Annotated in this window: 43 protein-coding genes and 1 pseudogene; 14 read left to right on the forward strand and 30 right to left on the reverse strand. The window is 71.3% G+C overall.

All coding sequences use genetic code 11. The features are described 5' to 3' along the window. Positions 1-97: 97 nt before the first annotated feature. The 7 genes from LXT12_RS19105 to LXT12_RS19135 all read left to right on the forward strand — a co-directional run bounded on the left by LXT12_RS19105 (position 98) and on the right by LXT12_RS19135 (position 7812). Complete coding sequence (locus tag LXT12_RS19105; protein ID WP_233393883.1) at positions 98-1228, forward strand: sensor histidine kinase; 1131 nt, start codon at positions 98-100, stop codon at positions 1226-1228. Then, positions 1225-1983, forward strand: a complete 759-nt coding sequence (locus LXT12_RS19110; protein ID WP_233393884.1) for a LytR/AlgR family response regulator transcription factor — start codon at positions 1225-1227, stop codon at positions 1981-1983. Before LXT12_RS19105 ends, LXT12_RS19110 begins: the two co-directional genes overlap by 4 nt. 98 nt (positions 1984-2081) lie before the next feature. After that, positions 2082-2789 (forward strand): substrate-binding periplasmic protein, encoded by a 708-nt coding sequence (locus LXT12_RS19115; RefSeq protein WP_233393885.1) that lies wholly within the window; start codon positions 2082-2084, stop codon positions 2787-2789. A gap of 64 nt (positions 2790-2853) precedes the next feature. Further along, positions 2854-4317, forward strand: coding sequence for an Ada metal-binding domain-containing protein (locus tag LXT12_RS19120; RefSeq protein WP_233393886.1), 1464 nt, complete (start codon positions 2854-2856; stop codon positions 4315-4317). After that, a complete protein-coding gene (locus LXT12_RS19125; protein WP_233393887.1) occupies positions 4314-4808 on the forward strand; it encodes a methylated-DNA--[protein]-cysteine S-methyltransferase in 495 nt (164 codons plus the stop codon). Before LXT12_RS19120 ends, LXT12_RS19125 begins: the two co-directional genes overlap by 4 nt. Next, on the forward strand, positions 4805-5686 hold the full coding sequence (locus LXT12_RS19130; RefSeq protein WP_233393888.1) for a DMT family transporter: 882 nt from the start codon (positions 4805-4807) through the stop codon (positions 5684-5686). Before LXT12_RS19125 ends, LXT12_RS19130 begins: the two co-directional genes overlap by 4 nt. A 248-nt stretch (positions 5687-5934) precedes the next feature. Beyond that, a complete protein-coding gene (locus LXT12_RS19135) occupies positions 5935-7812 on the forward strand; it encodes a right-handed parallel beta-helix repeat-containing protein (protein ID WP_233393889.1) in 1878 nt (625 codons plus the stop codon). Here the strand turns inward: LXT12_RS19135 and LXT12_RS19140 are convergent, their stop codons facing one another. The 5 genes from LXT12_RS19140 to senA form a co-directional block, all read right to left on the reverse strand. Next, a complete protein-coding gene (locus LXT12_RS19140; protein ID WP_233393890.1) occupies positions 7813-9411 on the reverse strand; it encodes a S53 family peptidase in 1599 nt (532 codons plus the stop codon). Between the two features lie 100 nt (positions 9412-9511). Further along, positions 9512-10312 carry a phosphonate ABC transporter, permease protein PhnE gene (phnE, locus tag LXT12_RS19145; RefSeq protein ID WP_233393891.1) on the reverse strand — a complete coding sequence of 267 codons (801 nt, stop codon included), beginning with the start codon at positions 10310-10312 and terminating at the stop codon, positions 9512-9514. A 2-nt stretch (positions 10313-10314) separates the two neighbouring features. Beyond that, positions 10315-11157, reverse strand: coding sequence for a PhnE/PtxC family ABC transporter permease (locus LXT12_RS19150; RefSeq protein WP_233393892.1), 843 nt, complete (start codon positions 11155-11157; stop codon positions 10315-10317). Beyond that, on the reverse strand, positions 11148-11978 hold the full coding sequence (locus tag LXT12_RS19155; protein ID WP_419964784.1) for a phosphonate ABC transporter ATP-binding protein: 831 nt from the start codon (positions 11976-11978) through the stop codon (positions 11148-11150). Before LXT12_RS19155 ends, LXT12_RS19150 begins: the two co-directional genes overlap by 10 nt. Positions 11979-11988: 10 nt before the next feature. Further along, positions 11989-13212, reverse strand: a complete 1224-nt coding sequence (senA, locus tag LXT12_RS19160; RefSeq protein WP_233393893.1) for a selenoneine synthase SenA — start codon at positions 13210-13212, stop codon at positions 11989-11991. Between senA and senB the strand changes: the two genes are divergently transcribed. Then, on the forward strand, positions 13207-14178 hold the full coding sequence (gene senB, locus LXT12_RS19165) for a selenoneine biosynthesis selenosugar synthase SenB (RefSeq protein WP_233393894.1): 972 nt from the start codon (positions 13207-13209) through the stop codon (positions 14176-14178). The genes senA and senB overlap by 6 nt on opposite strands. After that, positions 14175-15257 (forward strand): selenide, water dikinase SelD, encoded by a 1083-nt coding sequence (gene selD, locus LXT12_RS19170; protein WP_233393895.1) that lies wholly within the window; start codon positions 14175-14177, stop codon positions 15255-15257. The genes senB and selD overlap by 4 nt, the downstream gene beginning before the upstream one ends. Positions 15258-15945: 688 nt before the next feature. On the opposite strand, the gene LXT12_RS19175 is transcribed toward selD, so the two are convergent. The 14 genes from LXT12_RS19175 to LXT12_RS19240 all read right to left on the reverse strand — a co-directional run bounded on the left by LXT12_RS19175 (position 15946) and on the right by LXT12_RS19240 (position 33118). Beyond that, positions 15946-17748 (reverse strand): pilus (MSHA type) biogenesis protein MshL, encoded by a 1803-nt coding sequence (locus LXT12_RS19175; protein WP_233393896.1) that lies wholly within the window; start codon positions 17746-17748, stop codon positions 15946-15948. Next, positions 17745-18158 (reverse strand): hypothetical protein, encoded by a 414-nt coding sequence (locus LXT12_RS19180; protein WP_233393897.1) that lies wholly within the window; start codon positions 18156-18158, stop codon positions 17745-17747. The genes LXT12_RS19175 and LXT12_RS19180 overlap by 4 nt, the downstream gene beginning before the upstream one ends. Then, on the reverse strand, positions 18155-18871 hold the full coding sequence (locus LXT12_RS19185) for a hypothetical protein (protein WP_233393898.1): 717 nt from the start codon (positions 18869-18871) through the stop codon (positions 18155-18157). The genes LXT12_RS19180 and LXT12_RS19185 overlap by 4 nt, the downstream gene beginning before the upstream one ends. Beyond that, positions 18868-19554 (reverse strand): PilN domain-containing protein, encoded by a 687-nt coding sequence (locus LXT12_RS19190; RefSeq protein WP_233393899.1) that lies wholly within the window; start codon positions 19552-19554, stop codon positions 18868-18870. Before LXT12_RS19190 ends, LXT12_RS19185 begins: the two co-directional genes overlap by 4 nt. Before the next feature lie 58 nt (positions 19555-19612). Further along, positions 19613-20608: a type IV pilus biogenesis protein PilM gene (locus LXT12_RS19195; RefSeq protein WP_233393900.1), complete on the reverse strand. Its 996-nt coding sequence runs from the start codon at positions 20606-20608 to the stop codon at positions 19613-19615. Continuing rightward, complete coding sequence (locus tag LXT12_RS19200) at positions 20608-24222, reverse strand: DUF6701 domain-containing protein (protein WP_233393901.1); 3615 nt, start codon at positions 24220-24222, stop codon at positions 20608-20610. Before LXT12_RS19200 ends, LXT12_RS19195 begins: the two co-directional genes overlap by 1 nt. Next, positions 24219-24638 (reverse strand): agglutinin biogenesis protein MshP, encoded by a 420-nt coding sequence (locus LXT12_RS19205; protein WP_233393902.1) that lies wholly within the window; start codon positions 24636-24638, stop codon positions 24219-24221. Before LXT12_RS19205 ends, LXT12_RS19200 begins: the two co-directional genes overlap by 4 nt. Positions 24639-24748: 110 nt before the next feature. Beyond that, positions 24749-25543, reverse strand: a complete 795-nt coding sequence (locus tag LXT12_RS19210; protein ID WP_349255040.1) for a PulJ/GspJ family protein — start codon at positions 25541-25543, stop codon at positions 24749-24751. Positions 25544-25607: 64 nt separating this feature from the next. Further along, on the reverse strand, positions 25608-26165 hold the full coding sequence (locus tag LXT12_RS19215; RefSeq protein ID WP_233393904.1) for a type IV pilus modification PilV family protein: 558 nt from the start codon (positions 26163-26165) through the stop codon (positions 25608-25610). A 37-nt stretch (positions 26166-26202) separates the two neighbouring features. Continuing rightward, the gene (locus LXT12_RS19220) at positions 26203-26706 is read right to left on the reverse strand and encodes a prepilin-type N-terminal cleavage/methylation domain-containing protein (RefSeq protein WP_233393905.1); all 504 of its coding nucleotides are present in this window, start codon (positions 26704-26706) and stop codon (positions 26203-26205) included. Between the two features lie 3 nt (positions 26707-26709). After that, entirely contained in the window at positions 26710-27102 is a 393-nt protein-coding gene (locus LXT12_RS26945; RefSeq protein ID WP_304622774.1) for a type II secretion system protein, read from the reverse strand. A gap of 309 nt (positions 27103-27411) precedes the next feature. After that, positions 27412-28641: a type II secretion system F family protein gene (locus LXT12_RS19230; RefSeq protein ID WP_233393906.1), complete on the reverse strand. Its 1230-nt coding sequence runs from the start codon at positions 28639-28641 to the stop codon at positions 27412-27414. Between the two features lie 106 nt (positions 28642-28747). Continuing rightward, on the reverse strand, positions 28748-30478 hold the full coding sequence (locus LXT12_RS19235; protein WP_233393907.1) for a GspE/PulE family protein: 1731 nt from the start codon (positions 30476-30478) through the stop codon (positions 28748-28750). A 105-nt stretch (positions 30479-30583) separates the two neighbouring features. Next, complete coding sequence (locus LXT12_RS19240) at positions 30584-33118, reverse strand: GspE/PulE family protein (RefSeq protein ID WP_233393908.1); 2535 nt, start codon at positions 33116-33118, stop codon at positions 30584-30586. Between the two features lie 130 nt (positions 33119-33248). Here LXT12_RS19240 and pcp point away from each other — a divergent pair, with 130 nt between their 5' ends. After that, complete coding sequence (gene pcp / locus LXT12_RS19245) at positions 33249-33902, forward strand: pyroglutamyl-peptidase I (protein WP_233393909.1); 654 nt, start codon at positions 33249-33251, stop codon at positions 33900-33902. 1 nt (position 33903) lies between these two features. Here pcp and LXT12_RS19250 read toward each other — a convergent pair whose 3' ends face one another. Continuing rightward, complete coding sequence (locus LXT12_RS19250) at positions 33904-34101, reverse strand: anti-sigma factor family protein (RefSeq protein ID WP_233393910.1); 198 nt, start codon at positions 34099-34101, stop codon at positions 33904-33906. Further along, entirely contained in the window at positions 34098-34679 is a 582-nt protein-coding gene (locus LXT12_RS19255) for a sigma-70 family RNA polymerase sigma factor (protein ID WP_233393911.1), read from the reverse strand. Before LXT12_RS19255 ends, LXT12_RS19250 begins: the two co-directional genes overlap by 4 nt. Positions 34680-34778: 99 nt before the next feature. Between LXT12_RS19255 and LXT12_RS19260 the strand changes: the two genes are divergently transcribed. From LXT12_RS19260 to LXT12_RS19275, 4 genes are read left to right on the forward strand one after another with little or no spacing between them, the layout of a single operon-like run. Further along, on the forward strand, positions 34779-35054 hold the full coding sequence (locus tag LXT12_RS19260; protein ID WP_233393912.1) for a BufA1 family periplasmic bufferin-type metallophore: 276 nt from the start codon (positions 34779-34781) through the stop codon (positions 35052-35054). Between the two features lie 4 nt (positions 35055-35058). After that, complete coding sequence (bufB, locus tag LXT12_RS19265; protein ID WP_233393913.1) at positions 35059-35889, forward strand: MNIO family bufferin maturase; 831 nt, start codon at positions 35059-35061, stop codon at positions 35887-35889. Beyond that, complete coding sequence (locus LXT12_RS19270; RefSeq protein ID WP_233393914.1) at positions 35886-36575, forward strand: HvfC/BufC N-terminal domain-containing protein; 690 nt, start codon at positions 35886-35888, stop codon at positions 36573-36575. Before bufB ends, LXT12_RS19270 begins: the two co-directional genes overlap by 4 nt. Beyond that, entirely contained in the window at positions 36572-37072 is a 501-nt protein-coding gene (locus LXT12_RS19275) for a DoxX family protein (RefSeq protein ID WP_233393915.1), read from the forward strand. Before LXT12_RS19270 ends, LXT12_RS19275 begins: the two co-directional genes overlap by 4 nt. Here LXT12_RS19275 and tolA read toward each other — a convergent pair. The 9 genes and pseudogenes from tolA to LXT12_RS19320 form a co-directional block, all read right to left on the reverse strand. Further along, a complete protein-coding gene (tolA, locus tag LXT12_RS19280; RefSeq protein ID WP_233393916.1) occupies positions 37056-37916 on the reverse strand; it encodes a cell envelope integrity protein TolA in 861 nt (286 codons plus the stop codon). The two genes, LXT12_RS19275 and tolA, sit on opposite strands and share 17 nt — an antisense overlap. Then, on the reverse strand, positions 37916-38347 hold the full coding sequence (gene tolR / locus LXT12_RS19285) for a protein TolR (protein ID WP_233393917.1): 432 nt from the start codon (positions 38345-38347) through the stop codon (positions 37916-37918). The genes tolA and tolR overlap by 1 nt, the downstream gene beginning before the upstream one ends. A gap of 129 nt (positions 38348-38476) precedes the next feature. Then, complete coding sequence (tolQ, locus tag LXT12_RS19290) at positions 38477-39148, reverse strand: protein TolQ (RefSeq protein WP_233393918.1); 672 nt, start codon at positions 39146-39148, stop codon at positions 38477-38479. After that, positions 39145-39540, reverse strand: a complete 396-nt coding sequence (gene ybgC / locus LXT12_RS19295) for a tol-pal system-associated acyl-CoA thioesterase (RefSeq protein ID WP_233393919.1) — start codon at positions 39538-39540, stop codon at positions 39145-39147. Before ybgC ends, tolQ begins: the two co-directional genes overlap by 4 nt. After that, on the reverse strand, positions 39537-40727 hold the full coding sequence (locus LXT12_RS19300; RefSeq protein ID WP_233393920.1) for a pyridoxal phosphate-dependent aminotransferase: 1191 nt from the start codon (positions 40725-40727) through the stop codon (positions 39537-39539). Before LXT12_RS19300 ends, ybgC begins: the two co-directional genes overlap by 4 nt. Beyond that, a complete protein-coding gene (nusB, locus tag LXT12_RS19305) occupies positions 40727-41230 on the reverse strand; it encodes a transcription antitermination factor NusB (RefSeq protein ID WP_233393921.1) in 504 nt (167 codons plus the stop codon). Before nusB ends, LXT12_RS19300 begins: the two co-directional genes overlap by 1 nt. After that, on the reverse strand, positions 41227-41700 hold the full coding sequence (ribH, locus tag LXT12_RS19310) for a 6,7-dimethyl-8-ribityllumazine synthase (RefSeq protein ID WP_233393922.1): 474 nt from the start codon (positions 41698-41700) through the stop codon (positions 41227-41229). Before ribH ends, nusB begins: the two co-directional genes overlap by 4 nt. A 14-nt stretch (positions 41701-41714) precedes the next feature. Further along, positions 41715-42812, reverse strand: a complete 1098-nt coding sequence (ribBA, locus tag LXT12_RS19315) for a bifunctional 3,4-dihydroxy-2-butanone-4-phosphate synthase/GTP cyclohydrolase II (RefSeq protein WP_233393923.1) — start codon at positions 42810-42812, stop codon at positions 41715-41717. A 295-nt stretch (positions 42813-43107) separates the two neighbouring features. Next, a pseudogene (locus LXT12_RS19320) lies at positions 43108-43227 on the reverse strand (IS630 family transposase); the annotation flags it as partial.

Below are 43227 nucleotides of genomic sequence, written 5' to 3' on the forward strand. Positions count from 1 at the left end.
TGTAGGCACGCCCCATGGCCGGCCATCCGTCGGCCGCGCTGTCGATCCGTCGCCCATCCAGGGGATAGGCGGGGGCCGCTTCCTACACTCGCATCCCATGACCTTCACCGAAGAACTCGCCCAGGCCCTGCGTCACCAGCGCATGCTGATGAAGCACCGGCCGGACCGCTGGCAGCTCCGGCTGCTGGTCTACGTGATCTGGAGCGTGGGCTTCGGGGCCTTCTTCGCCGTCATGGCCGGCCTGCAGCGCGGCGACCTCGGTGCCCCCGCCTGGTGGCGGGAGCAGGTGCCGGGCAACCTGCTCGTCAGCAGTTGCGTGATGGTGAGCTTCTTCATCGGCTTTCGCAGCTTCGAGAAGCTCGCGCCCCAGCATTGGCTGGACACCATCATGGGCTGGCGCGACTGGCGCTCCGGCCTGTTCTTCACGGGCTCGTCCATCGTCTGCGCCCTGGCCGGCGTCATCCTCGGGCTGTGGGTCGTGGACTGGGTCTGGTCCGGCAAGAACCTGCAGCAGGTGCTGGCCAACGCGGGCTTCTGGCGGCAGTTCCTGCTCGTCTCGGCCGTGATCTCCGGTTTCCTCGGCTGGCGCTACCGTTCCCGCTGGAAGCAGGAAGCCCTGCAGGCCCGCGTCACCGAGGCCCAGCTCAAGCTGCTGCAGGGCCAGATCGAGCCGCATTTCCTCTTCAACACCCTGGCCAACGTGCAGAGCCTCATCGACTTCGACCCCGAGCGGGCCAAGCAGATGCTGGAGCGCTTCACCGACTACCTGCGCGCCAGCCTCGGCCAGCTGCGCGGCGACTCGACGACCCTGGCCCAGGAGTTCGCCATGCTGGAGGCCTACCTCGCCCTGATGCAGCTGCGCATGGGCGAGCGGCTGCGGGTGGCCCTGTCGCTGCCGGCCGAACTTGCCAGCGTGGCGCTGCCGCCGCTGCTGGCCCAGCCCCTGGTCGAGAACGCCATCCACCACGGTCTGGAGCCGCAGATCGCGGGCGGCACCGTCTCCGTCAGCGCGCGGCGTGTCGACGGCCGGCTGTGGATCGAGGTCACCGACGACGGCCAGGGCCTCGACGGCCCCAAGCGCCGGAGCGGCAACGGCGTGGCCCTCGACAACATCCGCGCCCGGCTGACCGCCCGCTTCGGCCCCGGCGCCTTGCTCGAACTGCTGCCGCGCGACGGCGGCGGCACCCTGGCCCGCATCCAGATTCCCCTGCCTGCCCAACTGCCATGACCACCGCCCTCATCGCCGACGACGAACCCCATCTCGCCCAGTACCTCAAGGCCCAGCTCGCCCAGGCCTGGCCCGACCTGCAGGTCGTCAAGGTGGCTGCCAACGGCGTCGAGGCGGCCCAGGCCATCGCCGAGCTGGAGCCCGACGTCGCCTTCCTCGACATCCAGATGCCCGGCCTCACGGGCCTCGAAGTGGCCCAGGGCATCGAGGGCGGCACGCGGGTCGTCTTCGTCACCGCCTACGACCAGTACGCCATCGAGGCCTTCGAGGCGCGGGCCGTCGACTACCTGCTCAAGCCGCTCAAGGCCGAGCGGCTGGCCAGTTGCGTCGCCCGGCTGCGCGCCGAGCCGGCCGCCGCGAGCGAAGGCGCCCTGGCGGAGACGCTCAAGCGCCTGCTGCCGCAGGGCGCGGCGCCGGCCCGGCTACGCTACATCCGCGCCGCCCAGGGCGAGCTGATGCACCAGATCCCCGTCGACGAGGTGCTCTTCTTCCATGCTGACGACAAATACACCGTCGTGCAGACGGCCACGGCCGAGCACCTGATCCGCACGCCCATCTTCGAGCTGGCCGGCCAGCTCGACCCCGAGCGCTTCTGGCAGGTGCACCGCTCCACCATCATCAACCTCGACCACCTCGCCGGCACGCGGCGCGACGAGCAGAGCCGCCTGTTCGTGCGCATCCGCGGCCCGCAGGGCGTGCTGTCGCGCGAACTGCCCGTCAGCCGGGCCTACGTGCACCTGTTCAAGGCGATGTGACGGCGGCCCCCGCGAGAGCCGAACCGGCCGTCGCAGTGGGTAGAGTCGAGGGTGGCTTCGAAGCCTTCACCATGCTGCCGCGCCGCTCCCTGCTCCTGATGCTCCCCGGATGCCTCGCCGGGCTGCCGGGCGCCGCCCGGGCCGGCACGCCGCTGTGGGTCAGCGGCGAGGTGCCGCCCTACCTGCAGCAAGGCGCCCACGGCCCCGAGGGCTATGCCTTCGAGCTCTTCCAGCGCGTCTTGCAACAGGCAGGGGAGGATGGGGAGCTGCGTTTCTTCCCGTGGGCGCGCGCCCTGCGGATGCTGGAAGCGGGCGAGGCCCAGGCCGCGCTCGTCATCACCCGCACGGCAGAGCGCGAGGCGCAGTTCCGCTGGCTGTTTCCGGTCGGGAATTTCCGCTTCGCCATCGTCACCCGCGCCGCGGACGGTGCGGCCTCGGGCGACATCGCCGCCCTGCGCACGCGCCGCGTCGGCTCCATGCGCGGCTCGGTCAGCCGCAGCATGCTGGCCGGTGCGGGAGTGCCGCACGTCGTCGAGGGCAAGGACTACGCCGAGCTGCTGGCCCTGCTGCGGCGCGGCCTCGTCGACGCCGTCATGGGGCCGGACGCCGTCATGCGCAAGCTCGACACGGCCGGCGGCCTGCGACTGACCCTGCTCGACCAGACGCGCGAGCTCTACGCCGCGGCGGGCGCCGCCATGCCTGACGCCATCGTCCAGCGCATCCGCGCCGCGCACCAGAGCCTCGTCGAGAGCGGTGTGGTGGCCCAGCTCAGGAAGCGCCACCCCGACGCCTTCTCCGGCGATTGAGCCGCCCAGGGGCAGGTCCGGAAACTGCCAGTCCGTGACAGCAGGGCGGCCTAGACTGGCTCCCATGTTGACCGGCACCCTCCCGCCCGACGCCGCCTACGCCGCCCTGCAGGCGCACGACGCGCGCTTCGACGGGCGGCTCTACGTGGGCGTCACCTCCACCGGCATCTACTGCCGGCCCGTCTGCCGCGTGAGGCTGCCGCGCCGCGAGAACTGCCGCTTCTTCGCGACTGCCGCCCAGGCCGAGGCCGAGCGCTTCCGCCCCTGCATGAAGTGCCGGCCCGAACTGGCGCCGCGCCCCCTGGCCTGGACGACGATGGACGCCTCGCGCACCCTGGCCCAGCAGGCCGCCGCCTGGCTCGATGCCTGCGACGACGCCGACGCCAGCGTGGAAGACCTGGCCCGCCACCTCGGCATCACCAGCCGCCACCTGCGCCGCATCTTCCAGGCCGAGCATGGCGTGTCGCCGCTGCAATACCTGCAGACGCGGCGCCTGCTGCTCGCCAAGGCCCTGCTGACCGACAGCCAGCTGCCTGTCCAGGACGTCGCCTATGCGGCGGGCTTCGCCAGCCTGCGCCGCTTCAACTCGGCCTTTCTCGAGCACTACCGGCTGCAGCCCACGGCATTGCGCAAGGCCGGCCGGGAGGCGGGCGGCGCCGTGCCCGCCTCGCGGCTGAGGCTGGCCTACCGCCAGCCCTACGACGTGGCCGGCGTCCTGGCCTTCCTGGCGCCGCGGGCGGTGGCCGGTGTCGAGGTCGTTTCCGACACGGGCGTCACCCGTTCGCTGGCGCTGACCCACCGCGGCGAGCGCCATGCGGGCTGGCTGCGCGTCGGCTTCGAGCGGCCGGGCGAGGTGGGCGTGGACCTGTCGCCCTCGCTGTGGCCGGCCGTGGGTTCGCTGCTGCCGCTGCTGCGCCGCTGGCTGGACCTCGATGCCGACCCCGAATCCATCGCGGCGGCCCTGGGCGAGGGCGCCGTGCCGGGACAGCGCCTGCCGGGCTGCCTGGACCGCTTCGAGCTGGCGGTTCGGGCGGTGCTGGGCCAGCAGGTCACGGTCGCCGCGGCCCGCACCCTGGCCGGCCGCTTCGTCGAACGCTTCGGCGAGGCCCTGCCCGGCGCGCCCGAGGGCGCCGGCCGGCTCTTTCCGACGCCCGAGCGCATCGCCGCCGCCACGCGCGACGACATCGCCTCTCTCGGCATCATCGGGCGCCGCGCCGAAAGCCTCATCGCCCTGGCCCAGGCCTGGCCGACGCTCGCCTTTGCGCGCCGCGAAGGCGACCCGGAGGCCGCCGCCGCCGGGCTGACTGCCCTCCCGGGCATCGGGCCCTGGACGGCCGGCTACATGCTGATGCGCGGCTGGAGCTGGCCCGATGCCTTCCCGCCCGGCGACGTCGTCCTGCGCAAGGCCTTGGCCGCTGCGGCCGGTAGCGATGGCCCGCCGCTTTCGCCCAAGGCTTATCTCGACGCTGCGGAGCGCTATCGGCCCTTCCGCAGCTATGCCGTCCTGCACCTATGGAGACACGCATGAACACCCTGCATCACGTCCTGCAACGCAGGATGGAAACCCCGCTGGGCCCGCTGACGGCCGCCCGCAGCGCCGCCGGCCTTTCGGGCCTGTGGTTCGACGGCCAGAAGCACCACCCCGGGCCGCTGGCCGTGCCCGAGGACGACGGCAGCGACCCCGTGCTCTCGGCCACCGCGGCGGCCCTGGCGGCCTATTTCAGCGGCAAGCCTTTCACGCTGCCGCCGCTGGACCCGGCCGGCACGGCCTTCCAGCGCGAGGTCTGGCAGGCCCTGCTCGATATCGCGCCCGGCGCCCCCGACACCTACGGCGCCCTGGCCGAACGCCTCGGTCGCGCGCAGGCCGCCCGCGCCCTGGGCGCGGCCGTGGGGCGCAACCCCATCTCCATCCTCATCCCCTGCCACCGCGTCGTGGGCGCCGACGGCTCCCTCACCGGCTACGCCGGCGGGCTGGAGCGCAAGAAGGCCCTGCTGAGCCTGGAGGGCCGCCCCGCATGAAGACATTCGACATCGGCGAGCTGGTGCTGCTCGCCGCGCTCTGGGGCGCTTCCTTCCTCTTCATGCGCCTCGGGGCCCATGAGTTCGGGCCCATCCCGCTGGCCGCCGTGCGCGTGGGCCTGGCCAGCGCCATGCTGGTGCCGCTGCTGGCCTCGCGTGGCCAGCTTGGCGAGCTGCGCCGGCACTGGAAAGGGCTGCTGCTCGTGGGGGCGCTCAACAGCGCCGTCCCTTTCGCGCTGTTCTCCTTCGCGGCCCTGTCCATCACGGCCGGCCTGTCCAGCATCGTCAACGCCACCACGCCGCTGTGGACGGCGGTGGTCGCCTTCGTCTGGCTGCGCCAGGGCCTCACGCCCTCGCGGGTCCTGGGCCTCGTCGTCGGCTTTGCCGGCGTGGCCTTCCTGGCCTGGGACAAGGCCAGCTTCAAGCCCGGCGCCGACCACACCGGCTTCTGGGCCGTGCTGGCCTGCGCTGCGGCGACGCTCTGCTACGGCATCGCGGCCAACGCCACCAAGCGCTACCTCACGGGCGCCTCGCCACTGGCCGTGGCAACCGGCAGCCAGTTCGCCGCCGCGCTGATGCTTGCGCTACCAGCGGCCTGGCAATGGCCGGCGGCCATGCCGGGCGCCGTGGCCTGGGGCGCTGCCCTGGGGCTCGCGGCCCTGTGCACGGCGCTGGCCTACATCCTCTACTTCCGCCTGATGAGCCGGGTCGGCCCGACGAACGCCGTGTCCGTCACCTTCCTGATCCCGCTCTTCGCCATCCTCTGGGGCGCCATCTTCCTGCAGGAGGCGATCACGGCGCAGATGGTGGCGGGCGGCGCCGTCGTGCTGGTGGGCATCGCGCTCGCGCTCGGGCTGGTGGGCGGCCGACGCGCCTGAGAACTGCCCCCGGCCCAACCCCGCGCGCTGAACGCGGCGCGTGTCTGGTCCGCCCCCCGAGGGGGCGGCGATGCTTGCGGCGTCGAGCCGCAAGCACATCGCCAGCGCGGGCCGGCTCGGGAGCGGCCCAGCGCTCGGCCCGCAATACGCCCGTTTCATGCGTCGTCACTTCGATGGTAGCGTTCGGGTTTGGTTGCTGGTAGCGCTACCTTTTGCCCGGCGGCCACCACGACACCCACGGAGACCGCATGCCCCTCTCGACCCTCGCTTCCCTCGGCGCCAAGCCTCGGCGCCGTCCTGCCTTCGTCCTGGCCCTGGCCCTCTTTGCCGCTCTGGGGAGCGCCGTCGCCCAGCCCTCGGGCGGGCCCTATGGCCCCGTGCCGCAGCGCTACGAAGTGCCCAAGACCGGGCACGTGGTGTTCGTGGCTCCCGACGGGCGCGCCGAGGCGGCTGGCGCGACGCCCGCCGAGCCCACCGCCCTCGAGGCCGCCGTGGCCCGCGTCGTCACCGGCGACACCATCGTGCTGCGCGGCGGCACCTACCGCACCGGGGGTCTGGAACTCAACCAGGGCGTCACCCTGCAGCCCTACCTCGACGAGCAGCCGGTGCTCAAGGGCACGCGCGTGGCGGCGCAGTGGGAAAACCTCGGCCACGGCGTCTGGCGCACGCGCTGGGCCACGCTCTTCCCCGCCAAGCCCATGGGCTGGTGGCAGCGTGACCGCGAGGGCATGCAGACGCCGCTGCACCGCTTCAATGCCGACATGGTCTTCATCGACGGCGAGCCGCTGCGGTCGGCCGGTTGGGAAGGCGAGGTGAGCGCCAAGGCCTTCTACGTCGACTACGAGCGGGGCTACGTCTACATCGGCACCGACCCGGCCGGCCGCCTCGTCGAGATCACGGCCCACGACATCGCCCTGCACCGGCCCTCGCGCGAGGTGAACGGCAAGCCTTCGGACCGCAAGGGCTTCACGCTGCGCGGCCTGACCTTCACCCAGTACGCCTACCGGGCCATCGACATCGAGGGCAAGAAGCCGTCCGCCCCCATCACCGCCGAGCCGACCGACGACCCGGTGGGCCCCTCGCCCGAGGCCGAGCATGGCAAGGAGGTCGTCGGCACCGTGCTGGAGAACGTCACCATCAGCCACTGCTCCCGCGTGGCGGGCTATTTCCGAGGTGACCGCCTCGTCATCCGCAATTCCCTGATCAGCGACACGGGCACCGAAGGCATCTACGTCATCGGCTCGTCGGACGTGCTGCTGGAGCGCAACCTCATCCGCCGCAACAACGTCCATGGCCTGACGGGTTACTTCCCGGCCGCCGTCAAGATCTTCAACCAGTCCAACCGCGTCGTCGTGCGCGACAACCTCGTCATCGAGCAGCCCAATTCCAACGGCGTCTGGTACGACGTGGGCAATGTCGACGGCGTGTTCGTCAACAACCATGTCGAAGGCGCCCAGGCCGGCCTCTTCTTCGAGATCTCCAAGGGCATCACCGTCGCCGGCAATGTCTTCGTCGACAACCAGCAGGGCGTGCGCATCCTGAACAGCTCGGGCGCCAAGGTCCTGCACAACAGCTTCGTGAACTCGCCGGCCCTGTTCGAGCGCAACGAGCGCAGCGCCCAGGGCGATCACTTCGGCTGGCACCCGCAGACAGGCCCCGACGTGAACGAGCGCGTCGGCCATGTCTTCGAGGGCAACCTGCTGGTGGCCGATGCCGGCTTCAAGGGGCCGCTGCTGCGCCTGGAGCAGTCGCCGGCGACCTGCGGCAAGGTCACCGCGCCCATGGCGGCCCGCGTCGACGGCAACCTCTACCTGCGCGCGGGCGGCGCCGGCCAGCCGCTGGTGCGCTGGGCGCCGCTGCCCGGCCCGGCCTGCCAGGCGGAGTTCCCCTCGCTGGAAGCGCTGCGTCAGGCCGTGCCGGGCGTGGAGGCGGGCAGCCGGGCGCTGCAGCCCTACGACGGGGCGGTGTTCCGAAGCCGCGAGCTGCGCCGCTTCGAGCTGGCCGGCGTGCCCCCGGGCGTGCGGCCCGAGCCGGTGCCCGAGGCAGTGCGCAAGCTGCTGGGCTGGCGCGAAGCCAGCCACCTGCCGGGGGCCTTGCCGGCGGTGGCGCCGGCACAGGCCCGCTAGCTACACGCCGTTCAGGTGCGTGATCAGGGCCTTGACGTTGGGAACACCCAGGCCGGTGACCATGTCGTAGCCGGTCGTGGCGTCGTAGGCGCCGTTGCTGCCGGCGGTGATGTCGCGGAAGGCATCGGTCCCCTGCAGGCGGTAGATCAGCGGGTTGAGGAAGGGTAGGGGCTTCTTGCCCGCCGTGACCCTCGCCTCGTTGATGAGTGCACAGAAACCGGCCCAGGCCGGCGCGCTCCAACTGGTGCCGCCGTAGGCGGCGGGGCTGCCATCCAGCACGACGAGGCCGCCGTAATTGGGGTCGGCCGTGAGGCTCACGTCCGGCACCTGGCGGGTGGTTCCGCCGCCGGCCACCTTCTGCCAGGCCGGCCGCTTGAAGTAGCGGCTCTTGCCGCCGCCTCCGCTGCGCCAGCCGACCTCCTTGGCGACGTTGCCGTTGGCCGCGAGCTTGAGGGTGGTCCCGCCGACGCCGATGACGCAGGGGTCCGACGATTCGTACTCCGCCTGCAGCGGCCCGCCGGCGTTGTGGCCGGTGGAGTCGGGGTTGGAGCCGGCATCGCCGCTGGACACGAAGACGTTGATGCCGGCCGCGGCCAGGCGCAGGAACTTGGCGTGCTCGGTCTTCACCTCGCCCGGCGCCATGTAGGCCTCGCCCAGCCCCAGGCTCATCGACACCTGCCTGAGCCCGGGGTCGGAGGCGGCGTCCAGCAGCACCCGGTCCAGGGCCTTGTCGATGTCGGTGAAGGCGAGGGAGCCGGTGGCGTAGATGGTGACCTTGGCGCCCGTGGCGATGCCGCTGGCCCACTGCGCGTCCAGCGTCTCCTCGCCTGACGGAGGCGGCAGTTCCACCTCGTTGACGTTGACGACGGTGAGCCTCTTGGCATCGGCGGCGATGCCGCAGATCTGCCAGAAGCTCGCCATGTCCGAGGCCTTGGGCGGCGCGTCGATGATGATGGCGATGGTCTGGCCCTTGCCGCTCAGGTGCAGGCCGTCGGCCCCGTAGGCCTTGAGCAGCTGCGCCGGCCGATAACCCGGCGGCTGGGCGGCATGCGTCTTGGCCTGGGTGTCGCTGCCGTCGGCCGGGCGGCGCAGCGGCGGGCAGCGGCGGGCATGCTTGCGCGCCTGCCGGTGCGGCTGCAGGCCGCCGATGGCGCGCACGTTGGCCGCCACGCTGTCCGGCAGGCTGGGCGCATTGCGGGCGGACGTGTAGGTGATGCCGTCGCTCGTCACGCGCACCAGTTCCACCTGCAAGGCCTTGGCCACGTCGCCGGCCTTGGCGCTGGCGTAGACGCTGGTGTGGTCAGGCGACACCGAAGTCACCGCGAAGTGCTGCTTCTTCAACCACTCCAGCAGCGGCTCGACCTGCTGCTTGCTCATGCCGTACCTGGCGTTGAGCTCCGCCAAGGGGACGGTCTCGCCCTTCTCGACGCGGGCCTCCAGGTCCTCGTTGGCCTGGCCGTCGGGAGACAGGGAAAAGTGCACCTGCATCACTTCGTCGTGGTGCGGGGCCTCCGCGGCGTGCACGTTGAAGCCCGTGGCCGTCAGGCCGGGCTGGGGGGGCAGCTCCAGCACGCTGTCGTGGAAAAGCTTGCGCGACATAGGCACCTCGCTCTCAGAGCAGTTCGGGAGCGGCCATGGTCTGCCTCGCCGGCATCGCATGAATCCCGAAACTTGATGAACCGACAGCTTGGCGAAACGTTCAGCGCGTCAGCGCCCGCCTGAGGCCGAAGCTGGCGGCGTCGACCAGGGCCACCAGCACCAGCATCGCCGCCAGCACGGTGGCCGTCTTGTCCATCTGGAACAGGCCCATGTGGAACATCAGCAGCTGTCCCAGGCCGCCGGCGCCGACGACGCCCAGCACGGCCGCGGCGCGGATGTTGTTCTCCCAGCGATAGAGCGTGTAGCTCATCAGCTGCGGCAGGACGAGGGGCAGGGTGGCATACAGGAACACGCGGACCGTGCCGGCGCCCTGCGCGCGCAGCGCCGCGCCCGGGCCGGGCGGCGCGTTCTCGATGGCCTCGGCGAAGAGGCGGCCCAGCACGCCGCTCGTGTGGATGGCCAGGGCCAGCGTGCCGGCGAAGGGGCCGAGGCCCGCGCTGATCAGCAGCATGGACGCCCACACCAGCTCCGGCACCGAGCGCAGGGCGTTCAGGAAGAGGCGGGCCAGGCCGCGGCCGCGGTGCAGGCGGCTCGCCGGCAAGGCCAGGGCCACGCCCAGCACCGCCGCGAGGGCCGTGCCCAGGGCCGACATCGCCAGCGTCTCCCAGGCGCCCTCGGCTACCTTGCGCACGAAGGCTGGGCTCAGGTCGGGCGGGAAGAACTCGCCCAGGAAGCGGCCCATGCCGGCCAGGGCCTCGCCCGACAGGAAGGCCGCCAGGTGCAGGTCCAGCGACAGGAAGCTCGCGACCACCAGGGCCAGCACGGCCGCCACCAGCCAGGCGGCGCGGCTGCGGGCCGTGAACAAGGGCGGCGGCAGGCGGTGGGGGCGGGGGGCGGTCATGGTCAGGCGAGGGCGCGGCGCAGGGCGGCGCTGAGTCGGTCGGCCAGGGCGACCAGGGCCACGAACACCAGCAGCATGGCCGAGACCTCGCCGCCGGCGAACATCTTCATCGAACTGTCCATCTGCTGGCCCAGGCCGCCCGCGCCGACGAAGCCGAGGACGACGGAGCTGCGGATGGCGCATTCCCAGCGGTAGACGGTGTAGCTCGTCAGCTCGGCCGCGTTCTGCGGCAGCAGCCCGTAGGCGAAGGCCTGCAGCCGGCCCGCGCCGTTGCGCAGCAAGGTGCGGGTGACGTGGGCGTCGCCGCTCTCCAGGATCTCTGCATAGACCTTGCCCAGCATGCCGCCGTAGGTGAGGGCGATGGCCAGCACCCCGGCCGCCGGCCCGAGGCCGACCACCCGCACGAACACCAGGGCCCACACCAGTTCCGGCATGCTGCGCAGCACGATGAGCAGGCCCCTGACCGCCTGTCGCAGCGCATAGGGCAGGGGCGCCATGCGCCCGGCGGCCAGGGCTGACACCGACAGCGCCCGGGTGGCCGCCAGCGTCAGCGGCACCGCCAGCAGCAGGGCGAGGGCGATGCCCGCCGTCGCGATGGCCACGGTGCGCCAGGTCTCCCGGGCCAGCATCAACAGGAAGTCACCGCCCAGCGCCGGCGGGAAGAAGGCGCCGACGAAGCGCCCCATGACGCGCAGCGAGTCGGGCTCCAGCAGCGCCCAGGGCTTGAATTCGGTGGCCACGAGCAGGGGCCACAGCAGGGCGAGGCCGGCGGCGGCCAGGCCCAGGCGGCCCAGCCAGGCCGGGTCGCGCCGGGCGGCGTCCGAGGCAGCCCGGTTCAGCGGCATTGCATGACCACCGGTGGCGCCGGCTGAGGGCGGTCGTCGGCGGGCGGGGCTGCGCCGTGCAATTCGTCCTCATGCTGGGCGTACAGGCGCTCCAGCAGCTCGGGCGTGACCTCGGCGGCGGGCCGGTCGAAAAGCAGCCGGCCGTCGCGCAGGCCGAGCACGCGCGGGAAGTGCGCCAGCGCGGCATCGACCTGATGCAGCGTCGCGACCAGGGTGACGCCGCGCGCCCCGGCTTCGCGCACCAGCGTGGCGGCGGCGCGCCGGGCCCGGGCGGGGTCCAGGGCCGAGAGCGGTTCGTCCACCAGCCAGAGGCCGGCCGGCGACACCAGCGCCCGCGCCAGGCCCACGCGCTGGCGCTCGCCGCCCGAGAGGCGGTCGACCCGCTCGAAGAGCTTGTCGCCCAGCTCGAAGGCCTGCAGCGCCGCGTCGGCCGCCGGGATGTCGGCCGGGTAGACGAGCGAACGCAGGGCCTTCCACAGGCTCCAGGCCGGCAGCCGGCCCGCGAGCACGGCCGTGACGACCCGTTGCCGCGGTGGCAGCGGCGGCACCTGCGGGACGAGGATCAACCGCCCGCGCAGCGCCCGCAGTGCGCGGCGCGGCAGGGCCCAGGGCGCGGCGCCGTCCACCGCGATCCGGCCTTGCGATGGCGGGCGTGCGCAGGCCAGCACCTCCAGCAGCGTGGTCTTGCCGGCGCCCGAGGGGCCGATGACGGCGACCTGCTCGCCGGCCGCGATGTCCAGCGTCAGCGAAGCGAGGGCGTCGGCGGCGGTGCGGCCGGCCGTGGCGTGGCGGGCGTAAAGGTCTTGCAGCGAAATCTTCACCGGCGCGACTCTATCCGGCCGAGCAGCTGCGCAAGCCAGCGGGCACGTCGTTGCGGCCCGCGGGGAAGAAGTTGCGGTAGCGCGGATGGCGCATCCGCGGCTGCGTGCAGTGCGAGGCGCCGCGCAGCACCGGGCGGCCATCGAACCATGGCGCCGAATAGTCGCGGTAGGGATGAGGCCTGAAGCCGTCGAAGGGCGAGAAGGGGCTGGCCGTCCACTCCCACACGTCGGCCCAGCGGAAGGCCTCGGGCCGCGAGCAGGCGGCTGCTTCCCACTCGGCTTCGGTGGGCAGGCGGCGGCCGGCCCAGGCGCACCAGGCCTCGGCTTCGTGCCGGCTCAGATTGACCGCGGCCTCGGCCAACTCCAGCGGCTGCCAGAGGCCGTGCCGCCAGGCCAGCCAGACTTTGCCGTCGCGGCGCAGATGGCGCGGGCCACACTCGGCCCGGGCGCGGCGCCAGCGCCAGCCTTCGGCGGTCCACCACTGCGGCTGCCCATAACCGCCGGCTTCGACGAAAGGCAGGTACTCGGCCCAGCGCAGGGCCTGGGCGTCGATGCCGAAGGGGCGCAGCGCCACCTCGTGGGCGGGCAGTTCGTTGTCGAAGGCGAAGCCGGCGCCGGCCGGGCTGCCCAGCCGCCAGGTGCCGACGTCGATCTCCAGGCACCCCGGCGGTTCGGGCAGGCGCCGTGGCTGCCAGCGCGGGTCGGCGATGGGCACGCCCAGGCCGCGGGCCATGTACAGGGCCGCCTCGTGATGCATGTCCTCGTGCAGCAGCGCGAGGCGGAAGGCGTAGAGGGCGTCGTCGCCGTCGCCGGCGCTGGCCAGCAGTTGCAGGGTCAGGGCGAGTTGGCGGTCGAGGTCTCCGCGGGTGGCGCCGGCATCGGGCAGCGGCAGTTGCCAGCGGCTGTCGTGGGGGACGCGGCTGGAGTCGTAGAGCGCATCCGCGCCCGGCCTGAGCGGCGCCGTGCGCGGCGCGTCGGCCGAGGCCCGGTCCCCGAGGGCGCGCTCGGGGTTGCGGGCGATCCAGAACTCCTGGAACCAGCCGATGTGGCCCAGCTCCCACAGCGGCGGATTCAACTCGGCGAGCAGCGGCACGGCCAGGCCGGGCAGGGCCCGCTCGCAGGCGGCGAAGGTGGCCAGGGTGTCCGCGCGACTGGCCGCCAGGGCCGCGGCGAGCGCCGAGGGTCCACCCTGGCGCGCCCCGGTCGCCTCGGCCGCTACGCTTGCTGGGTGCATCGTCAATCCCTGGTCATCGTGACGCCGGCCCTGGCGTCGGCCAACAACGGCAACTGGCAGACCGCCCACCGCTGGGCCGGCTTGCTGGGGCCAGCTTATCGCGTCCGCCTGGCCCAGGCGTGGACCGATGGCGACGAGGCCATGCTGATCGCCCTGCATGCGCGCCGCTCGGCGGCCTCCATCGCGGCCTGGCGCGTCGCGCATCCGGCGCGGCCCATCGTCCTCGTGCTGACGGGTACCGACCTCTACCGCGACATCCACACGGACGCCGCCGCCCGGCGCTCGCTGGACCTGGCAGACGCCCTGGTCGTGCTCAACGAGCTCGGCGCGCGAGCGCTGCCCGAGGCGTGCCGCGCCAAGGCGAGGGTGGTGCTGCAGTCCTGCCCGGCGCGGGCGCCGCTGGCCCGCACGCCGAGGCACCTGCGGGCGTTGATGGTCGGCCATCTGCGCGACGAGAAGGACCCGCGCACCTACTGGCGCGCCGTGCGCCGCCTGTCGGGACGGGCCGATCTGCGCTTCGACCACGTTGGGGAGGCTCTGGACCCGGCTCTCGGCGCCGAGGCGGCGGCGCTGGCGGCGGCGCTGCCGGGCTTTCGCTGGCTGGGCAGCCTGCCGCATGAAGCGTGCAGGCGGCGCATCCAGGCGGCCCATGTGCTGGTGCAGCCCAGCGTCATGGAGGGCGGTGCGCACACCGTCATCGAGGCCGTGCGCAGCGGCACGCCGGTCCTCGCCTCGCGCATCGACGGCAACCTCGGCCTGCTTGGCGAGGGCTACGAGGGCGTCTTCGAGCCGGGCGACGACGCGGCGCTGGCCGCCCTGCTGGCCCGCGCCCGCGACGAAGCCGATATGCTTCCCCGCCTGGCCGCCCAGCTGGCCCTGCGTGCCGACCTCTTCGCCCCGCAGGCCGAAAGGGAGGCGCTCCACCGCCTTGTCGGCGCGCTCCTGGCGCGCCCCTCCGACCGATGAACGCACCCACCTCCGCCGCTTCGCCCGCGCCCGCCGCCGAACCCCGCCTGACCTCGCTGTCCCACGGAGGTGGCTGCGGCTGCAAGATCGCCCCGGGCGTGCTGTCCGAGATCCTCAAGGGCACGACGGCGATGCCGGTGCCCAAGGAACTGCTGGTCGGCATCGAGACCTCCGACGACGCCGCCGTCTACCAGCTCAACGACGAGCAGGCCCTGATCGCGACGACGGACTTCTTCATGCCCATCGTCGACGACCCCTTCGACTTCGGCCGCATCGCCGCCACCAACGCGATCAGCGACGTCTATGCCATGGGCGGCCGGCCCATCCTGGCGCTGGCCCTCGTGGGCATGCCCATCAACGTGCTGTCGACCCAGACCATCGGCCGCGTGCTGGAAGGCGGGGCGTCGGTCTGCCGTGCCGCCGGCATCCCGATCGCGGGCGGGCACACCATCGACTCGGTCGAGGCCATCTACGGCCTGGTGGCCCTGGGCCTGGTGCATCCCAAGCGGGTCAAGCGCAATGCCGACGCCCGTGCCGGCGACGTGCTGGTACTGGGCAAGCCGCTCGGAGTCGGCGTCATGAGCGCGGCGCTGAAGAAGGAGCAGCTCGGCGCCGAGGGCTATGCCCGGATGGTCGAGACGACGACGCGGCTGAACACCCCCGGGCCCGACCTGGCGGCCCTGCCGGGCGTGCACGCCCTGACCGACGTGACGGGCTTCGGCCTCGCCGGCCATGCGCTGGAGCTGGCGCGGGGGGCGGGCTGCACGGTCGAGATCGACTGGCCCTCGGTGCCGCTGCTGCCGGGCGTGCGCGAGCTGGCCCAGCGAGGCTTCGTCACCGGAGCCTCAGGGCGCAACTGGGCGGGCTATGGCGCCGAGGTGGCGCTACCGGCCGGCTTCGCGGCAGAGGACCGGGCGCTGCTGACCGACCCGCAGACCAGCGGCGGGCTGCTCGTCTCCTGCGAGCCGCAGGCGGTGGACGCGGTGCTGGCCGTCTTCGCGGCGCATGGGTTCGAGGTGGCGGGGGTGGTGGGGCGGGTGGTGGGCGCTGGGGAGAGGGCTTTGAGGGTGGTGGGATGAGTTTTCTTTGGGAGGCTGATCGGGTTGGGTTGCTTTTGCTGGGAGCCTATTGACTCGGTGCACCGTGCCGGGAGTTCGCCCCGGCGGGCGACCTACTTTTTGTCCCGACAAAAAGTAGGCAAAAAACGGCCCCTGCAAAACCGCCCACCCGCGATGCGGGTGGGTGCCCTGCGATGCTCGAACTCCGAGGCCAGCGCCAAACTCCCTTCGCTCACTGCGTTCGCTACGGTCAGACAGTGGCGCTGAGTCAGTTGTTGAAGCGCGCTGCGCGCGCGCCTCGGAGTCCTGCGCTTCTCGGCGGTTTAGAAGGGGAGAGCCGGAACAGCCAACAGCGAACAGCCGGAACGCCAATCGCGGAGGCCGTGCCTCCGAGGCATTTCGTCTTACCCCCTTGAGCGCCGCCGAGCAGCGCAAGGCCTTGAGGGCGCGAGCGAAGCTCGCTTCAACTTCTGACTTCGCGCGGTTGTCTGAGCGCAGCGTAGCGAAGCGAGTTCCGCGCGAGCCCTCGAGGCCTGAGCAGCGCAGGGAACCCCACCGCGAAGCGGTGGGGCGGCGCGGTCGGGGGGAGCTCTTTGCCTACTTTCTGGCGGACCAGAAAGTAGGTCGCCCGCGGGGGCGAAATCCCCGCACGGTGCAACGACCGATAAGGCTCACCGCAAAGGCAACCTCCGCATCCCCAGAGTACCGCCTACTTCGGCTTCACCTCACCCGTCCCATCCACCCGGATCACCCGCCTCGACCGGCTCTCCGTGTCGTCCAGCGACTCGCTGACCAGCCGGTTGTGCTGCTCCCAGTCCTCCGCGCTGCGGATGATGCTGGGCTTGATCAGCACCACCAGCTCGCGCTTGCGGCCGTTGTTGGCGCGGTTGCCGAAGAGCATGGAGGTCAGCGGGTTGCTGTCCGCCCCGGGCAGGCCCGAGCCGCGGCGGGTGGCTTCCATCTGCATCAGGCCGCCGATGGCGACGATCTGGCCGTCGGGGATGCGCACCACCGTGTCGGTCTCGTTGACGCTGGCGCTGGCCAGCGGCAGCCGGAAGTTGCCGACCGAACCGAGGTCGACTTGCTTGACCTTCTCGGTGACGTTGGACACCGACGGGTGGATGTGCAGCGTGATGGTGTCGGCGCCGTCGATCTGCGGCGTCACGTCCAGCGCGATGCCGCTGAAGAAGGGAGTCAGCGTCAGTGTCGGGATCTGGTTGACCGTACCGGTGCTGCCCGTGGTGGAGGTGCCGCTGGTGGTGTTGCTGCCGCTGATGCCGGTGATGAAGTAGTCGTCGGTGCCGACCTTGAGCACGGCCTTCTGGTTGTTCAGCGTGGCGATGCGGGGGCTGGAGAGGATCTGCGTGTCACCGTGGCTCTCGATGAAGCTCAGCAGCGCCTGGAAGCCGCCCCGCGACAGCGCCAGGCCGAAGGTGCCACCGCCCGCCGAGGGCAGGGGGATGAGGTCCTGCCAGGCGGGGCTCTGCGTGCCGCTGGACAGCGTCGGCAGGCCGCGGGCGTTGCTGACCAGCGGGTTGATGATGGAGGTGACGCCGCTCGGGATGGAGGGGTTGGCGCTCGTCTGGCCGATGGCGCCGCGGTCGCCGATGCGCGACCAGTCGATGCCGCTTTGGTAGCCCTCGCGCAGCTCGACCTCGACGATCTTGGCCTCGAGCATGACCTGGCGCTCCACGGCCGTGCGCGTGGCCTTGAGCCAGGCTTCGACGTGGCGCAACTCCTCGGGCATGGCGCGCACGGCGACGGTGCCGCTTTGCGGGCTGGTGATGACGGTGCGCCCTTCGCCGTTGCCCACCAGGGCCTTCAGCGCCGTGGTCATCTCGCCCCAGAAGTCGCTGGCGACCCGGGTGCTGAGCTGGCTGCTTTCCTGCTGCAGCACGGTGTTGGCGCTGCCGCTGCCGGTATTGCCTGCGACCGGCGTGGTGCCGCTGCCGGTGCCGCTCTGGCTGCTGACCGGCGCGGCGCCGGAACTCACGCGCACTTCGCTGCGGCCGTTGCGCTGCAGGGCCAGGACATTGAGGGTGAAGACGCGGGTCTGCAGCGTGGGCGGGAAGACGGTGATGCGGCGGCCGTCGATGGCGTAGTCGAAGCCGTAGACCTCGCGGATGGCGTCGAGCGACTCGCGCAGGGTGACGCCCTTGAGGGTGACCGACAGCGTGCCGGAGACGCTGGGATGGACCAGCATGCTGTAGCGCGTGTCGCTGACCAGGGAGAGGAAGACGTCCCGCGCGTTGGCGCCGTTGACGATGAGGTCGAAGCGCGGCTCGGGCGGCAGCGCCGGGGCCGGCGCGGGCGGGGGCTCCGGCACGGCCTCGGCGGCGGCGGCCGGCGAGGAGGCGGCGCGGCCCGGCGCGGCGGCGCGCTGAGCCTGCAGCTCCTCGCGCAGGGACTGGCTGGGCTGGGCCACTTGCAGGGGCTTGTCCGCGCAGGCGGCCAGCAGCGCGGCGACGGCGCACGCGAGCAGGCGCGGAGCGGGGATGACGGTGGCCTTCATGGCTTCTCCTTGGAATGCTTGGCGCCCGACGCGGACCTGGCCGGGGAGGCCGGCACGCGTTTCTCGACGCCGGCATAGAGCGGTTCGCGGCGGACCTGGCCGGCCTCGCGCAGCCACACGGCCTGCTCGGTGATGCGTTCGATGCGTGCGCCGTCGAGCTGCTCGCCCACGCCGTAGCGGCGGCCGCGCTGCACGACATAGCCGCGGCCATTGGCGAAGACGACCTGGCGGATGGCGGTGTCGGCCTCGGGGGCGGATGCCGCCGAGGCGGCCGAGGCCGCGGCCATGGCGCTGCGCAACGCGGGCGGCCAGGCGGTGGGGTCGCGCGCCGGCTCGTTGGCGGCGCGGACGGGGCAGGCAGCGCACAGCAGGGCGGCGGCCCAGGCAGCGGCGGTCGTCGCGAGTTTCATGGCTGGATCTTGAGCAGGAAGAGCTGGGCCACGAGGCGCGGCGGCTCGCCGGGACCGGTGGCGGTCAGGTGCATCTCGCCCCAGCGCAGCCCGGGCAGCTCGGCCTCCAGGCTTTGCAGGTAGCGCTGCATCTCGCGGTAGCCGCCCTGCACCTGCAGCTCCACGCCCTGCCAGCTCATGCCCGGCATGCCGGTGGGCGGGGGCCGCGGGCCGGTCGGCGCGGAGGCCGTGGCGGGCAGGGCGACGGAGGTGTCGTCCAGCAGAGTGAGCCGTTCCAGCACGAGGCCGGGCTGCTGGGCGAGCAGCCGCTGCAGCACGGTGGGCAGGCCTTCGCCGGCGCTGGCCGTGGCGGCCTGGCGCAGCTCGGCGTCGAGCTGGCTGCGCTCGGCCTGCGCCTCGTCCAACTGGCGGCGCAGGGCGGCGGCCGGCTCGCTGCCGCTGCGGCTGACGGCGACGAACTGCTCGCGCAACTGGGCCAGCTCGGCGGCCTGGCGGGCCTGCGCCTCGCTGCGCTGACGTGCGCGACCCGACAGGGGCGAGAGCACCAGGGTGTCGAACAAGGCGGCCAGGACGGCGACGATGCTGAGGAAGAGGATGACGCGCTCACGCAGGCTCAGGGCGTCGATGCGCTTGGCCTGGCGCTCCCAGCGCCGCTGCAGCGGCGCCAGGCGCCGGCGCAGCAGGGCGAGGTCGATCCGCGTCTGCGCCTTCATCGCACGGCTCCGGAGGCGGCGCTGGCGGGCTGGGCCGGCGCACTGACGACGCGGAAAGACCAGACCGGCAGGGGTATGGCCGGCTGGGCGCCGGTACGCGGCAGCAGCGGCTGGGTGGTGGACTCGGTGCCTGGCGTGCCCAGGCGCTCGACGCGCAGGGCCGACAGCTGTTGATCGGCCAGCAGCGGGTGGGCGGCGATGCGGCCCAGCCAGGGGCGCAGCACGGCCGTGTCCAGCGCGCCGCCGACGAGTTCGAGGCGGCCGGGTGCGTAGCGCAGCTCGCTGAGCCAGGCGGCGTCCGGCAGGGTGCGGGCCACCAGGGCGAGCAGGTCGGAATGGCGTTGCCCGTCGCGCCCACCGGCCTGTGCGCCCAGGGCCTGCAGCAGGGCGCGCCGTTCGGCATTGCCGGCCGCGAGCGGCAGCAGCTGTTGCTGGACCGCGGCGGCGTCCAGCGGCGGAGGCAGGGTGGCGCGGGCGGCGGCCAGGGACTGCCGCTCGACGGCGTAGTTGGCCATCAGGACCTGGTGCTCGGCCTCGGCGTGCCGGTCGCGTTGCTGCAGCCAGAGCGCGGCGACGAGGCCCACCGCCAGCGACAGCCCGGTGGCATGCAGCAGCGTCAGCGCCGAGAAATAGCGCTTCGGTGCCAGCAGGATGGGCGTCAGGAGGTTGATCTGCTGCGGCATCAGCGCATCCGGAGGGCGTCGCGGCGCCGGCAGCGTGGAGGAGTCGGGGACGGCATGCTTACAGCTTTCGGGTCTCGGCGCGCAGGGCGGCGCCCAGCAACGGTATGCAGGCGGCCAGCGCCCGGGCGGGGTCGCCTTCGGGCTCGGGAACGTCGGCCGCGAAGGCTGCCAGCGGGTCGAGGGCGACGGTGCGCTGGCCGAGTTCCCGCTGGATCAGCGCGGCGACCTCGGGCGCATGGTCGGCGGTGATGACGTACAGGCGCGCCAGCGGCAGCTCGGGCCAGCTGCGCTCCCACACGTCGATGGAGCGCTGCAACTCGACGACCAGGGGCGATTCCTGGCTGGCGCCGGCGTCGAAGGCGCCACCGGGCTGGTACTCGAAGCCCAGTGGCAGTTCGGTCACCGCGGCCTCGGTCTGCTCGCCGCGGGCGCGGGCCAGCAGGCCGGGGTCGCCCTCGAGGCGGCGGGTGTAGAAGAGCTCGTCGCCCGCGCAGACGACCAGCAGGCAGTGGCGCTCGTCGATGTGCACGGCGGCGCAGGCCCGGGCGGCGAGGTCGTCGGCCCGGGCCTGGCGGGCCAGCAGGTTGCGCAGCGCCGTCTCCCAGATGTCGACGATGCCGACCTCCTCGCCGAAGCCGGCGGCGCCGGTGGTGAGAGCCTGGATGGCGCTGTTGCGGGCTGCGACGACGAAGAGCTGGCGCTGCGGGCGGTCGACGTCGCCGCCGACGTGCATGACGTCCAGCGTCAGCTCGTCGACGTCGACGTCCACCATTTCCTTGATCTGCCAGCGCGCCGCGGCCTTGAGTTCCTCCTGGGGCACGTGGGGCGTGTCCACCTTGAGGATCTGGTAGTCGGCCGGGTCCAGCAGCGCGATGGCGTCGCCCGCGGGGACGGGTCTTGCCTCGTTCGTCAGGCCCCAGCGCAGCAGGCGGGGCGGCTCGGCGTCGTCGCCGTGGGCAGGCGGGCCGTCGGTCAGCACGAAGGCGTGGGCAGCGCCGACGCGCCGCAGGACCAGGCGATGGGCGCTGCGGCGCGCCGACCAGGGCCAGCGCATCAGTAGTTCTCCCGCTGGTAGACGACGCCGTCGGCGCCGCGGTACAGGCCCCAGGTGGCGCGGGCGCTCGGGTCGCTCGTCGCAGCCGTGCCGCACCAGGCGCCGCGCAGGCCGGCGAGGTTGGCGCCAGCGCTGGCGGCCAGGGCAGGGGTCCAGCCGGCGGCCGTCTTGAGGCAGGAGGCGTCGGCGTTGGTGGCGCCGAGGGCCACGGCGACATCCAGGCTGCCGACACGGCTGCCGCTCGGCGCGGCCAGCGTGATGAAGACGGGCTGGGTCGGGTCGACGGTGACCGTGGCCGGGCTCATCACCGCGTCGGCGGACGTCAGCGCCCGGCGGAAATTGCCGAAGCTGAGGTTGGCGGAACTGATTCGCGTGCAGGAGTCCAAATCGTTGGTCTTGAAGGAAGACGTGCTGCCGTCCCAGTACTGGGCCGCGAGCGGCAGCCTCAGCACGCGATTGGCCGCGCCCATCGCATTCTGCAGTCGCAGCCGCCCGTATCGGAGCGCCACCGTGGCGAGGAGAGCACGGTCTACGCCGTTAGAAGGGTAATCGGTATCCAAATCCAGGGTTTGCACGGCGACGCCGTCGCTGTCCACCGGCGCAATGCCGAAGGAGGCATTGAAGGGGCCGTCGGCCGTCGCCCCCTGCAGGGCTGCTGCGCTCAGGCTCACCGTGGCCGCGCCGGCCGACCAACTGCCGCTTGCGCTGCCGAGGGCGAGGCGCCCGCCGACAGTCGAGAAGCTCGTCGTGCCGCCGAGGCCGGCCAGGTTCCAGCCGCCGGCGGCGGTGGGGTCCAGCTTGGCGAAGCTGCCGGCGTAGTTCTGCGTCGTCGTGCCGGCTGCGTTGCGCGCCGTCAACGTGAAGCCGAGGCTGAAGTTCTCGTTGAGGTAGGTGAAGGTCGACGCCGGCGAGCAGCCCGCCGCGCTGCGGTGGGTCACCGTCGCGTTACTCAACGTGAACCATGCCGGCACGAAGCGCCCGACGTTGCCGCTCGTCGTGCCGGTGACGTTGCCGGCGCCGAGGTAGCTGCCGTCGGCGAGCGCGGGCGTCAGCGTGATGATGCCGACCTCGGGCCAGGCGAAGCTCGTTCCGGTGGCCACGCCGCCGCTGAAGCTGCCGAAGCCGCTCGGGTTGCTCAGCGCGGGAGCGTTGCCGCCTGCCGGCTGCACCAGGGTCGCGGTCAGGGTCACGCCCTCGGGCGTCGTCTCGCGGCCGAAGTTGGGTGTGGCGTTGCCGCTGGCGTCCACGGCCGTCACGGTGGCGGAGAAAGGCTTGCCGGCCGGCAGAAAGGCGCTGCCGCCGGCCGACGACGGGCCGGGGTTGTTGCCGGGGCTGGGTATGGCCGTGGTCGCGCAGGCGCCAGCCGCGTAATTCGTGCAACGGATGGCTGACAGCACAAGGCCGGCGGGCTTGACGACGAAGGCGTTGCTGCTGCCGCTCAGGGCCGTCAGCAGCGAGCCGCCCGCGGCCTTGCTGGCGAGCAGCGTGACGCGGCCGACGTCGGCATAGCTGAAACTGAAGGGGGCGTTGCCGTTGGCGTCGAAGCTCATGGACACCGTCGTGCTGGCGGCGCTGCTGCCATTGGCGTTGCCGGCCACGGCGACGGCGCTGCTGCCGGTCAGGGTCATCTTGTTGCCGGCGGAGCAGGTGGTCGGGTCGTTGCACTGGACGCCCCAGTTCACGGTGGTCGTGCCGCTGAGCGCCGCCTCGCAGGCTTTGGTCGTGGTGTTGGTCTTCACGGCGCGCAAAACCCAGCTGCCGGACGAGGTGCCGGCCGTCTGCGTCGGCACGGTGGCGGCGGCGGCGCCAGCACTGGCGGCGATGATGAAGCCGGCGTTGCCGAAACTGGTGCTGCAGCTGTTGGCGGCGCTGCAGCTCGTGCCGTCGGCGCAGCAGCGGCGGGCCGACGATGCGGTCAGGCTCTCGCCGGACAGCGTGACCGTCGCCGTGCTGCCGGCGCCGGCGCCGGGGTAGGCGAGGGTGGTCGTGGCGGTGCCGCTGCCGTCGAAAGTGACGGTGGCCGAGCCCAGCGTGCCGGCCGTCGTCGCCAACGTGGCCGACTGGCCGCTCATGGTCGCGAGCGGGCTGGTGCAGGGGCTGGAGCTGTCGGCGCAGGCCGTCACGGTGAGGGTGGCGGCTTGACAGGCGATGCCGGTGCTGGGTGCGGAAAGCTCGTAGTGCTCCACCACCGGCGCCCACCCTGGGCGCGGATAGAAGGTGGCCCGGCCGTTGGCGGCCGCGGTGCCGTCGGTGGTGGCCAGGATCATGCTGGTGTCGGTCTTGTGCTGCAGGTAGTAGCCTGCGTAGTTGGAGGCTTCGAAGCTGACCGCCGCCGCATTGGCAAGGCCCGCGCGCAGGCAGAAGGTTGCGTCCGCCGGGAAGGGTGCAGTCGCGCTGTAGGCGTTGAGCTTGAGCACGAAGTTGTTGTGGCGCAGGTAGTAGCCGGGATAGTTCACCGACTCGAAGGACCAGCAGCTCGAATTGCTCAGCCCGGGACGGGCGACGAAGGTGCTGTCGCTCAGCGTCAGGGCGTCGCTGCTGGCCGACACCGGGTTGATATAGCCGAGGAAGTTGTAGTGCCGGATGTAGGAACCGGGTACGTCGTAGGACTCGAAGCTGTAGCGCGAGCCGGACACCAGTGTCGGCGTGGCGCTGCTGCACAGCGGCGGCATCGAGGTATTGCTGTTGTTGACCACGCAGCTGTTCGAGCAGGTGGTGCCACAGCAGACGCTGTTGATGCTGCTCTGGTAGCCCAGGGTGATGCTGGCGCTGCCGGTGGATTTGACGCAGGACGAGGCGACGGCGATTTGCGCGAAGGTGATCGTGCCGGTGGTGGTGGTGAGAGTGCCCGAGACGGTGGCGCCATAGCCGATGGAGACGTTGCCTGCGCCGCCAGCGATATTTCCGCCGACCAGCGAGCCCTGCCCGGTCGTGATCGCCCCGCTCGTGCTGAGGTTGCCGTTCACCTTGGCCTGGTAACCGATGTTCACGGCGCCCGAGCCGGCGCTGAGGTCGCCGCTGACGACGGCACTCTGCCCGACCGAGATGCTGCCGCCGCCGCTCACGCTGCCGTAGACGGTCGATCCTGGACTGATGGTGATGGCGCCCGTGCCGGCGGAGATGCTGCCGCCGATGCTGCCGTTCTGGCCCGTGGTGAGGGTGCCGGTGCCGCTGGTGGACAGGTTGCCCGTGACTGAACTCTTGTAGGCCAGCGAGACGTTGCCGCCGCTGGCCGTCAGGTTGCCGGTGATGGTGACGTTGCCTCCGCCGGCGTCGTTGACGCTGCCGGCAGTGACGTTGGCGGTGATCTTGGCCTGGTAGCCGAAGGTCAGCGTGCCGCTGATGTTGAGCGTCAGGTCGCTGGCGCTGCCGGCGACGTTGATCTGCGAAGTGTCGGTGCTGAGGTTGCCGTTGATGGTGAGCGTGGCGGGCTTGGTGCCGGCGATGGCGATGGTGTCGCCGTAGCCGAGCGTGAGGCCCGTGCAGGTGTAGCTGCCGCCGCTGCCGCTGCAGCCGGCCGGCATGCTTGACGGGAAGGTATAGGCGACGGCCCGCGCCAGCAGGGGCGTGCAGAGCACGGCCAGGACCAGGGCGAAGTGCAGCCAGCGCCTCATTTGCTCAGGCTGCGGCTGAGTTGCCGCTCGGTGTAGGTGGGTTCGGTGGTGGCGCTGTTCGGGCAGGCGCCAGCGGCAGTGATGTTGCAGGCGGTGGCGACGAGCGTGTAGAAGGCCAGGGCCACGCCGTCGTCCGTTACCGTGCCGCTGGCCGGCGTGCGCGCGCAGGTGATGGTGACGGTGAAGTCGGCGAGTTGGTCCGGCAGCGTGAATGACCGCGTCGTAAAGGGGCAGTCCGGCTGGCCGCTGGCGCGCAGGATCTGTTGGCTGCCGAGCTCCAGTCCCGCAAAGGCGGCCTGGTAGGCCTTGGCCGCCGCCAATTCGCCGGCCGAGCCGAGTTGCTGGCGTTGGCTCAGCGACGCCAGCGCCACGCCAAGCGCAGCCAGGGCCACCAGGATGAACAACATCGACATCATGGTGAATCCTCCCGCCGCCATGGCGTCCCGCCGCGTGATGGCGGTGGAAGAGCCGAGCCTCTGGTTCGGCGCGCCCTGTGAGGCCGGCGGAGCCGGCAGGAGGGGGGGTGTCATGGCAGGTTGTCGACGTGCACGGTGTGGTAGAGCGAGATCGTCTCCGTGCCACCCATGTTGGCAGCGCCGAGCTGCAACTTCAGTGTCACGAGGGCATAGCGCGCGGTGATGGTGGGCGTGCTGTAGACGAAGCTGCAGGCCTTGACGTGACGCGCCAGCACGGCGGCGCTGCCACCGACGGGCGGGTCGGGCTGGGTGACGATGAAGCCGTAGCCGGTGTAGCGCGTCAGCGTCCCGGCCGCGGTGTCGCAGCGGTAGGTGACCGGCTGCTCGATGGCATAGACGCGGTAGGGCGGCGCCTGCAGTGCTTTGGGCAGGGCAGCACCGGTGAAGGCCACGCTGGTGGCGTCGCCGGCGGAGGAGGTCGATACGCGCACGTTGGACAGGGTGTAGGCGTCGGCATCGGGCACGCCGGGGCCGAGGTTGTACCAGGCCAGGCGCTGGCCGGCACCGGCCAAACGCAGGGCCGGGCCGACCACGGCGAAGCTGCCGTCGGCCGTGCCGAAGAGCAGCGGGTCGCCCGCCTCGTTGCCGACGGCATAGCGCGCCGCGCCGCTGACCGGTATCAGTTCCACGCTCGTGCCCGTGACGCGCACGCTGTTCGGCAGCGCCGCGGCGAGGTCCCGGCTGATGCGCCGCAGGGCGGTGTCGGCCTCGTCGCCGAGTTGGGCACGCGTCGCGCTGGCGAAGTAGGCCGTGACGGAGGGCACGATGAAGATGGCCACCATGGCGACGACGACGCCTGTGATGGCGATCACCATCACGGCTTCGACCAGCGTAAAGCCGCGCATGCGGTTCAAGCCGCGGGCTTCGCGACCGTTGGGGACGCGGACTTGCCGGCGCGTCGATGCTGCGTCAGAAGGGCGAGTTCGGCGCATAGCGAGTTCGCCAGCCCTGCAGCACGAGGCTGCTGTTATCGGGGCCGGAGACGGTGACGGTGATCTTGAGCGCGTCGCCGCTGGCGGCGCTGAGGGTGTCCAGCGACGCTGCGGCCACGGCCACGCTGGCGGTGTAGCCGGACAGTCCGGGCACCGGGGCGCCTGAAAAGTCGCTGATGCCGGCCATGGAAAAGCCCGCGTAGTCGTTGACGTTGTCGAAATAGTTGCTGGGACCGTAGCGGCTCTCGCCGGCCTCGGGGCCGAAGTTCTCGACGAGGGTGGCGCAGCCGGCGGCCGAACTGGCCGTTGCGACGTTGGCATCGTCAGGGTCGCACCACGTGAAGGGCATGACTTGGACCTCGCGCAGCAGCGATTCGGCGATGGCCAGTTGCTGGCGGCGGATCATGGGGTCGGCGCTCGCCACCGTCGCCGTGACGAAGACGCGCAGCATGGCCGCCAGCGCGATGCCGACGACGACGATGAAGAGCAGCAGCTCGATCAGGGTCAAGCCCTCAGCGCGACGGGGACGAGGCATGTGCTTCATGCTAGCCGAGCGGTTCAGCCGTCAAGCCTCAAGGAAGGGGGTAGATGAGGCCCGTGTCCGCGGCAATGACGTAGGCCTGCGAGTAGCTGCTATGGGCCACGGTGACGGTCAAGTCGGCCGCGCTGCTGGTGGTCGTCGCCCCGCTGTTGGCACTGTTGAAGGTGACGGTGCGGCTGCCTCCTTCGGCGATGCAGGGGCTTTCCGTGGCCGGGCAGGGCAGGGTGGCGATGGCCGTGCCGTTGCCGTAGGCCCAGCTGACGCCGGTGGCCGAGAGCGTCTCCACGATGGGGCGGCGCTGCTGCAGGGCCAGGCGCAGCATGGCCTGGTGGCGCGACTGCAGCTCGTCGCCAAAAGCACGCAGCCGCCACAGCGTCGTGTCCACCACCTTGGGGAGGGCGAACACCGCCAGGGCGGCTGTGATCACGATGACGAGGATGAGCTCGATCAGCGTGAAGCCGCGGCTGTGGCCGCGGTTCGGCAAGCCGGCCTGCCGGCGAGCCCATCCCGCGGCCAGGCGCGGGGAGAGCGGCATGGATCAGGCGATGCCGGTGGCCGTGAAGTTCGCGGTCTTGCCGTTGCCGGTGACCACGCAGTTCGTGACCGTGGACTCGGCCGTGATGGCGGCCGACGTGATCGTGAAGCCGGTGGGCAGGCCGGAGCCGGCCGTGCCGGTGTAGGACTGCATGGTCTTCTCGACGTCCTGGCAGTTGGCGATGGCCACGCCCTTGCTGCTGTTGGCCTTGCGGGAGGCGTAGTTGATGGCCGAGCCGGAACTTAGCGCGCCGGCGATGCCGTTGACGGCGGCCTGCTTGGCGTCGTCGTCGACGTTGACGAACTTGGGCAGGGCCACGGCGGCCAGCACGCCCAGGATGACGATGACCATCACCAGTTCGATGAGCGTGAAGCCGGTTTGACGCGATTTGTTCATTCGAGGGTCCTTCTGCGTCGTGCGCGGTGGTCCGGGAGTGCTACCACTATCGAACAGGGCCATCGCGGCGAGAAGTGAATAGCGCACGAGTTTCATGACGGCCCTCAACCGGCCCGCAATCCGTTGCAGGCTTCACACGCCGCCGTGCCGCGGCAGATGAAACGGATGCATGCGGGCCGAGCGCTGGGCCGCTCCCGAGCCGGCCCGCGCTGGCGATGCTTGCGGCTCAACGCCGCAAGCATCGCCCCCGCGGGGGGCGGACCAGACACGCGCCGCGTTCAGCGCGCGGGGCTGGGCCGGGGGCACACGTCAACGCCCCATGGCCGCCTGGCCCAGGTTCCACAGCGGCAGGAACACGCCCAGGGCCAGCACCAGCACCAGTGCGCCGATGACGGCCAGCAGGATGGGCTCGATGGCGGCCGACAGGCCCTTGATGGCGTAGTCGGTCTCGCGTTCGTACATGTGGGCGATCTCGGTCATGAGCGTGTCGAGCTCGCCGGTCTCTTCGCCGACGGCGATCATCTGCAGCACGATGGGCGTGAACACCCCGGTGGCCGTGGCGCAGCGCGAGATGCTCTCGCCGCGTTCGACGCCGTCGCGCATCTGCTCGATGCGAGCGCCGATGTAGGCGTTGTCCACGGTCTGCGCCACCACCGTCATCGCTTGGCTGATGGGCACGCCGGCACTGCTGGCCAGGGCGAAGCTGCGGGCGAAGCGGGCCAGCGTCGCCTTCAGCACGATGTTGCCGGCGATGGGCAGGCGCAGCTTGAAGCGATCCCAGGCATAACGCCCCGTCGGCGTGGCAATCCAGTTGCGCCAGGCGAGGACGGCTCCGATGGCGCCGGCCACGACCAGGGGCCACCACTTGACCGTCCAGCCGGAGAAGCCGAGCAGGATGCGCGTCATCAGCGGCAGCTCGGTCTTGAAGTGGGCGAAGACGTCGGCGAACTTGGGCAGCACGAAGAGGTTGATGACGACGAGGGCGATGCCCATCGCGACGAGCACCATGGCCGGATAGCGCAGGGCCTGCTTGATGCGGGCGCGGATGTCGAGTTCGAACTCCAGATGCTCGGACAGGCGCTGGAAGACTTCCGTCAGCCGGCCGGTCAGCTCGCCGACGCGGGTCATGGCGACGTAGAAGCTGCTGAAGACGCCGGGGTGGCGGGAAAAGGCGGTGGCCAGCTCGCGCCCCTGGTCGAGGCTGGCGCGGACGTCCTGCAGCAGCTCCACGATGCCGGGGTGGCTCGTGGACGCCTCCAGGCCGGCCAGGGCGCGCAGGATGGGCACGCCGGCCTTTTGCAGCGTGTAGAGCTGGCGGGTCAGCACCAGGGCATCTTCCTGGGTGATGGGCTTGGCGAGCAGGGCCTCCAGCCAGTTGCGCCCGCCGGCCGCGCTGACCGCCTCGGTCGTCGCCTCGATGCTGACGGGCACGACGCCGCCGGCCATCAGCTGCGCGGCCACGGCGTCGCTGCTAGCGGCATCGACGACGCCTTCGACGAGTTCACCCCGCCCGTTGCGGCCCTTGAAGGCGAAGTTCATGGCCTGGCCCGGCAAAGACAAACACAGCCACAGAGGCACAGAGACACAGAGAGGGCGTCATGGCGCGGCCTCCGTGTCTCTGTGCCTCTGTGGCTTTGTTTGGATTTCATTCAGCGTCGACGCTGATGCGGACGGCTTCGGCGAGCGAGGTCTTGCCCTCGCGCACCAGGGCCAGGCTGCGGTCGGCGAGGGTCTTGCCCTTGAGGGCGCGGCGCGCCGCCGTGAGGAAGGCGCCGGCGTCGCTGCGCTGGATGGCCAGGGCCATGTCGGGGTCGAGTTCCAGCATCTCGTAGATGCCGCGCCGGCCCTGGTAGCCGGTGCCGTTGCACTCGGCGCAGCCCCGGCCCTTGACGCTGTCCACGGGGGCGGGCGCCTCGCCGTTCAAGGCCATCACCTCGTTGATCCAGGCCTGCTCCTGGGGCGTGGCATGGTGAGGTTCGGCGCAATGCTTGCAGACGCCGCGCAGCAGGCGCTGGGCCAGCACGGCCTGCAGCGAGGTGGCCACCATGAAAGGCGGCGCGGCCATGTCCAGCAGCCGGAAGGGCGTGGAGATGGTGTCCTTGGTGTGCAGGGTGCTGAGCAGCAGGTGGCCGGTGATGGCCGCACGCAGGCCGATCTCGGCGGTCTCGGCGTCGCGCATCTCGCCGACGAGGATGACGTCCGGGTCCTGGCGAAGGGCGGCGCGCAGCACCTTGGCGAAGCTGAGGTCGATCCTCTCGTTGACTTGCACCTGCGTCAGGCCCGGCAGGCGGTATTCGATGGGGTCTTCGGCCGTGATGATCTTGAGCTTCTCGGAGTCCAGCTCGGCCAGGGCGGCATAGAGGGTGGAGGTCTTGCCGGAGCCGGTGGGGCCGGTGACGAGGATCATGCCGGCATCGCGCGCCAGCAGCTCGCGGAAGCGCTTGAGCATGTCCTCGGGCATGCCGATCTGGTCGAGCCGGCGCAGCGCCGAGCCCTGGCCGAGCAGGCGCATGACGACGGATTCGCCGTACTGGCTGGGCATGGTGGACAGGCGCACGTCCAGGGTGCGGTCGGACAGGCGCAGCGTGAAGCGGCCGTCCTGGGGCAGGCGCTTCTCGGAGATGTCCAGGCCGGCCATCAGCTTCAGGCGCTGCGCCAGGGCCGGGGCGATGCGCTTGTCGGCCTGGGTCAGGGTCTGCAGCAGGCCGTCGACGCGGTTGCGGATCAGCAGCTCGCCCTCTTGCGGCTCGATGTGGACGTCGGAGGCGCCGGCCCGCGTGGCGTCCTCGAAGACGGACTGCAGCAGGCGCACGACCGGGGCGCCTTCCTGCCCGACGCTGGCCTGCAGGGTGCCGAAGTCGACGGCGTCGCCGATGTCCTTCTCCAGCGCCTTGGCCAGGCCGGAGATTTCGTCGCTGCGGCGGTAGTGCTTGTCGAAGACGGCCGGCAGCTGGCTGTCGGCCACCACGGCCATGGCCAGGCGGCGCTTGAGGATCTTGGCCAGCTCGTCGAAGCCGAAGAGGTCCAGCGGGTCGGCCATGGCGACGAGCAGGGTGTCGCCGCGCTCCTCCAGCACCACGGCCCGGAAGCGTCGCGCGGGCGTCTCGGGCAGCAGCCGCACCAGCTCGGTCTTGAGCGGAAAGGTCTTGAGGTTGACGAAGGGCACGCGCAGCTGGCGGGCCAGCACGTGGGCCAGGGCCTCCTCGGTGATGAGGTTGGCCTCGATGAGGATGCGGCCGAGCTTCTTGCCGGTGGCACGCTGCAGCTCCAGGGCCTGGCCGAGCTGCTCGGCCGAGATCAGCTGCTGCTCGACGAGGACGTCGCCGAGGCGGAGCTTGGGGCGAGGGGCGGCGGCGGTGTCGGTGGTTTCGGCCATCGGCAAGTCAGTGGAGAAATGCAACCACGGAGGCACGGAGGCACACAAGCCGAGGGATGGCTTCCTCGCTGTGTCTCTGTGACTCTGTGGCTGTGCTGAATGTCTTCATGTGTTGCTGGTCGCGTGAACCTCGGCGAGCGTCGTGACGCCCTGCAGCACCTTGACGATGCCGTCCTGGCGCAGCGAGCGCATGCCCTCGGCCAGAGCGGTGTGCTGCAGTTCCTCGGCGCGGGCGCCGGTCTGGATCATGCGGCGCAGGGGCTTGGAGACGGTCAGCAGTTCGTGCAGGCCGGCCCGGCCCTTGAAGCCCGTGCCGCCGCAGGCCGGGCAGCCCGGACTGGTGAACTTCATCAGCCGGCCGTCGCGGCCGTGATTCTTGATCCACTCGGCCATCAGCGCGAGCTTGCTCGGGCGCGAGTCGGCGGGGAAAACGTGCAGATAGTCATCCAGCAGCTCGCCCAGTTCGGTCTCGGACATCGGCTCGGAGACCTGGCAGGCCGTGCAGCTGCGCCGCACCAGGCGCTGGGCCAGCACGGCCAGCAGCGAGTCGGCGAAGTTGAAGGGGTCCATGCCCATGTCCAGCAGCCGCGTGATGGTCTCGGGGGCGCTGTTGGTGTGCAGCGTGGACAACACCAGGTGGCCGGTCAGCGAGGCCTCGACGGCGATCTCGGCGGTCTCCTGGTCGCGGATCTCGCCGACCATGATGACGTCGGGGTCGGCGCGCAGGAAGGCCCGCAGCGCCTTGGCGAAGGTCCAGTCGATCTTGGGGTTCACCTGGACCTGGCGCAGGCCGGCCTGGGTGATCTCGACGGGGTCCTCGGCCGTCCAGATCTTGCGGTCGGGCGTGTTGATGTGGGCCAGGGCCGAGTGCAGGGTGGTGGTCTTGCCCGAACCCGTCGGTCCCACGCACAGCACCATGCCGTAGGGCCGCGCGACGGCGGCCTTGAGGGCGTCCAGGTTGGCGCTCGTCAGCCCGATGCGGTCCAGCGCGATCGGCTTGCTGCTGGCCAGCAGGCGCATGACCACGTCTTCCAGGCCGTTGTTGGTCGGGATGGTGGCCACCCGCAGCTCCAGCTTGTGCTGGGGCGAGAAGCGGGCGAAGTTGATCTTGCCGTCCTGGGGCTTGCGGCGCTCGGAGATGTCCAGGTCGCACATGATCTTGATGCGCGCGATCATGGCGTTGCGGTAGGTGTGGGGCAGCTCCAGGTAGGGCTGCAGCACGCCGTCGCGGCGGAAGCGGATCTTGAGCTTCTCGCGGCCGGGGTAGGTCTCGATGTGGATGTCGGACACGCCCTGGTTGTGCGCCTCAATGATCATGGTGTTGATCAGCCGCACCAGCGAGTTGTCGCTCTGCTCGATGGGCGACTCCTCCTCCTTGCCGGCGCGCTCGCTGCTGTCGCGCTCCAGGCTCTCGATGAGCTTGTTGGAGCTGTCGAGCGAGAAGTCGGCCTGGAAGTCGGGCAGGGGGTCGGTGTTGCCGCGGGGCAGGGCGTCGGCGCCGAAGCGGTCGAAGGCACTCGGGATGGCGAACTGCAGCGTGCCCAGCTTGGTCAGCGTCGGCACGACCTTGAGCTGGGTGATGAACTCCACCTCCTCGATGGCGTCGCGGCGCGTCGGGTCCTCCATGGCGACGACGAGGCGGCCATCGCGCAGCACCAGCGGCAGCACCTCCAGCCGCTTGGCCACGGCGTGGGGCAGCTTGCGCACGGCGTCGGGCTCGATGGCGAAGTTCTCCACGTCGACGACGGGGTAGCCCATCTTGCGGGCCAGGGCCGACTGCAGCTGGGCGCGGCTGATGACGCCCTTGCGCACCAGCAGCTCGCCCAGGGGCACCGAGCGGTCCTCGCGCTGCTGCGCGAGGGCCTGCTCCAGCTGCTCGGGCGTGACGAGTTCCAGCGCGAGCAGGGCTTCGCCGATGCGCACCATGGGCATCTTGGCCTGCTGCTCGATGGCCTGGAGCAGCTGCTCCGCCGTGACGATGTGCTGCTCGACGAGGATGTCGCCGACCCGCTTCTGGCGCAGTCCGGTCTGCTCGACGGCAGCGGCGGCGAGCTGCTCCTGCGTGACGAGCCGGTCCTTCAGCAGCAGATCGCCGAGGCGCTCGCCGATCTCGAAGTGCTGCAGCACCTCGCGCGGGATGAAGACGCGGCGCACCGAGTCGTCGGTCTCAGACAGCGGCGGGAAGAGGAAGAGGCCCAGCTTGTCGTGCTGGTAGCCGATGGTGACGCCCTTGAGCTCGTCGCCGCCGTTGAAGACGAGGCGGAAATCGCTGCGGGGGCGCTGGTCGAGGCTGATCGGCGAGTCCTGGTCGCCGGCGTCGCGCGGTGGCACGGGCACCGCCCGCAGCAGCTTGATGGCGCGGAACTGGCTGAACTTCAGCGGCATGCTGTTGCGGGCCGGCGGCACGTTGATGTGCACCAGGCGCTCGCCGGCGTCCAGCGACAGCAGCTGGCCATTGCTGCGGCTGTTGTTCAGGCCGAGGATTTCGCAGGCCTCCGGGCCCTTCTGGACCTGGGGTTGCGGATAGGCGGCGTAGGGCGGGCAGGGCCAGAAGAAGCCCGGCAGCGGGCTGCCCGGCGCGGCGGCGGGGGACTCTGCGTCTCCATGGGGCCAGGGCAGGGGCTGGGACGGGTCGGTCATGAGTGGGCGTGTGCAGGGGTGGGTGGATTATGGAGGCCCGCCCGCGGCCGACTTCACCGAAAAACACCGGGGTAGCGGCCTCGTTTCAACTCGGTCGCGCGACCCGGCCGCTTTGGTCAGAATCGAGCCCATGAACATCCTGCTCACCGGCTTCGAGCCCTTCGGCGGCGAGGCCATCAATCCGTCCTGGGAAGTGGCCCGTTCCCTGCACAACCAGGTGATCGCCGGTGCCACCGTGCATTCGCGTTGCCTGCCGACCGTCTTCGGCGAGGCGCCGCGGGTGCTCGCCGAGGCGATCTCGGTGGTGAGGCCGGACCTGGTGCTCGCCCTCGGCCTGGCCAGCGGCCGGGCTGACGTGTCCATCGAGCGGGTGGCGGTCAACCTCATCGATGCCCGCATCGCCGACAACGCCGGCGCCCGGCCGCGGGACGTGCCGGTGCGTGCCGATGCGCCGGCCGCCTATTTCTCGACCTTGCCCGTCAAGGCGCTGCTCCACGGGTTGCGCGCGGCGGGGCACCCAGCCAGCCTGTCGCTGTCGGCCGGCGCCTTCGTCTGCAACCAGGTCTTCTTCGAGCTGCAGCACCATCTCGCCGGTCGCGGCGTGAAAAGCGGCTTCATCCACCTGCCGGCCCTGCCGGAGCAGGCGGCGCGCACCGTGCCGACGGTGCCGAGCATGGGACTGGGCGCGCAGATCGACGCGGTGCGCCTGGCGCTGGCGATCGCGCTGTCGGGCGACGAGGACCCGGCGCTGGCCGGCACCGACGAAGGCTCGCCGACGAGCTGATTCAGTCGCCGGACGAATACTGCCGCCAGCGCGCGCTGGCCTGGCGCATCAGCTCCACCTGGCGGGCGAAGCGGCGGCAGTTGCTGCACATGCGGTGATGCAGGCGCAGCGCCAGGCGTTCGGCCAGCGGCAGGCTGCGGTCCTCGGCCTGCAGCGTGAGCCGCGTGGCATCGCGGCAGGTGATCATCGGCTTGATCAATTCGCCCCTCCAGCGGCGGTCGAACCGAACCAGCCGGCCTGCAGGCACTCCCGCAGCCTCAGCCGCGCCCGGTGCAGCATGACCCACAGGTTGGTCGGCGTGATGGCGAGCTCCTTACAGATCTCGTCGGACTCCAGCTCCAGCCATTCGCGCATCATGAACAGGCGCCCCTGCTGGCCGGGCAGCTTCTCGACGCAGGCTTCCAGCACCTTCATGAAGTCCATCTGGCGCAGGGCGTCCTCGGGGTTGCTCCAGTCATGCTGGGTCTCGCGCCAGTGGCCATCGGCGGCGAACAGCAGCTCGTCGAGATCCTGGGCGTCGTCTTCGCTGGCCGTGGTGGACAGCTCGCGGCTGTTCTTGCGGATCTGGTCCACCAGCTTGTGCTTGAGGATGCCGATGAGCCAGGTCTTGAGCTGGCTCTGGCCGGCGAAGGACTGCGGTTTCTCGAGGGCCGCCAGCAGGCACTCGGAGACGGCGTCCTCGGCCCAGGCGGGGTTGCGCAACTGCAACCGGGCGTATTTGAGCAGCACCGGGCGCAGGGCTTCGATCTGGCGGCAGTAGTCCGGAGGGGCGGTCATGGCGCAGGCAGTGTAAGGACGTGGCGGCGTCTTGCGACTTGGGTGTCGCCGCCGCATCATCGGCCGCCTTTCAACCCTCAAGCTTTTGGAGAGCTGTCCATGAAGACCCAGACCCTCGTTTCCTCCGCCCTCGCCGCCGCCCTGTCCCTGGGCCTCGTCGCCCAGGCCGAGGCCCAGGACAAGGCCAAGGAAAAGTGCTTCGGCATTGCCAAGGCCGGCCAGAACGATTGCGCCAACCTCAGCGGCAGCCACGCCTGCGCGGGCATGTCCAAGGTGGACAACGGCCCCGAGGAGTGGAAGTACGTCGCCAAGGGCAGCTGCAAGAGCGCCGGCGGCATGACGGCCGACGAGGCCAAGGCCAAGCTGAAGAAGTAAAACCTTGAGCGCCGCTCCCGTCGGCATCGGCTGGCGTCAGCCGCATTACGAGGCCCTGCTCGAGCGCCGGCCGGACCTCGGCTTCATCGAGGTCCATTCGGAGAACTTCTTCGCCGACGGCGGCGCGACGCTGGCCGTGCTGGAGGCCGGCCGCGGGGCCTATCCGGTCAGCCTGCACGGCGTCGGCCTGGCCCTCGGGTCGGCGGCGGGGCTGGACGGCTGGCATCTGGACCGGCTCGCGCGCCTGGCCGACCGCGTGCAGCCGGACTGGGTATCCGACCACGCCAGCTTCGCGCGCGTGGGCTCGGGCCTGCACGCGGCCGACCTGCTGCCCATTCCCTTCGACGACGAATCGCTGGCGCTGATGGTGCGCCACGTCGACCAGGTGCAGCAGCGCCTGGGCCGGCGGATGCTGGTGGAGAACATCAGCGCCTACGTCGGCTGGGCGGGCGGCACGTTGGCCGAGCCCGAGTTCTTCAACGAGCTGACGCGCCGCAGCGGCTGCGGCCTGCTGCTGGATGTGAACAACGTGTTCGTCAATGCCCGCAATGCCGGCCATGCGCCTGCCGACGCGGCCCGCGAGGCCATGCGCTGGGTGGATGCCATCCGGCCGGGCAGCGTCGGCGAGATCCACCTCGCCGGCCACGGCGAACTGCCGGACGGCTTCGTCATCGACGATCACGGCAGCCGCGTGCGCGACGAGGTCTGGCAGGTCTACCGCCATGCGCTGGCGAGGCACGGCCCGGTGCCGACGCTGATCGAGTGGGACACGGCGGTGCCGGCCCTCGACGTGCTGCTCGACGAAGCCGCGCGAGCCCGGGCGGTGCAGGCATGAAGGCCGACCAACAGGCCTTCGTCGATGCGCTGCTGGGCCGCAGCCCGGCGCCGTCGTCGCTGACCGGCGGCGAGCGCGGCCTGGCGGCCTACCGCGACAACCTGAGGGCCTTGTCCGCCCAGGCCCTGGCCGTGCCCTTTCCACGGCTGCTGGAGGCGCTGGGCGAGGCGGATTTCGGCGTCCTGGCCTGGAGTTTCTGGCGCGCCCACCCGCCCGAACGTGGCGACCTCGCGCAGTGGGGCGGGGCACTCGAAGCCTTCCTGATCGAACGTGCCGGCGAAGCCTCGGGCCTGCCCGACCTGGCGCGGCTGGACTGGGCCCTGCACCGCGCCGAGCGCGCCGCGGACGCGGAGCTGGACGCCGGCTCGCTCGCCCGGCTCGGCGACACGCCGCCCGAGCAGCTCTGGCTGGCGTTGCGGCCGGGCGTGGCGGTGCTGGGCCAGCGGGACGGTCCCGTCCTCGTCTGGCGGCAGGGCTGGAAGGGCCAGTGGCTCGCCCTCTCGCCGGCCGAGGCGGCCTTCATGCAGGCCCTGCTCGACGGGGTGAATCTTGCCGAGGCCCTGGTGAAAGGTTCGGCGCCCGAAGCCGACTTCGACTTCGGCGCCTGGCTGCAAGCCGCGCTGCGCCAGGCCTGGCTGAAAGAGGTCAGCACGGTGCCCCCTTTCCACAGCCCCTCGACACCATGAACGCATTGATCTCCGCCGCCCTGCGCAGCTTCACCGACCCCGGCCAGGTCACCACGCCCGAGGCCACGCGGCTGCCGGCCCCGGTGGCCGCCCTCGTCAGCCACCTGCAGTCCCTGGCCCTGCTGGCGACGCGGCTCTACCTCGCCCAGGTCTTCTTCGCGTCGGGCCTGGTCAAGCTGCGCGACTGGTCGGCCACGCTGGCGCTGTTCAACGACTACTACCAGGTGCCGGTGCTGCCGCCGGCGCTCGCCGCCTACGCGGGCACGGCCGGCGAACTGGCCCTGCCGGTGCTGCTGGTGCTGGGCCTGGGCGGGCGCTTCGCGGGCGTGGGGATGTTCGTCGTCAACTTGATGGCGGCGCTGTCGCTGCCGGCCGAGGACCTGTCCGCGGCCGGTGCCCTGCAGCACGTGCTCTGGGGCGTCCTGGCCGCCGCCATCGCGCTGTGGGGCGCCGGCCGCTGGTCGGCGGACCGGCTGCTGCCTATTCGCGCGGCCTGAAGCTCAGGATGATGACCGGCGGCACGCGGCCGTCGGTGTCGCGGGGCAGCATCTCGGCCTTCTCGATGGCGCGCAGCACGGCGCGGTCCCATTCGTCGTCGCCACTGGCCTTGAGCTTCTTGGTGCCGAGGATGCGGCCGTCCGGCGCCAGCGTCACCTGCACCTCGGCCGTCGGGTTGGCGGCGCCTTCGTCCGAATAGATGATGAGGGGCCGGATCTTGCCCTTCACGCGGCCCACCCAGCCCGCCGAGGGCGCGGCGCTCTGTGCGGCCGTGCCGGTGGAGCCCGGCGTGCCGCCGGCCATGCCCTGGATGCGGCGCAGGAACTCCTGGCGCTGGGCCTCGCGGCGGGCGTCGGCTTCCTTGGCCTCCTTCAAGGCCTTGGCGTCCTGGGCCTTCTTGCGGTCCTGCTCTTCCCTGGCCGCCTTCTCCTTGGCGGCCTTGGCCTCTTTGTCCTTGGCTTCCTTCTCCTTGGCCGCCTTCTCGCGCTCGAGCTTGGCGGCCTCCTCGCGGGCCTTGTCCTCCTTGCGCTTTTTCTCCTTGGCGATGGCGATCTCGGCCTCGCGCTGCTCGGCAGCGGCTTCCTCGGCCGCGCGCTGCTGGGCCTTGAGGTCAGGCTTGGGCGGCGGCGCCTCGGATTCGGGCTCGGGCGGGGCTTCCTCGCGTGGCGCGGCCACCTGCGGCACGCTGGACCACAGCTCCGCCTCGAAGGCCGGCGACGAGTCGCTGTGCCAGTTCAGGCCGTAGCTCAACGCGAGGATGAGCAGGCCGTGCGCCAGCAGCGCCAGGGCCAGGCCGCGGCCGATGCCGGCGGCTTCAGGGGGGCGCAGCGTGGCCGTGCTCATCAGTTGCTGGAGGCGCCGCTCTTCACGGCCAGACCCACGCGCTGGATGCCGGCGCGCTGCAGGGTGTCCATGACCTGCACGACGGCTTCGTACTTGACGTTCTTGTCGGCGGAGATCACGACGGGGCTGGTCGCGTCGCGGCCCTGGGCCTTCTTGACGCGCTCAGCCAGCCGGTTGGCGGGGATGGACTCGGGCTCGAGCTGGTCGACCTTGATCTTGAGCTTCTCGTCGGTGCCGACGATGACCTGGATGACGTGCTCGGGCTGCTGGCGGCTCTTGCCCACGCTGGGCAGGTCGACGAGGCCGGTGGTGATCAGCGGTGCGCTGACCATGAAGATGATGAGCAGCACCAGCATCACGTCGATGAAGGGGACCATGTTGATCTCGTTCATCGTGCGGCGCCGGCGTGCGCGAGAGACGGTTGCTGCCATGTCGAATGTCGGGTGTTCAGTCGAGCGCCGTAGGCGCCTCGACACCTCCAGCGGCACCCACCGAACCGGCTTTGCCGGGCGGTCGGGTGCGCCCCCTTAAGGGGGCCGGCGAAGCCGGTAGGGGGTGGGTCATTGACTTGCGTTGCGTTGCAGGATGTTGGAGAACTCCTCGATGAAGGTCTCCAGCGTGATGGCGCTGCGGTCGATCTGGCGCGCGAAGCGGTTGTAGGCCAGCACGGCGGGGATGGCCGCGAACAGGCCGATGGCCGTGGCGACCAGGGCCTCGGCGATGCCGGGGGCCACGGTGGCCAAGGTCACCTGCGTGAGGTTGGAGAGGCCGACGAAGGCGTGCATGATCCCCCAGATGGTGCCGAACAGGCCCACGTAGGGAGAGACCGAGCCCACCGAGGCCAGGAAGGACAGGTTGCTCTCCATCGCATCGAGCTCGCGCTGGAAGCTGGCCCGCATGGCGCGGCGGGCCGCGTCGAGCAGGGCGCCGGCATCACTGACGCGCTTCTCGCGCAGCTTCAGGAACTCGCGCATGCCCGAGGCGAAGATGCGCTCCAGCGGCGCGCCGTCGGTGCGGTTGCCCACGGCCTGGTAGAGGTCGTTGAGGTTCTTGCCGCTCCAGAACTCGGCCTCGAAGGCGTCGTTGCGGCGCTTGATCTGCGACAGGCCGATGAGCTTGCCGAAGATGACGCTCCAGCTCGCCAGCGACACGAGCAGCAGGGCGCCGATGACGAGCTGCACGGCGAAGCTCGCGTGCAGGATCAGGGAGACGATGGAGAGGTCTTGGTTCATGCGGTGATCGCAGCGACGACGCTGTCGGGCAGGCGTTGGGGTTTGAGGTCCGAGGCGCGCACGCAGCCGATGCGGATTTCGCCTTCGGCCAGCAGCGTGTCGCCGCGCAGGGCGCGCTGGCGAACGACGAGGCTGGCACGGCCGGCGGGTTCGGGCTCGACGGTGATGGTGAGCAGGTCGTCCAGCCGGGCCGGCGCGACGTAGCGCAGGCTGGTCGCTGCGACGACGAACATCAGGCCGGTGGACTCACGCAGCTCGTGCTGCTGGACGCCCGCCGCCCGCAGCCACTCGGTGCGCGCGCGCTCGAAGAACTTGAGGTAGTTGGCGTAGAAGACGATGCCGCCCGCGTCGGTGTCCTCCCAGTAGACGCGGACCGGGAACCTGTAATTCATCGCAGCACCTCGCGCAGGCGGGCGACGGCTTCCTGCAGGTCTTCCATGGACGACGCGAAGGACAGGCGCATCCAGCGCCCCGGGTCGGCCAGGCCGAAGTCCCGCCCCGGCGTCAGCGCGACCTGGGTGCTGTCGAGCAGTTCGTGGGCGAAGGCCCAGCTGTCGGCGTGGAAGCGGCTCACGTCCATCCAGGCGTAGAAGGCGCCGTCGGGCGGCACGGGCACGGTCAGGCCGAGCTCGTTCAAGGCCGGCACGATGAAGTCGCGGCGCTCGCGCAGCACGGCGCGGCGGCGCTCGAACTCGGCGATGGAAGCCGGCTCGAAGCAGGCCAGGGCCGCCTTCTGGGCCAGCGTGGAGGCGCAGATGTAGAAGTTCTGCGCCAGCCGCTCGATGGCCGGCACCAGGGCCGGCGGCAGCACCAGCCAGCCCAGTCGCCAGCCGGTCATGCCGAAGTACTTGGAGAAGCTGTTGACCGAGACCACCTCGTCGCCCAGGCCCCCGGGCAGGGCCAGGGCGGTGTGGCCGAAGTGGGCCTCGTAGCTCAGCGGCAGGTAGATCTCGTCGACGACGGTGACGCCGCCGCGTTCGCGCACGAAGCCGGCCATGTCGGCCAGCACCTCGGGGGCGATGGAGGTGCCCGTCGGGTTGCTGGGCGAGGCCAGCAGCACGCCGCGGGTGGCTGGCGTCCAGGCCTCGCGGACCTGGGCCGCACCGAGCTGGAAGCGCGCCCCCGCGCCGGTGGGCAGCAGGCGCGGCGTGGCGTCGGCGGCCGTCACGAAGTGGCGGTTGCAGGGGTAGCAGGGGTCGGGCATCAGCACCTCGTCGCCGCGCTCGAAGAGGGCGAGGCAGGCGAGTTGCAGGCCGGCGGAAGCGCCGGCCGTGACGGCGATGCGCTCCGGCGCGATGGCCAGGCCGAAGCGCTCGCCATACCAGCGGGCGATGGCCTCGCGCAGGGCGGGCAGGCCGAGGGCGTCGGTGTAGGGCGTGTCGCCCTGGGCGACGCGGGCGGCGGCCTCGCGCACCGCGGGGGCGGCGCCGAAATCGGGTTCGCCGATGTTCAGCCGGATCATGCGCCGGCCGCCGCGGGCCGGGTCGCACAGCGGGCCGGCCGCGACGCGCGCCGCGGCCTTGGCCAGTTCCATCACGTAGAAGGGCTCGATGCGGTCGAGCCGGCCAGCGAGCTTCATCAGCGTTTGGCCGCCACCTCGACGGGGCGCAGGTCGCCGGCCGCGCGGTCCAGCACGCCGTTGACGTACTTGTGGCCATCGGTGCCGCCGAAGGCCTTGGCCAGTTCCACGGCCTCGTTGATGGCGACCTTGTAGGGGATGTCGATGCAGTGCTTGAGCTCGTAGGCGCCGATCATCAGGATGGCGTGCTCGATGGGCGACAACTCGGTGGTCTTGCGGTCGACGTGGCGGGCCAGGATGGCGTCGAGGTCGGCAGCCTCCTGCACGCAGCCGGCCAGCAGGGCGTCGTAGTGCTTGATGTCGAGCTTGGCATAGCCGTCCTGCTCGCGGCCGAGGGCGACGATGGCGCCGATGTCCTCGCCGGTCAGCAGCCACTGGTAGAGGCCCTGCAGGGCGGCCTCGCGCGAACGGCGCCGGGCGGACTTGGCGGGCGCGCGCTTGGCGGCGGGCTTGGCAGCGGGTCTGGCGGCCGTCTTGGGTGCGGTCTTGTCGGGGGCGTTCACTCGATCTCTTTCAGCAGGTTGGCCATTTCGACCGCGACTCGCGCGGCATCGCGGCCCTTGGGCTCGGCGCGGGCCCAGGCCTGGGCCTCGTTCTCGACGGTGAGGATGGCATTGGCAATCGGGATGCCGTGGTCCAGGCCGACGCGGGTGACGGCGGCGCCGCTTTCGTTGGCGACCAGCTCGAAGTGGTAGGTCTCGCCACGGATGATGCAGCCCAGGGCGATGAGCGCGTCATAGTCGTTGCTCTCGGCCAGGGCCTGCAGGGCCAGGGGCACCTCGAGCGCCCCGGGCACCGTCACGTGGCGCACGGCTTCGGCCGGCACGCCCAGCACGGACAGCTCGGCCATGCAGGCGCTGGCGAGGGCGGAGGTGATGGAGTCGTTGAAGCGGGCCTGCACGACGGCGATCGTGAGCTCGCTGCCGTCCAGCGCCCCTTCGAAGCCGGGCAGGCCTTGTTCGGAGTCTTGCATCGCGTCCTCGTCGGTCAGCAGTTGGGGGGGGCCACGAAGCCGGTCACTTCGAGGCCGTAGCCGGTCATGCTCGGCATGCGCCGCGGGCTGCCCAGCAGCCGCATCCGGTGCACGCCCAGGGCCTTCAGGATCTGGGCGCCGACACCGTAGGTGCGCAGGTCCATCGCGCCCTTGGACGCCGCGGCAGGCGTGCAGGCCTGCACCCGGGCCAGCACGCCGGCGGCGTCCTCGCCGCAGTTGAGCAGCACCGCAACGCCGGCCGGGCTGGCCTGGAGTGCCGCCAGCGCGGCGGGCAGGCCCCAGGAGTGGCCGCAGGGGCCGGCCTCGAGCAGGTCCATGACCGACAGCGGCTCGTGCACGCGCACGAGGACTTCGTCGGCGGGCTTCCAGGCCCCATGGCTCAGGGCGAGGTGGGTGGCGCCGGTGCGGTCGGTGAAGATCTGGCAGGCGAACTCGCCCTGGGCGGTGTTCAGCCGCCGCTCGCCGACGCAGGTGATGAGGCTCTCGTGGCGGCTGCGGTATTCGATGAGGTCGGCGATGGTGCCGATTTTCAGGCCATGCTCGGCGGCGAAGGCCTCCAGGTCCGGCAGGCGGGCCATGGTGCCGTCGTCCTTCATGATCTCGCAGATCACCGAGGTGGCCGACAGGCCGGCCATGCGGGCGAGATCGCAGCCGGCTTCGGTGTGGCCGGCGCGCATGAGCACGCCACCGTCCTGGGCCTGCAGCGGGAAGACGTGGCCGGGCTGCACGAGGTCGCTCGCCTTGGCCTCGGGGGCGACGGCGGCCTGCACGGTGCGGGCGCGGTCGGCCGCCGAGATGCCGGTCGTGACGCCGGTGGCGGCCTCGATGGAGACGGTGAAGGCCGTGCCGTGCTGGGTGCCGTTGCGCCGCGTCATCGGCGGCAGCTGCAGGCGTTCGCAATGCTCGCGGGTGAGGGTCAGGCAGATCAGGCCCCGGCCGTGCTTGGCCATGAAGTTGATGGCCTCGGGCGTGACGAGGTCGGCCGCCAGAACGAGATCACCCTCGTTTTCGCGGTCTTCCTCGTCCACCAGGATGACCATGCGGCCGGCCGCCAGCTCGGCCACCAGCTCGGGAATGGGGGAGATGGGCATAACGGCGGATTGTAGGTGGGGACCCTAGGGAGGGTCTGCAGAACCCCTGTGGGCCGCGGCGAGGTCTTTGCCGGATGCGGGGCAAGGCACGGACCGCCGCCCAGGCTCGTGCCTGGTCCAGGTTCGCAACGCCGCCCAGCGCCGGCAAAGCCACGCCCCCATGGGTTTGCGAGATAACCGGCCCGCCAGGGTGTTGCGCCGCAAAGCTGGGGCGGCAAGCCCCAGCTTCACGCCGCGCCTACTTGCGGGCCGGTTCTCTCGCAAACGCGACCCGCAGGGGTTCTGCAGACCCTCCCTAGTGTCCTGTCCCGCTGATACGTGAGCAAAGTCGATGCAGCTTCTCGAGGATCGAGTCGGCGGTAGCGGTCCACTTGAACGGCTGGCAGTTCGCGTTGTATCCAGCGACGAAGTGGTC

The organism is Pelomonas caseinilytica (assembly GCF_021353235.1).
GTDB classification, from domain to species: domain Bacteria; phylum Pseudomonadota; class Gammaproteobacteria; order Burkholderiales; family Burkholderiaceae_C; genus Pelomonas; species Pelomonas caseinilytica.

Coding starts and splice junctions, on each gene's coding strand:
- LXT12_RS19105 (WP_233393883.1), top strand. CDS start 98: ATGACCTTCACCGAAGAACTCGCCCAGGCCCTGCGTCACCAGCGCATG.
- LXT12_RS19110 (WP_233393884.1), top strand. CDS start 1,225: ATGACCACCGCCCTCATCGCCGACGACGAACCCCATCTCGCCCAGTAC.
- LXT12_RS19115 (WP_233393885.1), top strand. CDS start 2,082: ATGCTCCCCGGATGCCTCGCCGGGCTGCCGGGCGCCGCCCGGGCCGGC.
- LXT12_RS19120 (WP_233393886.1), top strand. CDS start 2,854: ATGTTGACCGGCACCCTCCCGCCCGACGCCGCCTACGCCGCCCTGCAG.
- LXT12_RS19125 (WP_233393887.1), top strand. CDS start 4,314: ATGAACACCCTGCATCACGTCCTGCAACGCAGGATGGAAACCCCGCTG.
- LXT12_RS19130 (WP_233393888.1), top strand. CDS start 4,805: ATGAAGACATTCGACATCGGCGAGCTGGTGCTGCTCGCCGCGCTCTGG.
- LXT12_RS19135 (WP_233393889.1), top strand. CDS start 5,935: ATGCCCCTCTCGACCCTCGCTTCCCTCGGCGCCAAGCCTCGGCGCCGT.
- LXT12_RS19140 (WP_233393890.1), bottom strand. CDS start 9,411: ATGTCGCGCAAGCTTTTCCACGACAGCGTGCTGGAGCTGCCCCCCCAG.
- phnE (WP_233393891.1), bottom strand. CDS start 10,312: ATGACCGCCCCCCGCCCCCACCGCCTGCCGCCGCCCTTGTTCACGGCC.
- LXT12_RS19150 (WP_233393892.1), bottom strand. CDS start 11,157: ATGCCGCTGAACCGGGCTGCCTCGGACGCCGCCCGGCGCGACCCGGCC.
- senA (WP_233393893.1), bottom strand. CDS start 13,212: ATGCACCCAGCAAGCGTAGCGGCCGAGGCGACCGGGGCGCGCCAGGGT.
- selD (WP_233393895.1), top strand. CDS start 14,175: ATGAACGCACCCACCTCCGCCGCTTCGCCCGCGCCCGCCGCCGAACCC.
- LXT12_RS19175 (WP_233393896.1), bottom strand. CDS start 17,748: ATGAAGGCCACCGTCATCCCCGCTCCGCGCCTGCTCGCGTGCGCCGTC.
- LXT12_RS19180 (WP_233393897.1), bottom strand. CDS start 18,158: ATGAAACTCGCGACGACCGCCGCTGCCTGGGCCGCCGCCCTGCTGTGC.
- LXT12_RS19185 (WP_233393898.1), bottom strand. CDS start 18,871: ATGAAGGCGCAGACGCGGATCGACCTCGCCCTGCTGCGCCGGCGCCTG.
- LXT12_RS19190 (WP_233393899.1), bottom strand. CDS start 19,554: ATGCCGCAGCAGATCAACCTCCTGACGCCCATCCTGCTGGCACCGAAG.
- LXT12_RS19195 (WP_233393900.1), bottom strand. CDS start 20,608: ATGCGCTGGCCCTGGTCGGCGCGCCGCAGCGCCCATCGCCTGGTCCTG.
- LXT12_RS19200 (WP_233393901.1), bottom strand. CDS start 24,222: ATGAGGCGCTGGCTGCACTTCGCCCTGGTCCTGGCCGTGCTCTGCACG.
- LXT12_RS19205 (WP_233393902.1), bottom strand. CDS start 24,638: ATGATGTCGATGTTGTTCATCCTGGTGGCCCTGGCTGCGCTTGGCGTG.
- LXT12_RS19210 (WP_349255040.1), bottom strand. CDS start 25,543: ATGCGCGGCTTTACGCTGGTCGAAGCCGTGATGGTGATCGCCATCACA.
- LXT12_RS19215 (WP_233393904.1), bottom strand. CDS start 26,165: ATGCCTCGTCCCCGTCGCGCTGAGGGCTTGACCCTGATCGAGCTGCTG.
- LXT12_RS19220 (WP_233393905.1), bottom strand. CDS start 26,706: ATGCCGCTCTCCCCGCGCCTGGCCGCGGGATGGGCTCGCCGGCAGGCC.
- LXT12_RS26945 (WP_304622774.1), bottom strand. CDS start 27,102: ATGAACAAATCGCGTCAAACCGGCTTCACGCTCATCGAACTGGTGATG.
- LXT12_RS19230 (WP_233393906.1), bottom strand. CDS start 28,641: ATGAACTTCGCCTTCAAGGGCCGCAACGGGCGGGGTGAACTCGTCGAA.
- LXT12_RS19235 (WP_233393907.1), bottom strand. CDS start 30,478: ATGGCCGAAACCACCGACACCGCCGCCGCCCCTCGCCCCAAGCTCCGC.
- LXT12_RS19240 (WP_233393908.1), bottom strand. CDS start 33,118: ATGACCGACCCGTCCCAGCCCCTGCCCTGGCCCCATGGAGACGCAGAG.
- pcp (WP_233393909.1), top strand. CDS start 33,249: ATGAACATCCTGCTCACCGGCTTCGAGCCCTTCGGCGGCGAGGCCATC.
- LXT12_RS19255 (WP_233393911.1), bottom strand. CDS start 34,679: ATGACCGCCCCTCCGGACTACTGCCGCCAGATCGAAGCCCTGCGCCCG.
- LXT12_RS19260 (WP_233393912.1), top strand. CDS start 34,779: ATGAAGACCCAGACCCTCGTTTCCTCCGCCCTCGCCGCCGCCCTGTCC.
- LXT12_RS19270 (WP_233393914.1), top strand. CDS start 35,886: ATGAAGGCCGACCAACAGGCCTTCGTCGATGCGCTGCTGGGCCGCAGC.
- LXT12_RS19275 (WP_233393915.1), top strand. CDS start 36,572: ATGAACGCATTGATCTCCGCCGCCCTGCGCAGCTTCACCGACCCCGGC.
- tolA (WP_233393916.1), bottom strand. CDS start 37,916: ATGAGCACGGCCACGCTGCGCCCCCCTGAAGCCGCCGGCATCGGCCGC.
- tolR (WP_233393917.1), bottom strand. CDS start 38,347: ATGGCAGCAACCGTCTCTCGCGCACGCCGGCGCCGCACGATGAACGAG.
- tolQ (WP_233393918.1), bottom strand. CDS start 39,148: ATGAACCAAGACCTCTCCATCGTCTCCCTGATCCTGCACGCGAGCTTC.
- ybgC (WP_233393919.1), bottom strand. CDS start 39,540: ATGAATTACAGGTTCCCGGTCCGCGTCTACTGGGAGGACACCGACGCG.
- LXT12_RS19300 (WP_233393920.1), bottom strand. CDS start 40,727: ATGAAGCTCGCTGGCCGGCTCGACCGCATCGAGCCCTTCTACGTGATG.
- ribH (WP_233393922.1), bottom strand. CDS start 41,700: ATGCAAGACTCCGAACAAGGCCTGCCCGGCTTCGAAGGGGCGCTGGAC.
- ribBA (WP_233393923.1), bottom strand. CDS start 42,812: ATGCCCATCTCCCCCATTCCCGAGCTGGTGGCCGAGCTGGCGGCCGGC.